The 57,671-nt window shown below is 38.0% G+C and carries 46 protein-coding genes and 1 pseudogene (2 of these 47 cut by a window edge); 44 read left to right on the forward strand and 3 right to left on the reverse strand.

The window, feature by feature from the left end:
- Positions 1 to 144 carry the beginning of a PIG-L deacetylase family protein gene (locus V7108_RS24520; RefSeq protein ID WP_335516996.1) on the reverse strand. The gene continues 513 nt to the left of window position 1, outside the view, so only the first 144 of its 657 coding nucleotides appear in the window; its start codon is at positions 142 to 144; the stop codon falls past the left edge of the window.
- 312 nt (positions 145 to 456) lie between these two features.
- Between V7108_RS24520 and V7108_RS24525 the strand changes: the two genes are divergently transcribed.
- The 4 genes from V7108_RS24525 (at position 457) to V7108_RS24540 (ending at position 6,411) form a co-directional block, all read left to right on the forward strand.
- On the forward strand, positions 457 to 1,689 hold the full coding sequence (locus V7108_RS24525) for a glycosyltransferase family 2 protein (RefSeq protein ID WP_335569669.1): 1,233 nt from the start codon (positions 457 to 459) through the stop codon (positions 1,687 to 1,689).
- A 650-nt stretch (positions 1,690 to 2,339) separates the two neighbouring features.
- Complete coding sequence (locus V7108_RS24530; protein ID WP_335569670.1) at positions 2,340 to 4,694, forward strand: ABC transporter permease; 2,355 nt, start codon at positions 2,340 to 2,342, stop codon at positions 4,692 to 4,694.
- A 153-nt stretch (positions 4,695 to 4,847) separates the two neighbouring features.
- Positions 4,848 to 5,615: an ABC transporter ATP-binding protein gene (locus tag V7108_RS24535; protein WP_335569671.1), complete on the forward strand. Its 768-nt coding sequence runs from the start codon at positions 4,848 to 4,850 to the stop codon at positions 5,613 to 5,615.
- Between the two features lie 202 nt (positions 5,616 to 5,817).
- Positions 5,818 to 6,411: a YdeI/OmpD-associated family protein gene (locus V7108_RS24540; RefSeq protein WP_335516984.1), complete on the forward strand. Its 594-nt coding sequence runs from the start codon at positions 5,818 to 5,820 to the stop codon at positions 6,409 to 6,411.
- A 178-nt stretch (positions 6,412 to 6,589) separates the two neighbouring features.
- Here V7108_RS24540 and V7108_RS24545 read toward each other — a convergent pair whose 3' ends face one another.
- Positions 6,590 to 8,005 (reverse strand): sigma-54 interaction domain-containing protein, encoded by a 1,416-nt coding sequence (locus V7108_RS24545; protein WP_335569672.1) that lies wholly within the window; start codon positions 8,003 to 8,005, stop codon positions 6,590 to 6,592.
- A gap of 241 nt (positions 8,006 to 8,246) precedes the next feature.
- Between V7108_RS24545 and V7108_RS24550 the strand changes: the two genes are divergently transcribed.
- The 12 genes and pseudogenes from V7108_RS24550 to V7108_RS24600 all read left to right on the forward strand — a co-directional run bounded on the left by V7108_RS24550 (position 8,247) and on the right by V7108_RS24600 (position 22,022).
- Entirely contained in the window at positions 8,247 to 9,104 is an 858-nt protein-coding gene (locus V7108_RS24550) for a 3-keto-5-aminohexanoate cleavage protein (protein ID WP_335510061.1), read from the forward strand.
- Positions 9,105 to 9,217: 113 nt separating this feature from the next.
- Positions 9,218 to 10,057, forward strand: a complete 840-nt coding sequence (locus V7108_RS24555) for a 3-hydroxyacyl-CoA dehydrogenase family protein (RefSeq protein ID WP_335569673.1) — start codon at positions 9,218 to 9,220, stop codon at positions 10,055 to 10,057.
- 41 nt (positions 10,058 to 10,098) lie between these two features.
- Positions 10,099 to 11,139 (forward strand): ketopantoate reductase family protein, encoded by a 1,041-nt coding sequence (locus V7108_RS24560; protein ID WP_335510057.1) that lies wholly within the window; start codon positions 10,099 to 10,101, stop codon positions 11,137 to 11,139.
- 85 nt (positions 11,140 to 11,224) lie between these two features.
- Entirely contained in the window at positions 11,225 to 12,613 is a 1,389-nt protein-coding gene (locus tag V7108_RS24565) for a GntP family permease (protein WP_335569674.1), read from the forward strand.
- Positions 12,614 to 13,428: 815 nt separating this feature from the next.
- Positions 13,429 to 14,616, forward strand: coding sequence for a glycerate kinase (locus V7108_RS24570; RefSeq protein WP_335569675.1), 1,188 nt, complete (start codon positions 13,429 to 13,431; stop codon positions 14,614 to 14,616).
- Positions 14,613 to 16,064, forward strand: coding sequence for an SLC13 family permease (locus V7108_RS24575; RefSeq protein ID WP_335510051.1), 1,452 nt, complete (start codon positions 14,613 to 14,615; stop codon positions 16,062 to 16,064). Before V7108_RS24570 ends, V7108_RS24575 begins: the two co-directional genes overlap by 4 nt.
- A gap of 25 nt (positions 16,065 to 16,089) precedes the next feature.
- Complete coding sequence (locus tag V7108_RS24580) at positions 16,090 to 16,224, forward strand: hypothetical protein (protein ID WP_335569676.1); 135 nt, start codon at positions 16,090 to 16,092, stop codon at positions 16,222 to 16,224.
- A 321-nt stretch (positions 16,225 to 16,545) separates the two neighbouring features.
- Positions 16,546 to 17,808, forward strand: coding sequence for a glycoside hydrolase family 18 protein (locus V7108_RS24585; protein WP_335569677.1), 1,263 nt, complete (start codon positions 16,546 to 16,548; stop codon positions 17,806 to 17,808).
- A 664-nt stretch (positions 17,809 to 18,472) separates the two neighbouring features.
- Positions 18,473 to 18,620 (forward strand): annotated as a pseudogene (locus V7108_RS26995) (IS110 family transposase); the annotation flags it as partial.
- Between the two features lie 189 nt (positions 18,621 to 18,809).
- Positions 18,810 to 19,802, forward strand: coding sequence for a 2-hydroxyacid dehydrogenase family protein (locus V7108_RS24590; RefSeq protein WP_335510063.1), 993 nt, complete (start codon positions 18,810 to 18,812; stop codon positions 19,800 to 19,802).
- A gap of 134 nt (positions 19,803 to 19,936) precedes the next feature.
- Complete coding sequence (locus V7108_RS24595) at positions 19,937 to 21,595, forward strand: L-lactate permease (protein ID WP_335569678.1); 1,659 nt, start codon at positions 19,937 to 19,939, stop codon at positions 21,593 to 21,595.
- Between the two features lie 70 nt (positions 21,596 to 21,665).
- Positions 21,666 to 22,022: a cupin domain-containing protein gene (locus V7108_RS24600; protein WP_335569679.1), complete on the forward strand. Its 357-nt coding sequence runs from the start codon at positions 21,666 to 21,668 to the stop codon at positions 22,020 to 22,022.
- A 175-nt stretch (positions 22,023 to 22,197) separates the two neighbouring features.
- Here V7108_RS24600 and V7108_RS24605 read toward each other — a convergent pair whose 3' ends face one another.
- The gene (locus tag V7108_RS24605; RefSeq protein ID WP_335569680.1) at positions 22,198 to 23,142 is read right to left on the reverse strand and encodes an L-lactate dehydrogenase; all 945 of its coding nucleotides are present in this window, start codon (positions 23,140 to 23,142) and stop codon (positions 22,198 to 22,200) included.
- 505 nt (positions 23,143 to 23,647) lie between these two features.
- On the opposite strand from V7108_RS24605, the gene V7108_RS24610 reads away from it, so the two are divergent.
- From V7108_RS24610 to V7108_RS24745, 28 genes are all read left to right on the forward strand, one after another.
- Positions 23,648 to 24,583, forward strand: coding sequence for a DMT family transporter (locus tag V7108_RS24610; RefSeq protein WP_335569681.1), 936 nt, complete (start codon positions 23,648 to 23,650; stop codon positions 24,581 to 24,583).
- The gene (locus V7108_RS24615) at positions 24,580 to 25,077 is read left to right on the forward strand and encodes a prolyl-tRNA synthetase associated domain-containing protein (protein ID WP_335510037.1); all 498 of its coding nucleotides are present in this window, start codon (positions 24,580 to 24,582) and stop codon (positions 25,075 to 25,077) included. The genes V7108_RS24610 and V7108_RS24615 overlap by 4 nt, the downstream gene beginning before the upstream one ends.
- 716 nt (positions 25,078 to 25,793) lie before the next feature.
- On the forward strand, positions 25,794 to 27,131 hold the full coding sequence (locus V7108_RS24620) for a gluconate:H+ symporter (RefSeq protein WP_335510034.1): 1,338 nt from the start codon (positions 25,794 to 25,796) through the stop codon (positions 27,129 to 27,131).
- Between the two features lie 363 nt (positions 27,132 to 27,494).
- On the forward strand, positions 27,495 to 27,830 hold the full coding sequence (locus V7108_RS24625; RefSeq protein WP_335569682.1) for a hypothetical protein: 336 nt from the start codon (positions 27,495 to 27,497) through the stop codon (positions 27,828 to 27,830).
- Positions 27,831 to 27,862: 32 nt separating this feature from the next.
- The gene (locus V7108_RS24630) at positions 27,863 to 29,029 is read left to right on the forward strand and encodes a hypothetical protein (RefSeq protein WP_335569683.1); all 1,167 of its coding nucleotides are present in this window, start codon (positions 27,863 to 27,865) and stop codon (positions 29,027 to 29,029) included.
- Positions 29,030 to 29,098: 69 nt separating this feature from the next.
- Positions 29,099 to 29,434, forward strand: a complete 336-nt coding sequence (locus V7108_RS24635) for a hypothetical protein (RefSeq protein ID WP_335510028.1) — start codon at positions 29,099 to 29,101, stop codon at positions 29,432 to 29,434.
- 53 nt (positions 29,435 to 29,487) lie between these two features.
- Positions 29,488 to 30,291, forward strand: coding sequence for a hypothetical protein (locus V7108_RS24640; RefSeq protein ID WP_335569684.1), 804 nt, complete (start codon positions 29,488 to 29,490; stop codon positions 30,289 to 30,291).
- Between the two features lie 265 nt (positions 30,292 to 30,556).
- Positions 30,557 to 35,176: a type VII secretion protein EssC gene (essC, locus tag V7108_RS24645; protein WP_335569685.1), complete on the forward strand. Its 4,620-nt coding sequence runs from the start codon at positions 30,557 to 30,559 to the stop codon at positions 35,174 to 35,176.
- Positions 35,169 to 35,420, forward strand: a complete 252-nt coding sequence (locus V7108_RS24650) for a methyltransferase (protein ID WP_335510023.1) — start codon at positions 35,169 to 35,171, stop codon at positions 35,418 to 35,420. Before essC ends, V7108_RS24650 begins: the two co-directional genes overlap by 8 nt.
- Before the next feature lie 47 nt (positions 35,421 to 35,467).
- Positions 35,468 to 35,770, forward strand: a complete 303-nt coding sequence (locus V7108_RS24655; RefSeq protein ID WP_335510021.1) for a WXG100 family type VII secretion target — start codon at positions 35,468 to 35,470, stop codon at positions 35,768 to 35,770.
- A 34-nt stretch (positions 35,771 to 35,804) separates the two neighbouring features.
- Positions 35,805 to 36,107: a pore-forming ESAT-6 family protein gene (locus V7108_RS24660; RefSeq protein WP_335510019.1), complete on the forward strand. Its 303-nt coding sequence runs from the start codon at positions 35,805 to 35,807 to the stop codon at positions 36,105 to 36,107.
- Between the two features lie 114 nt (positions 36,108 to 36,221).
- Entirely contained in the window at positions 36,222 to 37,064 is an 843-nt protein-coding gene (locus tag V7108_RS24665; protein ID WP_335510018.1) for an FHA domain-containing protein, read from the forward strand.
- Positions 37,065 to 37,272: 208 nt separating this feature from the next.
- Positions 37,273 to 38,040, forward strand: coding sequence for a PP2C family protein-serine/threonine phosphatase (locus V7108_RS24670; protein WP_335510017.1), 768 nt, complete (start codon positions 37,273 to 37,275; stop codon positions 38,038 to 38,040).
- A gap of 18 nt (positions 38,041 to 38,058) precedes the next feature.
- Complete coding sequence (locus V7108_RS24675; RefSeq protein WP_335569686.1) at positions 38,059 to 40,002, forward strand: protein kinase domain-containing protein; 1,944 nt, start codon at positions 38,059 to 38,061, stop codon at positions 40,000 to 40,002.
- A gap of 15 nt (positions 40,003 to 40,017) precedes the next feature.
- Positions 40,018 to 40,461, forward strand: a complete 444-nt coding sequence (locus V7108_RS24680; RefSeq protein ID WP_335510014.1) for a hypothetical protein — start codon at positions 40,018 to 40,020, stop codon at positions 40,459 to 40,461.
- A gap of 15 nt (positions 40,462 to 40,476) precedes the next feature.
- Entirely contained in the window at positions 40,477 to 45,354 is a 4,878-nt protein-coding gene (locus V7108_RS24685; RefSeq protein WP_335569687.1) for an Ig-like domain-containing protein, read from the forward strand.
- Positions 45,355 to 45,661: 307 nt separating this feature from the next.
- Positions 45,662 to 46,498, forward strand: coding sequence for an ABC transporter permease (locus V7108_RS24690; protein ID WP_335510010.1), 837 nt, complete (start codon positions 45,662 to 45,664; stop codon positions 46,496 to 46,498).
- A complete protein-coding gene (locus V7108_RS24695; RefSeq protein ID WP_335510008.1) occupies positions 46,491 to 47,270 on the forward strand; it encodes an ABC transporter permease in 780 nt (259 codons plus the stop codon). The genes V7108_RS24690 and V7108_RS24695 overlap by 8 nt, the downstream gene beginning before the upstream one ends.
- 42 nt (positions 47,271 to 47,312) lie before the next feature.
- The gene (locus V7108_RS24700; RefSeq protein ID WP_335510006.1) at positions 47,313 to 48,353 is read left to right on the forward strand and encodes an ABC transporter ATP-binding protein; all 1,041 of its coding nucleotides are present in this window, start codon (positions 47,313 to 47,315) and stop codon (positions 48,351 to 48,353) included.
- A gap of 28 nt (positions 48,354 to 48,381) precedes the next feature.
- Positions 48,382 to 49,446 carry an ABC transporter substrate-binding protein gene (locus V7108_RS24705; RefSeq protein ID WP_335569688.1) on the forward strand — a complete coding sequence of 355 codons (1,065 nt, stop codon included), beginning with the start codon at positions 48,382 to 48,384 and terminating at the stop codon, positions 49,444 to 49,446.
- A 364-nt stretch (positions 49,447 to 49,810) separates the two neighbouring features.
- Positions 49,811 to 51,523, forward strand: coding sequence for an adenine deaminase C-terminal domain-containing protein (locus tag V7108_RS24710; protein ID WP_335510673.1), 1,713 nt, complete (start codon positions 49,811 to 49,813; stop codon positions 51,521 to 51,523).
- The gene (locus V7108_RS24715) at positions 51,520 to 52,848 is read left to right on the forward strand and encodes an amidohydrolase (RefSeq protein ID WP_335569689.1); all 1,329 of its coding nucleotides are present in this window, start codon (positions 51,520 to 51,522) and stop codon (positions 52,846 to 52,848) included. The genes V7108_RS24710 and V7108_RS24715 overlap by 4 nt, the downstream gene beginning before the upstream one ends.
- A gap of 215 nt (positions 52,849 to 53,063) precedes the next feature.
- On the forward strand, positions 53,064 to 54,428 hold the full coding sequence (gene purB / locus V7108_RS24720; protein WP_335569690.1) for an adenylosuccinate lyase: 1,365 nt from the start codon (positions 53,064 to 53,066) through the stop codon (positions 54,426 to 54,428).
- Positions 54,421 to 54,945, forward strand: coding sequence for a GNAT family N-acetyltransferase (locus V7108_RS24725; protein ID WP_420489216.1), 525 nt, complete (start codon positions 54,421 to 54,423; stop codon positions 54,943 to 54,945). The genes purB and V7108_RS24725 overlap by 8 nt, the downstream gene beginning before the upstream one ends.
- Positions 54,942 to 55,739, forward strand: coding sequence for a transporter substrate-binding domain-containing protein (locus tag V7108_RS24730; RefSeq protein WP_420489217.1), 798 nt, complete (start codon positions 54,942 to 54,944; stop codon positions 55,737 to 55,739). The genes V7108_RS24725 and V7108_RS24730 overlap by 4 nt, the downstream gene beginning before the upstream one ends.
- A gap of 15 nt (positions 55,740 to 55,754) precedes the next feature.
- Positions 55,755 to 56,432 (forward strand): amino acid ABC transporter permease, encoded by a 678-nt coding sequence (locus V7108_RS24735; RefSeq protein ID WP_420489019.1) that lies wholly within the window; start codon positions 55,755 to 55,757, stop codon positions 56,430 to 56,432.
- Between the two features lie 12 nt (positions 56,433 to 56,444).
- The gene (locus V7108_RS24740) at positions 56,445 to 57,185 is read left to right on the forward strand and encodes an amino acid ABC transporter ATP-binding protein (RefSeq protein ID WP_335510664.1); all 741 of its coding nucleotides are present in this window, start codon (positions 56,445 to 56,447) and stop codon (positions 57,183 to 57,185) included.
- Positions 57,186 to 57,190: 5 nt separating this feature from the next.
- A protein-coding gene (locus tag V7108_RS24745; RefSeq protein WP_420489018.1) for an amidohydrolase crosses the window boundary here: on the forward strand, positions 57,191 to 57,671 show its start. 656 nt of this gene lie beyond the right edge of the window; the window shows 481 of its 1,137 coding nt (coding positions 1–481); it begins with the start codon at positions 57,191 to 57,193; its stop codon lies beyond the right edge, outside the window.

Here is a 57,671-nt window from a genome sequence, read left to right on the forward strand (position 1 = left end):
GTGTTGCTCTTCTTCCTTTCGTCCCTTGACGGCTATAACAGTCGTAACTTCATATCCCTGATTTATTAATTTTTTTATTGTCCCGCCGCATCCTAGAATTTCATCGTCGGGATGTGCAGCGATTACTAGTACATTTTTATTCATAAATCCCTCGCCCCCAAAAAATATTATTCTCGTATATAGACAAGATATGAAAATAACTAAAAGAGGAACGGGGCATTTTGTTGAAAATGTGTAAAAAATGTGTAAAAAATGTGTTAATTAAAGAATAAATAGGCTACATTTAGTTGAACATCCGAGAAACTTTTTTTGACAAGCATAATATACTCTAGTGGAAGGGGTAATGGAATACAAGTAAGCCTAACTTGCCTTTTGTGATCATTACCCTTAGGTGATTACAACCCTGATTCAACATCAAAGGAAGCCTATAGGCTCTCCAGGAGGAATGAGAAATACATGGAAATTGAAGTTACAATCATAATGCCTTCATATAACCGCTATCCCCTTAATCTGCTTAGCCTTTATGCGTTGGAGAAACAGAACTTTGATTTATCTAAAATGGAAGTGATATTGATTGATGATGCTTCTACCGACCAGACCCCCAAAATTAAGGAGTACCGTCCTCCCTACCATTTTCAATATATTCGCAATAGCACCAATGTTGGGGTTGCTGCTTCAAGAAATATCGGACTTAGGCATGCGAGGGGAGAGATTATTATCCTTTTCGATGCAGAAACGATTGTTCCCCCTAACTATGTTGCCCTTAACTATCAGCATCATCTAACTCAGGAGAAAGCCGTTGTTATTGCAGGAAGCAAGCGCGGCCGTGTGTATACTTTTTTATTCCCGGATTTTACTGATAATCAAATCAAAGCGATTTATAAATGGAGAAAAGAAAAATCCCTCCTCAATCAACGCCTTAAAGAGGTGGTGTCGCAGGAACTGGCACTTGATACCCTAACGAATTATATTAGGCATTTACAAGAACCCCAACAAGTGATTAAGAGGGAGGATATTGACGATATTAAAAAATTACGCTCGATCACAAAATACAAGAGTTATGCTGGTCATTTATTAAAATACCTTAGGGAACACGAACATTCTGATAGCAGCCCATTGCGTTGGATGGCTTGTTTAGGTTTTCTTTCTATTAAAAGAAGTTTTATGGAGCAAGTCGGCGGTTACGAGGAGAATTTCAAAGGGTGGGGACCAGAGGATGCTGAATTTGCATATAGATTATATAAGGCAAATGCTAACTTTATTATCGAACATGATTTAGAATCGTATCATCAAGAACATCCACCGCTGCCAACAATGGAAGATGATATGCACAGAAATCGTCTGTTGTTTGAACAAAAGCACCTGGTTTTTGATGTATGCATTAGAGCTCTGCACTCTATTCAACCGACGGATTATGAACTCATGGAAAAGATTGTTTTAGAACATCAATCCCTTACCGCAAGCTTTCCCAATGAGTTTCATGAATTTAACCGCGCCATCATAACATTACTTCATCAAATTCGTATCAATTTTGTAGAAAACCGGCCCCCTGTTAACCTAATTCAAAATACCGAATTCGGCAATGATCCGGCTGCCATGGAACGCATCCTAGCAGAGAAAGATCAAATAAAATCCTATGGTAAATACAATCATCTTGTATGGTTGTTCGATAAACTGAGTACGACCTAAAGAAGGTGGCAGCCATATATCGATATAAAAATGGTCAACCAGAAATATTTTCTGGCTAGCTTGTACAACTTGTGCAGTAGTCATGTAAATAATTTATATCAATAGCAAAAACCACTTCCTAAAAATGAGGGAGTGGTTTTTGTTGTAAAAATTTTGCTAACAAGATTTTTGATAGATGGGCATCATCATGTTCATATACGTTTTTTCCATTTCTAATTCCTCCAATATGTCATTTTACTTTGAATAAAAAGGAATTGTGGTCAAGTCAGCTTTCCTCATTTATCCCAAAACAACAATACAACAAAAACGATAATTTAAAACTTCTGATTAAATTACAAAAAATTTACAATTTTAGTGATTTTAACTAGGGCATTTATTGGTATGGTTATAGTGTCTTCTCCTTGTTAAATAGGGCTGTGGACTTAGTAAATAATTAGGCTCTAGCAGGTTAATTTAAAAAGTATCGTTTTGTATGCTTACTTTAGGACGATAAATAATCGTTTAGGTCAAGTCTACTAAGAAACTAGCATATAAGAACATTTTTAAATTAAAAAGTGGATGGAAATTCTTCCTCTGAAGAAATGAACTAGATTGATAGAGACAAGGATAAAATTGAAAAAATATTATCAATGCAGGGAGGAGGAAAAATTTTGTTTTATAAAATTGTAAAGAATGATTTCATCAGGAACAAAATTGTAACGATGACAGTATTTGTATTTATCACGATGGCAGTAATTTTAGCAGCCAGTGCCATTAATAACATTTCCAATCTGATTCAGGCGATGTCCGAACTTCAGGAGAGCGCCGTACCTGCTGACATTACGGTGATGCATGCCGGAGATTATGACCAGGCAGATATCGACCAATTCACAGAACACTACCGTGACCATATAGCGATGCAGGAGACGATGGTTCTTCAGAATATGGATGGAAGCAATATTCATTTTGGCCAAAATCAAACGATGGCTGGAACGATTCAGGATATTTCATTTGTTGTACAGAATAAGAGATTTGATTTTATATTGGATTTGGATAATGAAAAGCTGGATGTAAAGGAAGGTTTCGTTGCCGTTCCCATCTATTTCATGGAACAACATGACTTAAAAATAGGTGATACGATTACGGTGAAAAGCGGCGGGTATGAGAAAGAGTTTGTCATTTCAGATTATGCAAGAGATTTTGAGATGAACTCTTCCCTTACTTCTTCGAAACGGTTTGTGATAAATCAGAATGACTATGATGAAATGCTTGAAATGCAGGATGGGGAACTGGAATATCTGATTGAATTCAAGCTGCATGAAAACGGGGAATCTGCTGCTGTTCAGACTGCCTATATCGAAGCAGGTCTTCCGGCAAATGGTCCTATAATAGAAGGAAAGGTATTTATGATGTTTAATGCCATGTCAGATATGGCAGTTGCGGTTGTCATTATATTTATTAGTCTTCTGCTTATTGTGATTGCTTCGCTCTGTATCAGACTGACCTTTTTGGCAACGATTGATGAAGATATTAGAGAAATCGGTGTTATGAAAGCAATGGGGATATCTAAAAAAGATATAAAAAAGGTCTATCTTAACAAATACAGAGCCATCTCAGTAGCAGCCGGTATGATCGGTTATCTCATGTCTTTTGCAGCGGTAAATCTGTTAAACGGTCATATGAGACTTTATATTTCTTCCGATTTATCAGGAGGCTTAAAATATGTACTATCGCTTATAGCTCCATTACTTATATATAGCATGATTGTGATGTATTGCCAGCAAGTGCTGAAAAAAATCGATCAGATTTCTGCGGTCGAAGCTTTACGGAAAGATTCTATGGAGAGTGGAAAGAATCGAAAATACAGTTTCCCGCTGCGAAGGAACAAATTTTTCAGCACCAATATTTACATGGGGCTGAGAGATGTTTGGAAACGATTCAAGTTATACAGGCTGCTGTTTGTTATTTTTATAGTATGTACGTTTATAGTTATACTCCCCTTAAATATTTATAACACCATGAATTCACCTGAATTTTCTACCTATATGGGAATAGGAAAATCCGACATTAGAATCGATCTTCGAAGAACCGATAGTATTACAGAAGATTTTAAAAAACTGCAGGAAGAGTTGAAAACGGATAATGATATTGAAAAGTTTACAGCCTATATCACAAGCTCCTACCAGGTCAAAAACGAGGAAGGTACCTGGGACTATATTAATATTGAAATCGGAGATTTTTCCGTATTTCCATTAAAATATCTGGAAGGCAGAGCACCGGAGGGTGAAGGAGAAATCTCGCTTTCATTTGCAAATGCCGCAAAAGACGGATTAAACAAGAAAGTAGGAGATGAAGTAACCGTCAGGGTTGGCGGGGAAGAACAGACTTTATCAGTGACGGGTATTTATCAGGATATTACAAATGGGGGGAAAACAGCAAAAGCTCATACGAGTCTTGGGGTAAATGAAGAGGCCGTTCTTTGGTATATTGTGAGCATGGATCTGGCTCCGGGTGTTGACATGCGCTTGAAAATGGAATACTACCAGAATGCTTACGATTCTGCGCAGGTAAGTGATATCAAAGAATATACCGGACAGACTCTTGGAAATATCATTGATCAGATGAGGCTGATTGTTATAGGAGGAATCGCAATAGCAGTAATCATTGCAGTGTTGATCACTGCATTATTCCTTCGGATGTTATTATCAAAGGATATGTCTCAGATTGCAATCATGCGAAGTATGGGATTAACTTCTAAAAATATTAAACATCAATATATGGCAGGGACTATGATGGTACTGATATTAGGAATCGTAGTTGGAGTACTGGCTTCTAATTATCTTGGGGAATTTCTTGTAAGTATGGCAATGTCTTCTATGGGAGCCGCAAAAATTGAATTAGTTAATGTTGCATGGCAGACTTGGCTGCTATGTCCGTTAGCACTCATTTTAGTCGTCGGATTTACTATTTCTGTGTGCTGTAAGGTAACAGCAGAAGATGATTTATCGGTAGTTTTAAGAAGTTAGAACTTCTGAAAAGGTCAAGGCAGGAGGAGAATCTGCGAAGGTGGAAGAAGTCTCCTGCGTGAAGGCGCCAATGTAAAGAATGCAGATTCCTGAAAAATCCGACATTCCGAGATATAGACTTTGAGTTAAATAGATGACATTGGAGGGATATACTTGAGCAATATATTAGAAGCAAGAAGTTTGAACAAAAAAGTAGGATTAGGAAAGGATAATGAGCTTCATATCTTAAAAGATATAAATTTGGAGATAGAAGAAGGGGAATTCGTATCGGTCATGGGGCCATCCGGAAGCGGGAAGTCAACGCTGCTGTATAATGTAAGCGGTATGGATCGAATGACTTCTGGCAGTGTGACATTTAAAGGCCATGAAATTGACAGACTCAAAGAAGAAGAACTGGCGAAGATCCGACTGAATCATATGGGATTTATCTTTCAGGATATTAATCTATTAAAGAATCTGTCATTGATTGACAATGTAATGTTCCCTGCTCTTGTATCAAAAAATACGGATAAAAATGCGGTATATCAAAAAGCAAAAAAATTGCTGGAAATGACAGGGATTGAAAAGCTTGCAGATAATACTATCACTCAAGGCTCTGGTGGGCAGCTACAGAGAGTCGGCATCTGCAGAGCACTGATAAATGATCCAGATATCATATTTGGTGATGAACCAACCGGAGCATTAGATTCCAAATCGACAGAAGAGATTATGGCCATTCTTGCAGAGATTAATCAAAAAGGGACAACCATCATGCTCGTTACACATGATACAAAGGTGGCAGCAAAAACCGAAAGAGTATTGTATATGATAGATGGAAACATAGTAGCACAGAAGAAAATGTGTAAATACGATGCCGAGCATGGCGATAGTAAGGAAAGAGAGGAAAGCATTATGAAGTGGTTAGTGGAAAATGGATTCTAAAAAATTTTTGCCGTCACCGTGGCTTTTTAAATCAAAGATAATAACTGACTAGAGAAGGCCACTCATCCGTTCACAGAATTGGTAGGAGGCCTTTTCTTCTATATTGGCGATCATATGAACTTGTTCCGTTGAATAGGACAGAATGATTCATAACTATCCTGGTCATAATGGATTGTAGGGAGAATTTAAGTGAGGTATTCCGATGATAAATAATACAATGAATCCTAAAGTTGATGAATTTATAAATAAAGCTAAAAAGTGGAAAGCAGAATATGAGAAGTTGAGAAGTATCGTTCTTGACTGTGAGCTGACCGAAGAATTAAAGTGGAAACTGCCTTGTTACACGTTTCAGAAAAGTAACATCGTTATCATACAAGGATTTAAAGAATACTGTGCGCTTATGTTTTTTAAGGGTGCGTTACTAAATGATCCCAATGGAATTTTAATCAAACCCGGGGAGAATTCACAGGCACAAGGCCAGATTCGGTTCACCAGTGTACAAGAAATAGTGGAAATGGAAGCCATCATGAAAACTTTTATTTATGAGGCTATTGAAGTGGAAAAAGCCGGATTGAAAGTAAATTTTAAAAAGACCGCAGAATACGTCATTCCTGAAGAACTTCTAAATAAATTCGATGAAATCCCTTCCTTAAAAACTGCCTTTGAAGGGTTGACGCCGGGACGGCAAAAAGCATACATTCTTCATTTTTCACAACCTAAACAATCCAAAACACGAGAGTTAAGGATTGAAAAGCATATGCAGCAAATCCTCAATGGAAAGGGTTTAAATGATTAAGTTATGAGTATAAGGATTGCTAATGGAAATGCTCATGATTTGGCTAAAAGAAAGATGCATTCATATTAGATAGATAGATCTCTTAAGTTATCAGTAAATAACCGTGAAAAAACACCGTACAGTTCAAAAGTACGGTGTTTTACCATGAGAAAATATAATCTTCTATGTAGCCTTTCATTTACTTTATCAATAGATTTCTTTTTTTTCTTACAAGAGTAGAGATGTTTACCCCAAGAATATTTGCACAATCCTGCATTGTGGGTGTCTTTGACAGCACATTGGCAATATACTCTTTTTCGAATTCAGCGACAGCCTCTTTAAGAGGCAAAGTTGTATTAGATACAGAAATTAATCCGTTATTTTGTCCTTGAATACTTTTGGGATTTAGAATGGATGGCGGCAGTTCCTTTATTGAAATTTTTTCAGATTCACTCATATGATACATCCGTTCAATTATATTTTTTAATTCGCGAATGTTTCCTGGCCATTCATATTCTATAAGTTTGTCTAGCACTTGGGTGTCTATTTTTTTATCTTCTTTGTATTTCTTTTTCAATTTTTCTAGATAGAAAAATAGAAGGACTGATATATCCTCACGTCTTTCTCTTAATGGGGGAATCGTAATAGATAAAACGTTTAGTCTGTAGAATAAATCCAGCCGAAACTTTTTTTGTTCTACTAGTTGCTCCAAATTGCAATTTGTGGCAGCAATAATTCGTACATGAACATCGCGTGTTTCGGTTCCCCCCAGTCTTCTAATTTTGGAATCCTGTATCACGTTTAATAATTTAACCTGCAGAGAATAGGGAAGATCACCGATTTCATCAAGAAAAATGGTGCCTTCATGGGCCATTTCAAACAATCCTTCTTTTTTCGCATTAGCCCCTGTAAAAGCCCCTTTTTCATAACCGAATAATTCAGATTCCAGTAGATGTTCAGGAATAGCACCACAGTTAATTTTTACAAATTCCCCATTTTTGTTACTTTTTTTATGGATATAGTTGGCGAGAACATCTTTTCCTACCCCGGATTCTCCTAATAAAAGAATAGGAGAATCATTTTTTGCAAATCGTGATGCAAGAGAGATAATCTGATGCATACTTTTACTTCTATAAATAAATTGCTGATTATTTTTCAACTCACCTTGGATTTTCTGCAGTTCGTGCTGATACGCCAAGTTTTCCTGTCTTGTTTCTTCTAATTCTTTTTGCAAATTATTAATTTCTGTAATATCTCGTACGTTTGAGACGACAAATAAAATTTCTTCATACTGATCATAAAAGGGAGTAGCTGTAACAATTCCCTTTTTTCCATTGTAATAATCGATGATCGTGCTGTAAGGTTGTTTGGTTTTGATTGCTACACCTGCACATGAAATAGGTACAACACCCATTTGATGTAATTCAATCGTGCTATATTGATTCATGGTATCTATAGAAATTCCTGAGATATCCAAAAATGCTCTATTATATAAAAGCGTATAACCCTTATTATCACAAATATATAATCCATCGTGAGATGTATCGAAAATACTCGTTAATAAATTTATAAGATCTTCCGTACCCATGTTACGAAAAAAAGGTGTTTTATACAATGATGAACACATCCTTTAAGGTTATAAATCTATTATAAAGAAAAACAATTTAAAGTGAAAATTATAATGATTAAAAATAATCAAATATGCGCAAATTTGCATATGCGTAAATGAATGGTAATTGGAATTTGTATGGCAGCGTATGTGTTTTTAGTTTGGCATGATTCTTGCAAAATATTAAAATGTAAAACCTTAGATTTTTAATAATTACAATATTTACTAATAGATTGGAGGAAGTTTAATGGAAAAATTAATCATTACAGTTGCCCCAACGGGAGGCCAAACAACCAGGCAGCATACACCTTATGTACCTCTGGCACCAAAGGAAATCGCAGATTCTGTTTATGAGGCTTGGCAGGAAGGGGCTTCTATTGCACATATTCATGTAAGGGATAAAAATGGGAATCCAACACTTGATTTAGATACTTTTCGTGAGGTTGTTGATCGAATAAGAGATAAATGTGATATTATTATCAATTTAACTACGGCAGGTGCAGCCGTTATGAATGACGAGGACAGACTCCGAGTTTGTGAATTAAGAACTGAAATGGCTACATTTGATGCCGGTTCCACAAACTTTGGATCTGAAGTATTTCTTAATTCACCTAACTTTCTAGAAAAATTAGCTGCCAAATTAAAAAAATACGAGATTAAACCAGAGATTGAAATATTTGATGCCGGAATGATTGATAATACATTACGAATTGCGAAAAAGGGGCTCATTGAAGGTCCAATTCATTTCCAATTCGTATTAGGAATTCAAGGTGGGATGGCGGCAACACCAAAGAACTTATTATTTTTATCCGAAAGTATTCCGGAAGGATCAACTTGGTCAGCACTTGGAGCCAGTAAAAATCAATTAGCGATCAATACGATGAGCATCATTACCGGAGGACATGTACGGGTTGGAATGGAAGACAGTGTCTATTATCGTAAAGGGGAATTGGCAAGGACCAATGCTCAATTTGTTGAGAGAATTGTAAATTTATCTAGAACATTAGGACGAGAAATTGCTACACCAAATGAAGCAAGGAAAATTTTAGGATTAGATAAGTCTAAGGCTAAAAATGAATCTAAGTTTGTAGAATTTCCAAACTAGTACTTTTGATGATAAGTACAAAGAGAAAATCATTTAAATAAATTTGTATGCGTTTACTACACAAAATGAGTATGGAAAATTATCATAGGGTTTGAGAAAAGGTGCGAAGGAAATTGGAAAATTTACTAGTTGTTGGTTCTGGGTTAATGGGAGGCGGCATTGCTCTTGTTTCAGCCAAAGCAGGTTATAAAGTAACGGTTGTAGAAAGATCGGAAGAAGATTTACAACGTGGATTTGCTTTAATGGAAAAAACAGTTTCCTCAATGGTAAACAAAGGGACTTGGACGGAAGAAGAAGCGAAAGGAATCTGGGAAAATCTTCACGGATCCACACAATTAGGAGACGGAAAACACGTCGATTTAGTAATCGAGGCGGTACCAGAGAAATTAATCCTCAAGCAGGACCTCTTCAGGAAACTTGATCAGGTGATTAACAAAGATGCAATCTTTGCTACCAATACTTCTTCATTATCTATTTCTGCTATCGCAGGAGTAACGAAACGTCCTGATAAAGTGGTAGGCATGCATTTCTTTAGTCCAGTGCCAATTATGAAATTGCTAGAATTGGTCTGTTCTCCAAGTACTTCTAGTGAAACGATGGAAAAGTTGCAGGTAGTAGGGGAGAGGTTGGGAAAGACTACGATTGCCGCAAAAGATTTTCCAGGGTTTACTGTTAATCGATTGCTTATCCCTATGTTAAATGAAGCAGCTTTTCTGGTCATGGAGGGAAATGATCCAGAAGAAATTGACAAAGGGATGGTAATGGGAGCGAATCATCCGCTTGGCCCATTAAAACTATCTGATTACATAGGATTAGATGTTCTTCTTTTTATTATGGAGAGCCTTTACGAAGGTTTCAATGATTCAAAATATCGTCCATGTCTTTTACTTAAACGAATGGTTGAAGCTGGCTGGCTCGGAAAAAAATCAGGAAAAGGATTTTACACTTATTAAGTATTGCAATTGACAAAAAATTAATCGTGGGGTGATTTTTTATGAAAATAGGCGTTTTAGGAGTAGGTTCACTTGGAACAATTATCGGGGCACTTATCACAAAAGGGGGATATGATGTTGATTTAATAGACATCAATCAGGAACATGTCGATGCCTTAAATCAAATTGGAGCTAAGATAACTGGTTTTTTAGATGAGACGATTCCTGTAAAAGCAAAGCACCCAAATGAATTATCTGGTAAATATGATGTAATCTTTTTACTTACAAAGCAAGTTTATACAAAGAGTTCCTTGGAATCGATTCTTCCCTTTCTACATCAAGATAGTGTAGTTTGTACTTTGCAAAATGGTATCCCTGAAGAAAGTGTTGCTACCATTGTTGGGAAGGAAAGAACAGTTGGTGGTGTAGTTGGCTTTGGGGCCACTTGGATAGGGCCTGGCGTATCAGAGTTGACAACAGAATTAGATGTAGTGAAGAAATATGCTTTTGACATTGGTGAACTAAATGGAGAAATTACCGAAAGAATTCATACGTTAAAAGATATTTTAGGTACTGTAGGTTATTGCGAAATTGTAACCAATATAAATGGGATGAAATGGTCTAAGTTATTAATGAATGCAACTTTTAGTGGGATGTCTGCAGCGCTAGGCTGCACTTTCGGAGAGGTACTATATAATGCAGATGCTATGAGAAGTTTGGCAAATATCGCTGATGAAACGATTAAGGTAGCTCGAGCACATCATATTCGACTAGTAGAAATGCAAGGGAAGGACTTTGAGAATTTAGAGTTGGAAAGTCAATCAGATATTCCTGGGAAAATGGCTTTTTATGAGGAGGTATGGGGGCCTCATGCAAACCTCAAGGCGAGTATGTTGCAAGATTTAGAGAAAGGTATAAAAACGGAAATTGATTATATCAATGGATATGTCTCCGAAAAGGGAAGAGAAAAAAATATCCCAACTCCATTTAATGATATGGTTTGTACACTAGTAAATCTATCAGAAGAGGCAAAGGTGCTTCCAAATTTTGAGGAGAATATTAGCAAGTTTAATTCATTGAGTGTCAATTATATAAAAGCCTAATTAATGAAATAGATGTAGCAATGAGCAGGAAATAATCCTGCTCATTGTTCAAGTAATGTAAATATCAAAGATGGACGGTGTAGGAATGTTTATTGAAATCATGGCGATTCTCATCTCGTTAGGTTTACTTATATTTTTAGCTTATCGTGGTTTTCCCGTCATAGTCATTGCTCCCATTGTAACCTTACTAGCAGTTGCTTTATCAGGAGGGATTTTATTACCTAGTTATACCGAAGTTTATATGCCCAATCTAGCAAACTACATAAAAACATGGTTCCCTATATTTATATTAGGTGCAGTTTTCGGAAAGCTTATGGAATTAAACGGGGCTACTGCATCGATTGCTAAAAAAATTATGGAGATTGTAGGGGCAAAAAGAGCGCTTCTTGCAACAATAATTGCATGTTCAATATTAACATATGGAGGGGTATCACTATTTGTAGTAGTTTTCGCAGTATACCCTTTTGCAGCTGCAGTCTTCCGCGAGGCGAATATTCCAAAAAGATTAATTCCTGCAGTGATAGTCTTAGGCGGAGCTACATATACAATGGATGCTTTTCCTGGAACACCTCAAATTCAAAATATAATACCGACGAATTATTTTGGAACGGATGCCTATGCGGCACCAATTACAGGGTTAGTTGGCGGGTTACTCATTTTTGCTCTTGGATATCTTTGGTTGTCAAGCAGAGTAAAAAAAGCAAATTTAGCTGGAGAAGGCTACGGGAAAGATCATAAAAATGAACCTGTCATTAATCCAGACGAAAAAACTCTGAACTTTTGGATGGCTATTGTCCCACTGGTAGTTGTCGTAGTACTTAATTTTATATTTACTAAAACAGGTTGGGCGGTCAGTAACTGGTACACTCCGGAAATGTTAAAGGAATCCTTTAATGTTGAAAATATGAGTAGTTTGACCTCAACATGGGCATTAATCGCAGCCCTAGTATGTGGAATCATAGTCGCTTTACTCATAAATATAAAGGCATTTACAGTCTCAAAGCTTACATCTGGACTGACTATAGCTGCTAGCGGCTCATTATTAGCTGTATTTAATGTAGCGTCAGAAGTAGGGTTTGGAAATGTGGTGAAAACTTTACCTGGATTTGGAACAATCAGGGATGCGATTTTGGGTGTTTCTTCACATCCATTAATATCTGAATCTATATCTGTTAATGTCCTGGCCGGCCTTGTTGGTTCAGCATCAGGCGGGATGTCAATAGCCCTTGAAGTGATGGGGGAACATTATCTAACACTAGCTAATTCAATGGGGATTAATCCTGAATTTCTCCACAGAGTTGCGGCCATGTCAGCAGGCGGCTTAGATTCACTGCCTCATAGTGGTGCAACGATAACGATTCTTGCAATTTGTGGTCTCACTCATCGCCAATCATATGGAGACATTTTCGTAATTACCATCATGAAAGCACTTGTAGCATTTGGAACGGCAATTATACTGTCATTAATTGTATAGTTTAATAGATTATTCTCAGTTTTAAAACCCTTATTTAAAGGGATTAAATCACGCCCATATGAGCACGATATTTAAAATAATCTTGTATGAAAAATAGTAGAGGTTTTCCAAGAGTTGAACGAACTTACGGAAAGCCTCTTTTTTTCATTTTCTAGATTCTATTGTCAGTTATGAAGATTATCCCTACAACCACAACTATTTTACGACAATTAATGCTCCTGAAAACAGCCCAAAGCCCGTATGTTAAAAGAGCTTAGACAGTATTTAACCAAACGATTAATTAGTTAAATCGGTACTAACTAAACGATTGATTAGAATAGCTTTAAAGGCTGTCAAGCTGGGGTTTAATCCTCCTAAGTAAGAAGAATATTGTCGAGAAAAGGCTCTAGTAAAAATGGTAGGCCAAAATTTTTTACGAGTTTCTATATATGGCAATGAAGCCCAAATCCCTTTAGAAAACAGGAGAAAGTGTTCTTCATAAAGGCGATGAAGCCCAAATCCCTTTAGAAAACAGGAGAAAGTGTTCTTCATAAAGGCGATGAAGCCCAAATCCCTTTAGAAAACCGGAGAAAGTGATCTTCATAAGGGCGATGAAGCCCAAATTCCTTTGGAAAACCGGAGAAAATGGTCTTCATAAAGGCGATGAAGCCCAAATCCCTTTAAAAAACCAGAAAAAGTGGTTTTCATAGCAGGACCACTGCCGCAGCAACAGGTATAATTCCTTTTTCTAATCAAATTATAATGTTTCTCTTAATATCCTTTAAGTTTAGTAGCGTAAATTCAAATGTATTAAAGGATTTTGGAGGTAATTTGATATGAAAATTGTAATTGTACCATCTGGATTTAAAGAATGTATGGATGCTGAGGATGTAGGAGTTGCGATGGAACGTGGTGTAAGACGATTTGATCCGTCTATCGATTTAGAAGTCATCCCAATGATTGATGGCGGAGAAGGCTTTGCCAAGACAATTGTTGCCATAAAAGGTGGAAAACTAGTTTATAAAAAAGTAACTGGACCAGTTGGGAAAAAGATAAAAAGCTATTTTGGTATTTTTGAAGAGCATGGAAAACGTACAGCAGTAATAGAAATGGCAGCTGTCGCTGGATTGAAACTTGTTCCAAGAAATCAAAGAAACCCATTAAAAACAACAACATATGGAGTAGGGGAGTTAATTCGAGCTGCACTCGATGAAGGTGTAGATTATATTTTGATAGGCTGCGGAGATTCTGGAACATCAGATGGCGGGGCTGGTATGGCACAAGCATTAGGAATCCGGTTCATGGATAAAAATCAATGCCCAATTTTCATAAATGGCGGCGAAGGATTACTAAAGGCGGATTCCATTGATATGAAGAATCTAGATAAGCGATTACAGCATGTTTCCATTGATGTAGCGTGTAACTGGAAAAATGTTTTATGTGGAGAAACGGGTGTAGCACGTGTGTTTGGGCCGCAAAAGGGAGCAACGCCTGAACAAGTCGAACAATTATCTTTTGCATTGGAACGATATGCAGCTTTAATTCAAGAAGCAGTAGGAGTAGATGTTCGTTCATTACCAGGCAGTGGTGCATCCGGAGGATTAGGTACTGGATTAGTTGCCTTTACAAATGCAGTATTACATCCAAGATTCGATATAATTATGAATTACATTAATATAGAAGAAACCATTTCAACAGCAGATATAGTATTTACGGCAGAGGGCAGTTTAGATTTCCAAACACCAAACGGGAAGATTCCTGCTGAGGTTGCCCGGATTGCAAAGAAAAATAATATTCCTGTCATTGCGATTACCGGCACAATAGGAAAGGGAGCAAAACTAAATTATGAAGCAGGAATTGATGCGTATAGCAGTATCATACAAAGACCAACTACGTTAGAAAAAGCGATCATAAAAGCCCCAAAATGGATTGAGGAAAGTACGGAATCTGTATTAAGACAAATTTTAATTGGTTTTCGAGTTGCTAGAAGAAAGTATGCTAAAGAGAGAGTTTATCAATCATGATGACAAGAACGGAGCTGCGGAGAATCGAAAGGCACTCACGTTTGAAAAGCACTATAGCCCCTGTCTCGAAACCGTTTGTGCTGATTGCTTTACATGTTTTGTTGTTGTTGCTGATTGTTTTCATTGATGGTCTAGATTACAAAGCAAAGGTTGCCCTATTTGCTTTTCTATCAGCGATGATCTTATGGGTTGCAACAAAAATTCCTGCAGGCTTTGTTGCAACAGCACTGATTGTGTTTATTATCATAATGAATGGTGCAGAGGCAGATTTTCTCTATCAATCACTATCTGAGGAAGTGGTTTGGCTAATGGTTGGTTCTTTCATTATTGGTGAGGCGGTGAAGGAATCAGGTTTAGCGAACCGGTTAACTCTATTAATCTTAAGTAAGGCGAGCAAGAAAAGTAAACTTCTGCTAGGGGTATGCTCGGTGTTATTTTCAACGGCTTTTTTCATTCCATCTACTTCCGGACGCGCTGCGTTAGCTATGCCGATTCTCAATCAGCTTAGCAAAAAATTTACGGAAAAAGAAAAAAGTGTTCTCGGTCTAATAGCGCCGATTATTATATTAATGAGTACTTCCGCTGCACTTATTGGGGCAGGTTCACATATAATTGGTATTGGTTTACTAGAGAGTACAGTTAATCAAAGTATATCTTTTGTTGAATGGTTTATTTGGGCATTACCCTTCACACTGGTTATTACATTTATTTCATATATAATCATCAAATGGCTCCTATGGCCGAAAGATAGTATAGACGAACTCGAGGATTTTGCGGTAAATGAAACAAACCATTTGCAAAAAGGAATGAGTGACAGTGAAAAAAAGACAATCATCCTACTTTCTCTTTTAGTTATTGGATGGATAACAGAAGGTATACATGGTTATGATATTGCTTTTATTACCATGGTAGGGGCAATGATCGTCATGATGCCGAATTACGGAATTATTACTTGGAAACAGGGGATTAAGTCGGTATCTTGGAATTTGATCCTATTTGTTGCGGCCGCAACTGCATTAGGCAATATGTTAGTCGAAACAGGAGTAGTTCAATGGATTGAAGAAGCCATGCAGAATTTCCTATCTTCATTTGTTGGAGCACCTGAGTGGTTCATTGTTTTCGTTATCCTTTTGGTAACTGTTACAAGTCATTTATATATTACATCGCATACAACGCGCGCAATCGTTTTTATACCAATTCTATTATTATTTAGTGAAACCATTGGTTTGAATCCTACAAGTGTTGTCTTTATAGGTTTAATTGGTATGAATTATTGTGTGACCGTACCTGTGAGTTCCAAAGCATTACTATTCTTTTATGAAGAAGGCGAAATCTCCTATGACGCGAATGATCTTTTGAAGATTAGTGCGATTATGATGCCAGTTTATATACTAATCATGATGCTATTTTATTTCTTCTATTGGCAATGGGTGGGGCTGTATCTATAACGGAGAAGAAACAAAGGAGGGGGCTATGGAAACCACGATTACAAAAATTGATAAGGAAAAAGCTTGGGTTTTGGGGCATAAAGTCATGTGGCCAGATAAGGCCTTTGATTACATAAAGTTAGAAGATGATCATTTAGGGATTCAAAATACAGTTTTATAAAAGGCGGCAGTCATGGCTGGAAGAACCCCCAAAACTAATTGACCGTGATACACTTGTTACAACAAAAATAATATTTAGAGAAACCAGAATTTTAAAAATAGTAAAGGATACAAAGAGGTGATGATTGAGCCCTTTGTATCCTTTTTTAATAAGCATACTATTCTTGAAAGTGGATCTAGTAAAAAAGTCAAGCCATCATTGTGTTCTACATAAAAATATGGTTCATAAAATAAAAGGAAATACTGGATAATTTTATAAAGTCAATATGGCCTTAAAACCTGAGTGAGGGGTAATTTTGAACCCTTTAGTGGAGGGACAAATATGTTTTTTCATGAGGTTCAAGCTGGTGATTCCTTATTTACGATTAGCAGCAGGTATGGAATTTCTATAGATGAGGTTCGCCGTGTGAATGGTTTAGTGCAGTCCAATATTGTTCCCGGTCAGGCTTTGCTCATTCCTTTATATACGTACATTGTTCAACCTGGGGATACATTTACAGCGATTGCTAGAAAATCTTTCTTATCTTTAGATCAACTAACAGCTGCCAATCCGGCTGTTAATCCGGCAGCACTACAACCAGGAATGAGGCTTACGATTCCTGATATATCGAATTATCGCGCATCAACACTAAGCTTCTATGTTGTTCGAAGTCCGGAGCTGGACCGTGCGTTAATTAGTGATTTTGCCCCTTATAGTACATCCATATCGATTTTTGACTATCACATTGCAAGTAATGGAGATATTGCCAATACCTTAAATGATTTGACAGCTATTCAAACAACTTGGAATCATCGGGTTAGACCACTTGTGACTGTCACGAACTTAACACCTGAAGGTTTTAGTCCCGAACTTGCTCATCAAGTATTAAACAATCCTGCTGCAAGAACGAACCTTGTTAATAATATTTCCTATTTAGTAACCAATAGGGGGTATGGAGGGGTAAATATTGACTTTGAGCGTGTTCTGGCTGGAGATAGGGATCTTTTTACAGGTTTTTTACGTGAATTACGAGATCGTTTGAGACCATTAGGACGCACGCTAACCATTGCGCTTCCTGCAAAAACAAGTGAAGAAGTTCCTTGGCTTAAGGGGTATGATTACGGAGGAATCGGTTCAGTTGTGGACTTTATGTTTATCATGGCTTATGACTGGCACCATGCAGGAAGTGAGCCAGGGCCTGTTGCTCCCATTACTGAGGTAAGAAGAACCGTTGAATTTGCGATACAATATGTTCCTCGTCGAAAAATTATTATCGGTATGCCCTTATATGGATATGACTGGATCATTCCGTACAGTCCGGGCAGAGTTGCTCCAGCGATTTCAAATCAGAGTGCTGTTGAAACAGCCATGAAGTACCAATCGCCGATACAGTATTCAACTGAATTTGAGTCACCTTTTTTTCATTATAAAGATCAACAGGGATTAACACATGAAGTTTGGTTTGAAGATGTAAGAAGCATGGGTGCTAAAATGTTACTTATTCATGAATATGGATTAGATGGCTTAGGTGCATGGCAATTAACACTGGGATTCACACAAGGTCCTTGGCTTATAACAAAGTTTTTTACAATAATAAAGGTGTAAAAATATTAAATCAGGAAGGCCTTGGATTATTTCAATCCAAGGCTTTTAAAATTGGGAACTATGGGGACTGTTAGACGGCTCTTGTCTAGTATTTTCGACAATAATTTTTTCCGTAAATCAGATTAAAACGCTGTTTAAGAGGGTTTACTGCACTTTTAATTAAACGATTAATTAGTAAAACAACCTGTCTATATTAGTAAGAATATGTATTTTTGATGTTTCTATTATCAGTTTTGAAGATAATTCCTCACAACAAAAACTATTTTACGACAATTAATTCTCCTGAAAACAGATCAAAGTTCAGTTGTTAAAAGGGTTTAGACCGTATTCAATCAAACGGTTAATTGGACAAATTTCCGCTAATCAAACAATTGATTAGAATTGCTGTAAATGTTGTCAAATTAGTGTTTAATCCTTTTTAGTATCAAGAATATTGTCGAGAAAAGGATTTAGTAAATATGGTGGCATCCTTTTGTATGTATCGGTAGGTTTCCTTAACTTTGGCTTGGGGGGGATCCCATAAGATAAACTGTTCACCCCCTACTTGCTTAAACATTTTTTGGCTGGTTGGGATAACGATCCCGTATAACAAGTGAAGCTATGAAACTGTAAGAAGGACTAGGGGCTGCCGGCAAATTTAGATAACTATTGGAGGGGATAAAAAATGAACCCTATTATTGGACTGGATGTGGCCAAAGGCGAAAGCCAGGTACAGGCTTTCCTGTAAGAAAAAACCTTATAAAACAAGCTTTAAAGTACCTCATACTCTAGAAGGATTGGGGATATTAAGTAAGTTTCTTAGAGAAATAGAAGAGTTTCTTCCTCTTTTCCTATATTTCTAAAATTTGTGTCAACTTTCGTAAAAATCAAATGCATAATTTTGACAACTAGGTGAATTTTAAAATAGTTGTATTGATAAAACAATTATGTAAGTTTACTATAAACCTATAGATATTTGTGAAACATTTCACAAACTAATGTCTAAGAAATTAATTAAAGAGGTGCTTATAATGGCAAAGATTTTAGTAGCAGGAGAAATACCGCAAAAAGGTTTAGATTTGTTAATGAAGGACCACGAGGTGGAAGTGTTTCCAGGGGAACAATTAATCTCCCAAGATGAGTTAATCGGGCGTATAAAAGATAAAGATGCATTAATAAGTTTACTTTCTACCTCTGTTGGCCAAGAAGTTATTGATCAAGCGCCAAATTTAAAAATCATTGCAAACTATGGAGCAGGCTTTAATAATGTTGATTTTAAATATGCAGCTACGAAGGGTATTCCTGTAACCAACACACCTATAGCTTCAACAAACGCTACCGCAGAATTAACATTAGCACTTGTGCTGGCAGTAGCAAGAAGAGTAGTAGAAGGAGATGAAGTTTGCCGTACCACTGGTTTCAACGGTTGGGCTCCGTTATATTTCCGCGGCCGTGAAGTATCTGGGAAAACAATAGGTATTATCGGATTTGGTCAAATTGGTCAGGCTGTTGCTAAAAGAGCTGTTGGCTTTGGAATGAAGGTTTTATACTCAGATATTAGACAACACAGTCCTGAAATTGAAAGCGAGTTAAATGCAACATATGTATCATTAGAGGAATTACTAAAACAGTCTGATTTTATCACGATTAACTGTGCTTACAATCCAAGTATGGAACATATGATTAGCACGAAGGAATTTGAATTAATGAAACCTACTGCTTACATAATTAACTGTGCTCGCGGTCCAATTGTTGAGGAAGCAGCACTAATTAAGGCTCTAGAAGAAAACGTAATCGAAGGGGCAGCACTTGACGTATTTGAGTTTGAGCCTGAGATCGGTGAAGGTCTAATGAAATTAAAGAATGTTGTATTAACTCCTCATATTGGTAATGCAACATTTGAGGCACGCGACGCAATGGCTGAAATGGCTTGTGGTAATGTTGTTAAAGTATTAAATGGTGAAGAACCATCTTATGTAGTAAATGGAGTAGTGAAAGAACTAGTATTGTCATAATGATTCTTAACCATTTCTTTTAGCAGTAATGAGGGGGGATTTCCCCCTCACGATCATTTATTAAAAAATAGCAAAGAAGAATTTAAGATTACAAACCTTTGTAACTACATTATGTGTAAAGGGGTATGAAACCTATGGAGTGGGTTCATAATTATGCAGCCCTAAATGACAATATTATCTTAACTGCTTTTGTTGTGGCAATTCCAATCTTTTTCTTGATATGGGCATTAGCCATTAAAAGAATGAAGGGTCATGCTGCTGCTACTATTGCTTTAGTATTAGCGATTATTATTGTTATCTTAGTTTATAAAATGCCAGTTTCAACAGCTCTTTCAGCCGCTTTACTAGGAATTACCAATGGGCTATTCCCAATTGGCTGGATTATTTTAGCGGCAGTGTTCTTATATAACCTAACAGTAAAATCAGGTAAATTTGATATTATTAAAGCTTCTATTTCATCTCTTTCAGAAGATAGAAGAATTCAAGCCCTATTAATTGCCTTTAGCTTTTCTGCATTTTTGGAAGGGGTATCAGGTCAAGGAGCCCCCGTTGCAATTGCAGCTGCTATGTTAATTGGACTTGGATTTGATCCATTAAAAGCAGCCATCATATGTTTAGTAGCCAATGTCCCGCCTGTTCCTTTTGGCCCAGTTGGAACACCTACGATCATGTTGTCGACTGTTACTGAAATAGACGTACTGAAAATAACTCAAGCTGTTGGTGGTCAAGTAACCATTATTTCAATCATCGTACCAATCTTTATGCTGTTAGTAATGGTTGGATGGAAGCAGACAATGGAAGTATTACCAGCCGCTCTTGTTACAGGTATTAGCTTTGCGATTCCTTATTTTATCATTACAAAGTTTGTGGGACCAGAACTCCCAAGTATCATCTCTGCAGTTATATCTTTAATTAGTTTAACCGTTTTCTTGAGATTTTGGAAGCCAAAAACCATTTATCGTTTTGAATATGAACAGGAAGTTGCAGCTACAATTGATGTTCCTGTTACAAAAACACCAAAATATTCAGGTAAGGAAATTGTTGTAGCGTGGTCTCCATTTATCATTTTGATGGTGGTTATGTTCGTTTGGAGTACACCTGGATTTAAGGGCTTCATCACTAATTTAAAATGGTTTGCTTTGGTAGAAAATTGGCCAGGTTTAGGCAATGTATTTAAGGCTGCACCAATCGTAGCGGAGCCTGCTCTTTATGCGGCTAGTTATAAATGGGACTTTATTTTGGCAGCAGGTTCAGCAATTATGCTGACAGCGATCATTACACTATTTGTTTTACGTATTAAGCTAAGTACTGCTGTTCAGGTTTTGGGCCAAACAGCTAATCAGCTTAAATTCACTTTTGTTTCAATTGCCGCTATTTTAGGATTTGCATATGTAGCAAACTACTCTGGATTATCCTTTACTCTAGGGTTAGCTTTCATAGAGACTGGTGAATTATTTGTTATCTTCTCACCTATTATTGGTTGGTTAGGTGTGTTCTTAACAGGTTCAGTAACGAACTCCGCAGCACTTTTTGGAAAAATGCAACAAGTTACCGCGACATATTTAGAGTTGAATCCATTATTAACTGTTGCTGCAAATCATACTGGAGCCATCATGGGTAAACTAATCTCTCCTCAATCGATTGCAGTTGCAGCCGGAGCGGTAGGATTAGTAGGTAAAGAAAGTGAGATTTTCCGAAAAACAATAAAGTATTCATTAATTTTACTTGGAATTGTTATCATTATTACCTTAGTTCAAGCTTATATATTCCCTTATACATTACCAAAAGTTTAATTATTAATGTGAAATGTTTCACAATGTTTTACGGGTGTAAAATACACAAATTTTTAGGAGGAAAATAAAAATGTCTAGTATGATGAAAGATCGTTTATTTAAAATTGAAGAAGTAGCCCAATTTGATCCTGAACAAGGGAAAAAAGTACCTTTCTATGAAACACAACATACTTCAGGCTGCCTATGGTGCCTAGAGCCAGGTCAAGAGGTATTCAAACATTCACATTCAACGGGAGATGATCTTTGGATTTGTATTCAAGGAACAGGTACTTTCTATCCAGGAAATGATGAAGAAGTGGAAATCACAAAAGGGGATATGATTATTTCAAAGCCAAACCAACACCATGGAATGAAGAATACGGGAAACGAAAGATTTATCTTTGTGGGCGTAGCTGGACCAATGCCGATGGACTTAATTCGTTATTAATATTGTTATAGATAACAAAAAAGTGCTTTTTAAGAGGTTCATAGAAAAATTACTATCCAATTGGGGGGCAGATGAAAAGGTACTCCTAATTATAAAGGCAGAAAAAGGTATAGACCTTCAATGATTTGAAGGAACTATACCTTTTTTTGTATATTTCATTAATACTATTGAGCGATTAAATTGTGACAAAGGATTCCCTCCAGAAAGGAGCTTGAATCGCTTCTATTTCTTTTACAGATTCATCTAATAGTGCTTTTTCAACTGGACTTAATTCTAGTTCAATTGTCATTGCTCTACCGGAACGATTAATAACTGTTGGAGAACCAATACAAACATCATAGTAACCGTATTCTCCATCAAGAATAGCGCCTGTTGGTAAAATAACATTTTCATTTTTTAGGATTGCTTTTGTAATTCTAGCTAACACTGTCGCGATTCCAAAATATGTTGCACCCTTTGCATTAATAACTTCATAAGCAGCGTTGCGAACTTGTACATAGATATTTTCTTTTGCGCCTGCTGTTAATTTGTCAGCAACAGGGATGCCTGCAATATTTAAATTGCTCCATACGGCGAGTGAAGAATCACCATGTTCGCCAATGATATACGCATCAACAATAGAAGGCTCTACGTTAAATTCTTGGCTGATTAAATAACGGAATCTTGCAGAATCAAGGCCAGTACCTGACCCAATGACTCTTTCTTTTGGCAATCCAGAGAACTTCCATGTTGCATGAGTTAAAATATCTACTGGGTTTGATGCTACTAAAAAGATGCCATCAAAGCCGGCTGCCATTACTTCATCAATAATTGATTTGAAAATACTCATGTTCTTATCAACAAGTTGTAAACGGGTTTCGCCCGGCTTTTGCGACACTCCTGCACAAATAACAACAAGTGCGGCATCTTTACAGTCAGCATAAGTGCCAAAGGAAATATTCATGTGATATTGGTTAAATGCCAATCCATGATTTAAATCTTTAGCATCTGCTATCGCCTTATTTATATTCACATCAACAAGAACAAGCTCATCACATAGATTCTGATGCATAGCCGCAAAAGCATAGCTTGATCCTACTAAACCTGTACCAATTAAAACGACTTTATTAGAGAATTGCATAAATTATAGCCCCCTTATTAATATAAAACTCATCTTTTGGAGTTGAATTTAAGCCGATAAATCTAAACAAAAGCCCAATTCTAATCTACTATCAGTTGTTTTTCGGTGTATGTATTATGTGTAAAAAAAAGAAATACACTATCATTTGTGAATAATTTCACAAATGATATCAAAAAAAACCGTACTTTGTCCATCTGTCACAGAACGGTTTTTTCTATATATTGTTGGTTACCAAATCAGGGTTTTTACCTATGTTTATAACAAATTCAATTAAATATCTACTAATAATTATACGATAGAACTCGAGCGAATTATATATTTAAAGTTTTAAAAGAATGTCGGACTCATGAATATTCTTCTATTGGTATTAACAACTGCACAATAAGGACGAAAGGCTCTACAGGTAAAGCAAGAAACAAGTGAGTCTCTATGAAGGGTTTGCCCCGGTTTATGGCGAAGTACTTAATCGGTATCATACCCTTTTTGGAATTATGAGGTGCATAAATTGAAAAAACAAACAAGTTTAAGAGTTTATATCATGACAATAGCGGGTGCGGTATGTTGGGGGCTTATTGGTTTATTTATTACTCCATTGTATGCCCGCGGCTTCACCGCTTGGGACGTAGTTGCGATTCGGGGTATTTTTACCTTTGTTATCTTGATTCTAGTTATGTCAATATTTTATCGGAATCAGTTACGGACCAGATTAAAAGATCATATTTTTTTCGCATGTGCAGGAATATTTAGTATCGCTTTCTTTAACTTTTTCTATTTCGAAGTGTTTTCTCAATCGAGTTTGTCCCTTGCCGTAACACTTTTATATACAGGTCCACTGTTTGTAACCATCCTGTCTCGGCTTTTTTTTAAAGAATCCCTGACTATTCGTAAAGGCTGGGCACTGGCTCTAGCGATTACAGGGTGTGCATTTGTTGTAGGCTTGCTGCCACTTGGCCAAGAAGGGATACAGATGAAAACCTTGTTAATGGGGATTTTATCTGGATTTTGTTATGCGTTGTACAGTATTTTCTGTAAACCTATCACAAAGCGATATTCTGCATTGACGATTACTACCTACACATTTCTATATACGAGTATATTCATGCTACTGACAAGTGACATCTTAAAAAAAACTAATCAATTTCAATATGCTGATGTTTGGGCAGGAGCGTTGTTATTGGCTTTAGTGGGAACCGTTGCAGCTTTTCTATTGTATACTTCAGGACTAAAGCATTTAGAAGCGAGTAAGGCCTCGATTTTAGCAACGATAGAACCCATCATTGCCGTAGTAACGGGAGTGCTGTTTCTAGGGGAACATCTACGTGGATGGCAGGTGCTAGGAATCGCATTGGTTTTGTATTCAGCCATTCTTGTCGCAGATGGAAGGTCTAAGGCTAAAAAACCTGTTGATACGATTTTGAAGGAGGAAAAAAGAACAATATGATACAACTAGAGCAGGAAAAATGTGTATATGATGTTTTAGAAAAACTAGATATTTCCTTTACCAGGTATGAACATGGAGCTGTTTTCACAGTGGAAGAAGTTCGTCAATTGGATATTACGATTTCCGGCGGTCATACGAAAAATTTATTTTTACGAAATCGAAAAGGGGATCAACATTATTTAGTGATTGTATCAGAAGAGAAGGATGTTGATTTGAAACGTTTATCAAAGCTTATTGGCAGTACTCCATTAAGCTTTGGTTCAGCGGAAAGACTGAATAAATATTTAAACGTGTATCCTGGAGCAGTCGGCGCTTTTGGATTGATCAACGATTGTACTAACCATGTCCAGGTTGTAGTAGACAGTGATTTGCTTGAGAAAGACACCATTAACTTTCATCCCAATGTAAACACAGCAACAGTTAACCTTTCAATCCAAGAGTTTAGAAGATACCTTGATTATGTCAATAATCCAGTTTCCATTATTAACTTTTAATATTTCTGATCTGCCTGCCAGAAGCTATAAAAAAACTAGGATAATCAGAGTAATGAATTAACCTTATCATACCAGGGGGGCAGCTCAAAAGGCCCCCTTTTTGAATTGGTTGATTACCATGAATATAAGATATAATAGACTCAAGAGAAATCAATTTTAACGGATATAATGGAAAACTTTGAAATAGTCATTGGCCTCATTGAAAAAGCAAGTTCTATCAATATTCTAGGTACCTGGCTTGTCCCATTCTTTCCTATGCGTCCGCAAAACTGAAAGTAGAAGTTAGTAAAGAACAATTTTCAGTTGTACCTACAATTGCGTTGATAGAGGCGTTGGTCATTGAAATTGGAAAACGGTCATCAGAAGAATCAATTAAAAAGTTGAAAAAACTAGAAAAAACACTTAGAGATAAGAAGGTAATATTTTCTTATTCAAACTAAAAAAGAGACTTTCCATGAGTTCTTTAAACTTTTGGGAAGCCTCTTTTTTTTTTAGCGTTTTAACCCCCTTATTATCGATAAACGCTTACAAAATGTTGTTGACGAATGAATAAAGGGGATGATATTCTTATCAAGTTGATTTATTTGTTTACTAAACTAATTAATTAGCAAAAGTTGTTTATTGCATTAGTAGTTTTAGACTTCTAATCAATCAAAGGAACTTTTTTGCTAAAGATTGAAAACACTTTATTTATAAAGTTTAGGAGGATTTACAGCATGAATTGGATAATTGAAAATATGCCAATTATATCAGTAATCATCGGAGTTGCTTTACTGCTTTTCTTGAACATGAAATGGAAGTTAAACAGCTTCGTTGCATTACTAATTTCAGCTATTGTAGTTGGTTTTTTAAATGGAATGGGGCCATTAGACTTACTTGATACAATCAAAGCAGGTTTAGGCAGTACATTAGGGAAATTAGCACTCATTATTGGATTTGGCGCCATAATTGGTAAGTTGATGGTAGACTCAGGGGCTGCTCAACGAATTGCTTCAACATTACTTAATAAATTTGGAGTAAAAAAAGTAGAGTGGGCACTGATTATCATTGGTGCAATCTTTGGGATTTCAGTATTCTATGAAGTAGCGTTTATTATCCTAGCACCACTTGTTATTAGTATTGCAATTGAAGCGAAGGTTCCATACTTAAAACTTGGGATCACAATGGTTGCAGCGACTACTTTAGCACATAGTTACTTCCCGCCGCAGCCAGGTCCAACTGCATTGGTTGAAGCATATGGAGCAGACATGGGTATGGTGTATATTGTTGGAATTATTGTCTTTATTCCAGCTGTACTTGTAGGGGGAATTATTTTCCCGAGATTAATGAAAAATTTGGATCATCCTATTCCACCGTTAATGGCAAAACCAAAGGAATTTACAGATGAAGAAATGCCTGGATTCTGGACAAGTTTAATTGTACCTTTAATTCCAGCTATCGTAATCACGGTTGCAACAATTGTCAACATGTTCATTGAAGAAGGTACGACTTTCTACCAGATTTTAAACTTTGTAGGAAGTGCAGAAGTCAGCTTATTAATCGCAGTATTGATTTCTATTTATGTTTTCGGTATTCGTGTTGGACGTTCAATGAATGATGTGATGGATTCCTTCTCTGGTGCGATAAAGGGAATCGCCATGATTATCTTTATTGTTGGTGCCGGCGGTGCGTTTAAAGAAATCATTATTCAAGCGGGTGTTGGTGATTATATTGCCGGCATGATGCAAAATTCAAGTATCTCACCATTAATTATGGCATGGTTTATTACAGCTTTAATCCGTATTGCAACCGGCCAAGGAGTTGTGTCCGCAATTACTGCAGCAGGTATTGTTGGCCCATTAATGGATACTTTTGATGTAAACCCTGTTTTAATGGTACTAGCGACTGCAGCAGGAAGTAATACCATTACACATGTTAATGATGCATCCTTTTGGTTATTTAAAGAGTATTTCAATTTAACGATTAAAGAAACATTGAAGACGTGGGGATTATTATTATTCACATCCTCTGTAGTAGGTCTTGGAGTTGTGTTGATATTGGATATATTTATGTAATAATAAAAGGATCTGCATAAGTTCCCAAGCATAGAGGTTTTCCATCAGTTCTTTGAACTCTTGGGAAGCCTCTTTTTTTATCACAGTGTCACATACAGAAGGTGCTCGAGCCGAGGCAATGGAAAACACCTAGGTCTTCAGACGTTATTTTTTATAAATTCTGGTGGACGTACGGTACGAAATAACCAATTTTTTCTTTTTTATAGAATAATAAATAAATAGCTTTTATAATAAATAGGAAATTAGAGGGAATCGACCAGGGGACCAGGGGGACGGTTCTTGTGGCAATAACTAGCTTAAGTATAGACCACAAGAACCGTCCCCACGGCAACCGTGGCAATTTCGTAAAAAGCAGGTGATGAAGTGAGTATTAACGTTAATTTAGCCGCTTCGCAGGCAAATAAAATCAATGATTATTCTTCAAAACTTCTTGAGGTAAAAAATAGCTTAAATAGGGTAAAAGGGAATCTCAACAATGGCTGGAACGCACAAGAAATGATCTATATCAACCTAACAATCGATAATATAAACCGAGAAATTGCTGCTCTATCTACGAAACTAGATTCAATCGGATCGGATGTTCTCGCGGCTGCACAGCAAATTCAGCGTCAAGAGGAAGCTGAAGCAAGAGCAAAAGCGGAGGCTGAAGCAAAGGCAAAGGCAGAAGCAGCACAAAAGGCGAATGCCACTGTAAAGTAAATTAATACTGTACATATAGGAGGTGCAAAAAATTGCCGCCCATAAAAATTCAAACAGAATATATTAAACAGACTAGTGCCAGTATTGGTCATATGGCGCAAAAAGTATCTGAGGTTAGTGATGGGTTAAGTGCTCTTAAGCATTCTGTTGATCATGAAATCATGAATCGGGGGAATTTACGTTCCAGATTCAATGCTGCCATAACCTCATCTCATCAATTAGAGACGAAATTGAGAGATTTGAATCGCTTTATTGCACAATCCATGGATAAGTATTGTCAGACAGAGACTGAACTGACGAAAAAATCGGAATCAGCTTTAAATCTAGAATCAAAGAAATCAACAATTGCGAGTATTTTGGATGTCTTCGACTACATAAATGGAAAGCTAAGTGTTGGGGATGCCGCCTTAGTTGGCACACAACTTTTCACAATTGCACTTAGTACTACGATTTCGCGGAAGCTTAAAATTAATTACATAGGCGGTAAGCCAAAGTTTTGGAAGAAAATTAAGGGTGATTATAAATTTACAGTAGGAGCTCATTCAACCTGGAAGAGCAGAGGTAGAGGAAGATATGACTCAAAGCTGGCTCGTGCCATTTACAATTTTTCAAAATCGAGCCCTTCCAACCCTATCGTAAAAAAACTTCATAAGTTGGCAGCTTCTTATGATAACCCTTCAGCTATATTAAAGCATGCTGCTGGTTTTCCAAAGAATTTGAATCAGTTAAAAGGGGATACCTTATCTAATACATTCCAAAAACGAATAACAACTGGTACAAAGGAAATTGCCGAACACATATTTGATGCCAAAGGATTGACCAAAGTGGCAAAGAAGGTCCCGGTGGCTGGCTGGGTAATTTCACTCGCTGCAAACGGCGCAGAGTTTGTTGACCCTGATAATGCAAATAAGACCATTGGTGAAAAAACCGGACGTGCAGCTGCTGGAATTACCGCAGATATTATCGCGATTAGCGCAGGAGCTAAAGCCGGTGCACTGATTGGCAGTCTGGGTGGACCTGTAGGAATCGTAGTTGGTGGAGCTGTTGGTGCCCTTGCCGGTGGAGTTGGAAGTATAGTCTATGGGGATCAGATTAAAGATGTTGGTGAAAAATTCGGAGGAGCAATTGAAGAAGGAATAAAGGATTTAGGTGCAGGGATTAATAACACCTTTAAATCCGTTGGAAGCTGGTTCAACTAAAAACGTTTTGTAATGATGAGGAACTTTTATATTTTCAGTAAATCTCTTAATAAAGGATAAGGATGAAACATGAATTTAGAAACGATGGAACTGATTCAAGGCTTATTATCCTATTATCTGAGTGTCCAAGTAATTTTCAGTATCTTGGTGTTTCTACTCGGAAGGATCGTGCTTGATGTTTACGAAGCAGGTGTTTATGAAAATCCAAAAACGGTATTTCAAAAGACGTTTACGTATGTGATTAATGCTTTTTTTGGTATAGGACCTTATCTGAACAAGAAATTTTCAAAATACTCTTTTTTAAAAAGAAAGTTCTATATGTTAATTTCTATTGTTGTGCAATTTTTTGCCTCAGTTATTGTTTATTATGTGCTTAAAAGTCTACTTCGGGCAATTTTTCTATAATCACTCTTTCTATAATACAAAAAGGCTTTATAACGAAAAGGAACGTGAAATAAATGGATTATATCATGACTTGTACATCAGCGGAACTAGCGCTTTTAGTAACTCTAAGTGGATATCCTGGTGTTGCAAAAGGGATTGCGGAGGCATCCGTTGGAGAAAAGGGCCAAAAAGAGTGGGAAGCGATTATGGAGGTGACTACTCACCAATTAATCCTTAAGCAGCTCTGGGATGACGAAAGAGAATTGAAGGGTGAAATTCCATTAAAGGATGAGATTCAGCACTTTATTAAAGGCTATGTCGAATCGAAATGGATGATTCGCTGCTCAAATAAAGGGCAATCGAACATTCTAATGATTCACCAGATTGATAACGATACATGGATGACTCATATCATTGATCGGGACATTATCCATGAATTCACCTATATCAAAGGTGCAGATATTTCAAGTGTAATACGAAACTATTATTCTTTTTCGGAAGTGGGTTTTGAAAGAGCCCAGATGTTCCAACTCACCGATCAGGCATTTGATTTACTGAGTGAACACCGTAACGCAGGGAAGGTTAGGAAATTAAGCAGTTTTTCACTTGAAGAAGAGCAGAGCTTCCGGATATTCCTTGATGATTTAGAGTCACAGAACTGGTCTCTTTATAATATTTCAATGTTCCACAATCCAAGTATTGAAAGAGACCCAATTCTTGAAAATATTGTCTTCTTTCTTCCTTCTGAAAGAGGGATTTGGGTGGTAGAATACACCGATCATCCGATTGCACCCGTCAAGGTTGCATTAAATACATTTGAGCAGTGGTGTGACTTGTTAAACGGTGTTGGTTATGAGGCCTCAGGCGTGAATAGTTAGTAAGGTAAATTCATATGAGCATTCTCATGTGGATTTTTTTATGGTAAAAAAACTATTCATGGTTCTTTATTCTTATACCTTTTTGCATAAGCACTAGGAATAAAAGTCTAGAATGGCGCTATACCAGTCATTCTGTGAACGGGAATGGATTTGGGCAAATTGTGTCTAAAGTATGACGGACCCTTTAGAAAATTGCTTTATAATAACAAATATAGGAAATTGTTTCTACTGGAGCTATATAGCTAGTAATAGGGAGAGAATCGTTTTGATAGTAACGCTGTTTGATAGAGGTAAAGCATTTAATCTTGTTTTACCTGAAAAAATAACCGGGAGATACATTCTCACCAGTGTTGATAAAGATGGTAATACGATTGATTTAATGGCAGTTGAAGCAGAAAACGGTAAGTGGTTTGTGAAATCAAATAGGTATGTCTATCTGAAGGGCGCTGCTGGTGAAAAAGTCGGAAAGGTCCCAGTAGAGCCTTTTATGACGTATACCGTTTACCGTGATCAAGATTCATCTGCGCTATTATATGCAGAACCGGCAAGTGAAGGCCGAAACGAGTTTACTAGACATATGGTATCAGCGGATGTCATTAAGATCGGCAGGGCTAAGGATAACGATATTTGTTTTACCGACAAATTGGTATCCAGTTCACACTGCTCCATTGAGTATGACGCGAAGGGTCAAGCGATAATCCAGGATCACAACAGTTCAAATGGTACATATGTCAACGGTGAAAGAATTAAGGAAAAAGTGCTCGCTGTTGGCGATGTCATATCCATTATGGGCTTACGGATTATTTACAATGGGAGATTGCTTTCGTTAAATAATCCTCATCAATTAGTGTTTTTAGATCGAAATGCCTTTAAACCTTTTGTTGCTGACCAGCCAATTGTAAAAGAGGACGATGGTCTCGATGATTTTAAGACTGAAGAAGAGCAGGATGAATTGTTTTATCGATCTCCAAGATTCAAGCGGGATATTGAGCGAAAGACAATCAAAATTGACCCGCCGCCGCAGCAAAATAATGCCGATGAAACACCGTTAATGCTCATGTTGGGGCCGTCGATTACGATGGGGATGGCGTCACTGTTTACAGGAATATTTGCGGTCCAAAATGTGATGAGGACAAATGGGGACATTATGTACGCTATGCCAACACTTGTGATGTCGCTAAGCATGATGATTGGTATGATTCTTTGGCCGATTCTAACAAAAAGATATGAGAAGAAGAGAAGGATTGCACAGGAGAAAATACGCCAGGAAAAATATAGCAGCTACATAGAAGAGATGAAACAGGTGGTGGCGGACGAATGCAAGTATCAGAGTGAAATCTTGCATGAAAATCATATTCCCCTTTACCTGTGCTTGAAAAGAATTCGGAACCGCGAACGTAATTTATGGGAACGGACACTAGGACAAAATGACTTTCTTACAATAAGAGTCGGTCTAGGTGATGTGCCGTTAAATGCAGAAATTAAATACCCTGAAAAGAAATTCACGCTCGAGGATGACAATCTCTTAGATGAGTTGTATCAATGGGTAGAATCTCCTCAAATCATAAGACAGGTGCCTGTCACCATATCCCTTATAGAAGAGCGTATTAGTGGGTTTATCGGAAAGAGGGAGACCGTTGTCGAGTTTGTTAAGGGGATTATTTTTCAATTAGCTGCCTTACATAGTTACGATGAATTAAAGTTCGTGTTTATTTACGATAGAGATGAGCAAGAGTCCTGGAAGTTCGTTAAGTGGCTGCCGCATGTCTGGGATGAGGGCAGGAGTGTCCGATTTATTGCCACTGACGCGAATGAAATAAAGGAGCTTTCCGCCTATTTTGAAAAAGAAATAGCACATCGAGCTGCAATGGCTGACAGTAAAGAAGCGGATGTTAAACAGCATTATGTTGTATTTTCGATGAGCAAAGAGCTAGCTGGAAAAGCTGAAATGGTGAATTTACTTTTAAAAGAAAAGAAAGAGATTGGCTTCAGCTTGATTACCTTATATGACAGTTTGGAAATGCTGCCAAAAGAATGCACAAATGTCGTTGAGCTGAGTGATAAAACAAGCAAAATTTATGACAAGGACGATATCTCCGGAAAGTATCAAAACTTTACTGCTGATATTTTTTTACAGCAGGAGGAGGAACCCATTGCTGTAGAGTTGGCCAACATCCAGCTGGCTTCGTCTGTGAAGGCCTACACGCTTCCTGATATGATCACTTTTTTAGAAATGTTTGGCGTTGGAAAAGTGGAACATTTAAATGCGCCGACACGATGGAAGGAAAATAATCCGACTCAGAGTATTGAAACGCAGATTGGTGTTAACCAGACGGGAGAGCCCTTCACACTTGACCTTCATGAAAAATACCACGGACCACATGGATTGATCGCAGGTATGACGGGTTCTGGTAAGAGTGAGTTTATTATGACCTTCATCTTGTCATTAGCGGTAAACTACCACCCAGATGAAGTTGCATTTATTTTAATCGATTATAAAGGCGGCGGGATGGCCAACGCATTCCGTAACCTTCCGCATTTAGCAGGAACGATTACCAACCTGGATGGTGCGGCCGTAAAACGATCCCTCATTAGTATTCAAAGCGAACTAAAACGGCGTCAGGCTATTTTTAGCGAAACAAGCAGAGTGTTAAATGAGAGCAATATTGATATTTATAAGTATCAAAAGTTATACCGTGAAGGTGCAGTTTCAGAGCCATTACAGCATTTATTCATGATTTCCGATGAGTTTGCCGAATTAAAAACGCAACAGCCGGAATTTATGGACCAGCTTGTCAGTGCCGCACGGATTGGTAGAAGCTTGGGTGTCCATTTAATTTTAGCTACACAAAAGCCATCTGGGGTTGTCGATGATCAAATTTGGAGTAACAGTAAATTCCGTATCAGTCTGAAGGTTCAAGAAAAGGCGGATAGTATGGAAGTCATCAAACGGCCGGATGCCGCCGAATTAACACAAACAGGACGTTTCTACTTGCAGGTTGGCTACAATGAACTGTTTGAACTCGGTCAATCTGCCTGGGCAGGTGCACCATATTATCCTGCAGAAAAGAAAGAAACAACAAAGGATGATGGAATAACCGTCATTGACAATTTAGGACGTGTGATGAAATCGGCTAGATTGGATAAACGAAAAAATACGGTTAAAAAACCAGTGAGTCAAATTGATGAGGTAACGAAATATTTAGCCAATCTTGCAGACCAAGAAAATATTAAAGTAAAACAGCTATGGTTAGAGCCAATTCCGGCTGACATCTACATCGATGAAGTAAAAGAGAAGTACCGTGAGACGAGCCAGCAGGAGTTTGAACTAAACCCGGTAATTGGCGAATATGATGATCCGGCAAATCAACGCCAGGCACTGTTAAGGCTGCCGATTAGCCAAGAAGGCAATACCGTCGTATATGGTGTGGCTGGAAGCGGGAAAACAACTTTCTTGACCTCGCTTATCTATTCCTTAATGGCAGAACACACGCCAGATGAAGTAAATCTCTATTTACTAGACTTTGGTTCAGAAACGTTAAGCTGGTACCGAGAGTCTCCGCATGTCGGAGACGTGATGCTGTCACATGAAGGAGAAAAAATCGACTATCTCTTTAAAATGCTCACGAATGAAATTGCAATGAGAAAGAAACAATTCTCGAATTATGGAGGAGACTTCAAAACCTTCAATCAGCAGGCAAACGAAAAAGTCCCTTCAATCGTGCTGATGATTCACAATTACTCGGCATTTTCAGAGGTGTATGAACAATATGAGGAATCTATTTCATTTTTAACTCGAGAAGGAACGAAATATGGAATTTATTTCATCGTTACAGCGTTAAATACGGGGGCAATCCGATACCGGCTTCTGCAGAACTTCAAGCAAATGTATGTCCTGCAGTTGAATGACACAACAGAATATTCTGGTGTGTTGGGCAATGTGGATGGTGTCTATCCTTCGAAAAATAAGGGTAGAGGAATTTTCAAAACTGAAAATGTTTACGAATTCCAAATTGCGCAAATTACAAAAGACGCATCGGACTTGTATAACTTTGTTACCGGATATTGCCATGATTATCAGCAGAAATGGAATAAGAATTCAGCAAAACGGATTCCGATTCTTCCAGATAAAGTAGACATCCACTACTTACAGAATGAAATTCGCTTTAATCAGACAAACAGAATTCCGATTGGAATCGAGAAGAGCACACTGAATCTCGCAACTTTTGACTTTACTGCATCTGCGGTTCATCTTGTAACCTCGCATACTGGTGATGAATGCTCCACTTTCATGCAGGGACTTGCGGAAGTCATCACGATGAAAGACAACAGAGAAGTAATTGTTATCGACGCTGATGACAGCTTTGCGTATGACAACGGCCGCACCTATCAATATGTGACCGGTCCAAAGTCGTTAGAAGAGATGATTGTCTATTTATTTAAGACATTGGTGTACCGCAATAACACAACAAAGGATGCGATTGCGGAAGGTAAGCCGGAACCGGTGTTTGAAAACATTACCTGTATCATCCATTCATTCACAGAATTGAATGCACAGCTCTCTGATGATGGAAAGGATAAACTGAAGGTCTTTTTAGAACGAGTCAATGGATTGAACGTAACGATTATCATTTCCGACGCCGTTGACAAACTAAGTTCCTACACATATGAACCTTGGTTTCAAAAACAAGTATCGCTGAGCGAAGCACTTTGGGTTGGAAATGGGATAGCTGATCAATATACACTCAAAATTAGTAAAATTACCAATGACATGTATGGCGAATTAGCTGAGGACTTCGGCTATGTGGTGAACAAAGGAAAAGTAAAACTAGTAAAACTCCTGACCACTGCGGCGAGTGAAGAGGGGGCAATGCAATATGCATAAGATTTTAGTCGAGGTATATAACCCGGCTTCAAACAACAGTTATGATGTCTTTATCCCTCTGAAAAGTCCTGTATATGAAGTTGTCTATCTGCTGTCGACTACAATCTCAGAACTTTCACAAGGCCATTACACCGCAACAGAGCAAACAATTCTTTGTGATCGAATTACTGGAAATGTATTTGATATCAACAAAACCATCGAAGAACTTGGGTTGAAAAATGGATCACAGTTGATGATTCTTTAAACAGACGTTATATAGACCCAGACGGCACTTTAAAGGAGGTGATAAAGATGGCAAGAACAATCACAGTTGATCCAGCAAAGTTAGATACTGCTGCAGCAAAGATTGACCAGCAATCAGCTGATTATGAGCGTGTTTATAAAGCTCTTTTCAACGAGGTTGAAGGCATGCAGGCTGCTTGGCAAGGTACTGATAACTTAGCTTACGTAAATCAGATTAAAGGATTTATGGATGATTTCAATCAAATGACGAGTTTAATGAAACAATACTCAGAATTCTTGAAGGTAAGTGCCCGTACTTATCGTGACACTCAAAATGAAATCGTTAATGGAGCAAAACGTTTAACAAACTAATATAGATTCATAATTTGAATGTGAGGTGGTAACCATGGCAGTAGAAGGAATCAAAATATCTCTGAATGAGGTTAGCAGTACAGCCAATCAAATCCGTAATTTAAACCAACAATTAACAGGAAGATTGGATGAAATGAAGAGAGAAATGAATGCTTTAGGAAATTCCTGGAATAGTGATGCCTCCAATACGATTAGAAATAAATTCAATGGTCTTACACCAAAGTTTGACAACTTCCGTGAAATTGTTGACAGTTATGCAAAGTTTTTAGACCAGACTGTTAATTCTTATAACTCTACAGAATCAGCGATCAATAACAACGCGAGTGCATTTAAATAAGCATGCAGGTTGTATTGTTCCTAACTCTCTTTTTAGAGGAGAGTTAGGAACACCACCATGCAGGAGCAAATAATAACGGGTAGTGTTGAAACCCTAAAGATGGAGACGATTAGGATGAAAACAGATTTGGAGAAGCTTTTTTCAGGGACGCTTACGAAAAAACAATTGATGACACATTTGGTCAACATCATCGACAGTTTAGCTGAACTAAAGAAAACGGGTGTAGATATCGAAAATATTCTGCTGGACAAGAAACATATTTTTCTTGATCACTTTTCAAATAGATTAGTATTTATGCATCTTCCCATAAAAGATAATGTCTTTGAAAAGGTATCAATGAGTGAATTTTTAAAAGAATTGATTGCCTCTACTACCTATGATGAAAATGACGACCTACAGTTTTTTATCAAGCTTCATAATTATCTAGCGAGTACACCGGCATTCCAGCTGCAGGAGTTTCAAGAAAAACTGATCGAGTTTTCCACCGGCCGCAAACAGAGAAAAGATGCAAGAAAACCGAAATCTAATTTTTATAGTCCAGGATTCATCACACGTGCATTGGCAGCTACTGATGATGAAGGGACGACGGTTTTAGGGGCATTTACTGAACACGACGAGTATGAAGAAGGTACCACAGCATTAGGGGTAGACAATAGAAGTATGGAAAAACCATTCCTTATAGATGTAGAAGCCGGTACAAAAATTGTCGTAACGAAAGAAGTTTTTAAATTGGGAAGAGATCCTGAACAAGCCGATTATGCTTCAAAGAATAAAGTAGTTGGGCGGATACATGCAGAATTGATCACGGCAGATGGTGAATATTTTCTAATGGACAAACATTCCAGAAACGGCAGCTATGTTAACGGAGTCAAACTGTCACCAAATGAAAAGATAAAAATTAAACACGAAGATCAAATAAAGCTGGCAAATCAGGAGTTTGTTTTCAAGTTATTTTAAAAAGGCTGTTCGCGTAAAGATTGTTGTTAAAATCTTAAAGCCGATTTTAACGTGGAAATAGTTATTTTGCGTTTTAGAATTTAGTTTGCAGGCTCTTTTCTTATTGGAATTATTCTATTGATGCGTAAACTTAGCATAATAATTAAACTCTGTTCCATAAAGCAACAAAGTTTTAAGAAAAGAGCCTTAAAAAAGGAGAGGTTAGCTGATGGCATTTTTAACGGCGCACCATACGGATGTTGGTATCAAAAAGAAGACCAATCAAGATGCCTTGTTACTAAAGACAGCCAAAACTCCGAAAGGTCCAGTCGGCCTATTCATTGTCTGTGATGGGATGGGCGGCTTGTCGCACGGTGAGCTGGCAAGTGCCACGGTAATAAGAGGAATGGCAGAGTGGTTCGAGGCAGAAATGCCAAGACTCTCGCAGTCAGAGCACATTGAGGAAGAAATTTATTCAGAACTAGAAAAGTGCATTAACAAATTGAATGAGAAAATCCTCAACTATGGAGAGACTTCAAACGTGAAATTAGGGACAACCCTTACTGCACTTTTGATTGTGCACAATAAATATTATCTTGCTCATATCGGGGATAGCCGGGCATACAACATTTCGAACTCTGCAAACCAACTTACAAAGGATCAAACATTGGTAGCGAGGGAAGTAGCACGTGGAAATATAACAGAAGAGCAGGCAAAAATGGATCCGCGCCGAAATGTGCTGCTGCAATGTGTCGGGGCAACAAAGGAAATTGAAATGGATTTTTCCACGGGTGATGTCCAAGCTAACACAGTGTTTATGTTATGCTCGGATGGATTTTACCATCAGATCACGGAAGAAGAGTTAGCGCTGAATCTCAAGCCAGAAACCATTGAAAACGATCAGCAATTAAAGGATAAAGTTGTACAGTTAGTTGAGTTAGTAAAAGCGAGGAAAGAAGTCGATAATATTTCGGTTGTAGCAGCAAAAGTTTTGTAACCAGCGGGGGCGTTTTACTTGATACAAATTGGGACGGTAATCGATGAAAGATATGAAATACTGAAGGAAATTGGCCGCGGCGGAATGAGTATCGTCTATTTGGCGATGGATAACAGACTGAACAAATCATTAGTCGTAAAGGATATTCGCAAACGCGCGTCTAGTAATAACGAACTTTTAATCAACAGCTTGATTGTCGAAGCTAATATGCTCAAAGTTCTCGACCATGGAGCGCTGCCAAAAATCTACGATATTATCGAATCAGAAGGCGATATCTATGTGGTGATGGACTATATAGAAGGAGAATCCTTAAAAGAAAAGCTGAAACGAGATAAAACCATTTCGGCGAATCAGGTAATCGACTGGGCGAGACAGCTGAGCGGGGTATTAGAGTACTTACATACAAGGAAACCGTACCCGATTATTTATCGGGATATGAAACCAGATAATATTATGCTTACCCCTGAAGGGAAAATTAAGTTAATTGACTTTGGGATTGCAAGGGAATTCAAGACTGAGAGTACTACCGATACGACGAATTTAGGAACGAAATCCTATGCGGCGCCGGAGCAGATGTCCGGTAAGCAGACGGATGCGCGCACGGATATTTATAGCTTAGGTGTCACCTTGTATCACCTTGTCACGGGTAAGAGTCTAAATGAACCGCCATTTGAGCTTAAACCAATCCGCCATTGGGATCCGTCCCTTCCTGAAGGACTTGAACACATTATTATCAAAGCGACCCAATCGGAACCTGCGAACCGCTATCAAAGCTGCAGTGAACTATCGTATGACCTTGAAAATATTAACAAGCTGACAGCAGGATATAAAAATAAGCTGCGTAAGAAACTTTCGATCTTTCTGGTTCCGGTTGTCTTGTGTCTCGCCTTTACGACAACATCCGTGTTTGGCTATAAAGGCGTGAAAAATACGCAGTTCCAGGATTATATGAGCTTTGTCAACGATAGTTCGGTTTATTTAATGGATGGCGACGATAAGAAGGCAATTGAAATGTTAGAAAAAGCAATCACAACAATCGACAAAAGCCGAGCAGAGGCCTACATCCATTTACTAGATTTATATAACAACCGTAATGAAAGTGATACGGGATTAGCAAAGGTCGAAGCCTATATCGAGGATGAGTACGGAAATATCCATGAGAATAATGAGGTCCGCTTTAAGATGGGGATGACATATTTTGATATCAAACGCAACTACTCGGAAGCCCTAAAGCATTTTCATCAAGTTGATCCCGAAGAAATTCCAGACGTACAGTATTATGAAGCATTAGCGACAACGATGATTTCAATGAATATTGACTATAAAAAGTTCTCCGAAAATCTGCGAGAGTTTGAAAAATTTAATGATCAGCTGCCAAATGAACGAAAAAAAATCGATAACTATAATTCTTTAGCGAATATTTACATTTCGTATAAAGGGCAAATTGCCGACGCCAATACAAAAGCCATTGAAATTGTTGAAAAAGCCTACGATGTTCTCCGGTTAATCGAAAATGAGAACTTATTAGTCAAATATGAATTGGATTTTGAACAAAAATTAGCGCAAGCCTTCTATAGCAGAGGTGTTAATTCAAAAGACAAAGTGACGGCCCAAAAAGATTTCGAGCAGGCAATACAGCATTATCAGAACCTTTCGGATTTAAATGCGGGTAATGAAGAAGAAATTTTAGTCAAAATCGGTGTGATTTATCAAGAAATGGGTGAGTCAGCCCGCGCTGTGGAGCAATTCCAAAAGGCGATAAAGGACTACCCAAAAAGTATCGATGCCTATGTGAAACTTGGAAATTTATTGCTAGATGTTGAACAAGGTAAAGCTGAGGGCAGTCGAAATTATCAAGCCGCGAAGCTGGTTTATGAACAAGCAAATACCTTGGATGGAGCAGGAGAGGATGAAGCTTTTAAAAAGCTTAAAAGGAGGTTTGATAACCTTAGTATTAACTAGAAAGGGGAAGGAGAAATGGAGTACCAAATTATGCTTTATGGGGGAATGGCCGGGGCGGTGATTACCCTGATCATCTCCATCATTCTCTACGTCAAAATAGGCATTGCGCAAGTGGTCGAGGACTTAACGGGTATAAGCCTTCGAAAAAGATTACATAAAAAGCGAAAAGCCCAGGATGAATTAAAGGAAAAGAAGCTGACAAAAGAAATCATGTTAAAAAAGCAGTATGCCAACGAGGCGGCAGCTAGTCAAGAGACGGAGCTTATGAACAGTGAGATCGAAGAAACGGCCTTACTTGGTGATGGATATATGGAAGAAACCACCTTGTTAACTGTGGATTTGGACGAAACAACCTCATTGTGCGCCGATATGGAGGAAACCTCAATATTACTAGAGGAAGAAAATTATTTTAAAAAAGAGGTAGATGTGATCGTTGTTCATTCCACCACGATCATCTAAAGGGAGTTTAGTAGAATGGCAGAAAGTATAGCTAGAAAGTACAAAAGTAAAAGGAAGGTCATCTGGATATTATCACTTAGCCTTTTGCTCATTTCAGTGTTTGTATTTAGCACAAATGCTTTTTCGCTGGATGGAGCGAAGCGATTTATCGTATTTAATGAAGAAAAGTGGGAAATGGGAACGATGGGTCAGCCAGACTGGGTGACGAATAAAGATAGTATTACCTTTAAGGTAGATTTAAAGGAGGACTTTGCAAATAACAGTCAAGGTGAAATGGTTACAGCGGCAGAAGCACCGTTTACTGTTAAAGCTGATTACCAGGGCAGTGAAATCAAAAATGCCCAAATTGAGGAAATAAAGGATTCTGAGTCAGGTTTTTTTGGTGAATATTTGATTACCATCCCATTACAACCAGATCATCCCGAGGGAAGCTTACATGTAAACGTGGAATTTGCTGAAGAAAATTCATGGAATATCCCTGCTTCAATCAACACCTTTACGATAAATCGAGATGCCGTTAAACCTATCGTGAATGTTACTCCTTGGTTCGAAAAAGGCAAATTTAGAGACGGAGATTTTACGAACAAGCCAGTCTCGATGAATATTAAAGTAACTGAAAGCAGTTTTACTCCTGGAAAGGATACGATTTCAATTTTAAAAGATGGGATCCCCTATGAACCAGCACAAGCACCTCTCTGGAATGAGAATGAAACATTCCTAACCTTTGATAATACTGGGTTTTATGAAGTAAGTATTGTTGCCGCTGATAAAGCAGGAAATAAAAGTGATCAGGTAAAAGTAACCTTTGGTATTGTGAAACAAGGCCCAAGATTAACGATTACAGATAAAAACGATAGTGGTTTTTATAAACAGGTTGAACTGAAAGTTGAAAGTGACATTCTGATTTATGAAGCAAGTGCAGCCATTGAGAAAACGATAAATGGCATAACGACGACGGAAGTAAAAAGTTTCGAAAGAAAAGGGAAAACAGCAGTCCTCACCCTAACAGAGGATGCGGAGTATAAGGTAAGTGTTACCGTAAAGGACCGACAAAATATTGATCCTGGACATCACTTAGGGGTCACCAGTTTTACGATTGATCAAACAGCGCCGGCCCTGGAGATAAATGGTGTTACCGATCAAGGCAAATACAGTGAATCCAAAGAAGCTGGGATTGTCGTGACCGATACGAATATTGAGCAAAGTAATACGGAACTAAAGGTAACGACTGGCAACCAAGTGATCACCTATAAGGGTGAAGAGGCCTATAAAAAACATTCTTTCACCAATGAAGGTGTCTATGTACTTGAATTAAGCGCCACTGATAAAGCGGGGAATACATCCGTTAAAAATTTGAAGTTTATTATTGATAAGTCTGCGCCGACATTGGAAATCACTGGAGTAAGTGCAGGGGAATTTTACAACTCGGATAAAGGTAGAAAAGAAGTAACGGTATCGGTTGAAGATTTAACCCTTGATTTAACGCAAACAACGTTAATAGTCGAGAAAGATGGTGCGACATATTCAGAAAGTATTCAGTTGAATGGTGTATCAGGCACAAAGGCTGTGGCAAACCATACCTTTACGGCAGAGGGAAAATATACGATTACCCTCACTTCAACCGATAAACTAGGACAAGCTGCACCAGCAAAATCCATTTCTTTTACCATTGATAATACCAATCCGATGGCAGTTGTTACCCTGGATGGTACAGTGTTGGCAGAAGATGAAATAGTAGTAGATGGCGAGAAAACAGTAAAACTAACACTAACCGATAAGCACCATGAGTTTTACAACGTTAGTGTAAAGAAAAATGGAGAAGTGTATGAGTTCGCTCCTTTTGTTCGAGACGGTGATACCGTTGCAGCACAGCATTTATTGAAGGAAGATGGAGTCTATGAAATTACAGTAGATTCTAAGGATAAAGCTGGCAATGAAAGTGTTCTAACGAAAACCATTACGATTGATACCGGTAACCCAGATATTCATTTTAAAGGGGTTGAACATCAGAAACATTACAACAGTGAAGCTGTGGATGTAACGGTCATCGTCAACGACTTCACGTTTGATAAAAAGAAAACAACCCTTGAAATGACAAGAACAAATGGTGATCAGGTCACTGAAATTAAGCCAAATGACTGGGACATCTATGATTACTTCAAGTGGCTGTATAAAGGAGAAATGAAGCTGACTTTTGCAGATGAAGGTGTTTATCAGCTTAAAGTTACCGCAGAAGACAGATTTGGAAAAGTGAGCTCGAAAACAGTAGAGTTTACCATCGATAGAACTGCACCAAAGATTGAGTTCACTGGGATGAACGAAGGTGATTTTGTAAAAAACGGTGAGGTTGTCATCGGGGTTAACGAAACCTACCATGAAACAAACAACGTGACCGTTACAGTTCAGAAAGATGAAAGTATAAAAGAAGAAACGTTTGTGAATTCAGGTGAACAATCTGAACTTGCTTTAAATTTTACGGAAGACGGAGATTATCAGATTACAGTAACAGCAGAGGACAAGGCTGGAAACAAAGCCTCTGATATGAAGTTATCGTTCACGGTCGATACGATTAAACCTGTGATTGATATTATCGAAGTGACAACCAACGAAGTGGTGAAAAACCATTCATACGACGCTGAGAGCAAAAAAGTTTCAATCGTAGTGAATGAACATAATTTTGCAAACAACAAGGTCCAATACGAGGTAATAGAAAAAAATACAGTTACGAATGAAAGTAAATCGATATGGATTGGTGAGTGGAGAAACTTTGCTGAAATATCCAGTCTTACCTACCATTTTACGGATGACTATGAGTATTTCATCACAGTGATCGCGGAAGACGCTGCCGGAAACATTGCAGATGAAAAATCCGTAACCTTTACCATCGATACGATCAATCCGATAGTAGCAAGTGATGGTATTGAGAGTGATAGGAATTACCAAAGTACAACAGCATCATTTTGGGTAAAAGATACCAACATCGACATTTCTAATACAAACTTGAACGTGTTAAAAGATGGGGAGCCTTATAGCATTGGTGATATTGCATTAAGCTATCCTACAGAAGGGGCACTAAGCTATACGTTTAAAGAAGAAGGAAACTATACAGTGACTTTGGAATCCAGTGATAAAGCAAAGCGAAAAACCATCCATGGACCGATAAGTTTTATTGTTGATTCAACAAAGCCTGTTGTAAACGTCGAGGGTGTGGAAGATCACTCCTTTAACCCAGCGAACAAAAACGTAACAATATCCGTTAATGAGAAGAATTTTTCAACAAATACAGTTGAACTGGCAGTAACAAAAGATAATAAGCCATATGATTTGGGTGCATTTATCACGAATCAAAAACAGCTTTCTGTCATTGGCCATAATTTTGCCGAAGATGGGTTGTACTCCATCTTTGTTAAGTCAACCGATAAGGCTGGCAATGGCCCTGTGACTGTAAACCGTACATTCACGATTGATAAAACAAAACCTGCCATTGAAATTACGGGTGTGAATCAAGACGCTTATTATAATGAGGATAAGCGGGTGAATGTCGCCATTCGTGACGTAAACTTAGACATGAACAAAATAACGGTAACAAGAGATGGTGCCCGTTATCAAACCGGCAGCTTCGGTGTCAGCGGCAACACCGCAACGCTTAGTCACAATTTTAGTGAAGAGGGAAACTATCATGTCCTGGTAGAAGCAACCGATAAAGCCGGAAATAGCTTTTCGCATCAAGTGAGTTTTACGATTGATAAGACGAAGCCAGTCATCACCCCTAAATTTAAAGGGCAAAGCAGGGTTATTAAAGACGGTGAATTTATAAACGAAATATTTACACCCGAATTTGCTCTAGATCAGAAAGATGATTCGATCGTCTCTATAACATTAAACGGTGCCGATGCCGGCAGAACGGCTCCGACTGCATCAAAGGAAATGCTTTATCACTTTAACGTTTTGGCTCGGGATAAAGCAGGAAATGAAACAACATTGGAAATTAAGTTTACTTTGGATACGACAAAGCCGATTTTGGCGATTACGGGCATACTTGATGGGTTCTTCAATGAGAACTTGTCACCTAACGTTACCTATTCTGATATTCATTTAGATCCAAGCAGAACATCTGTAACGTTGAACGGTGCTCCATACAAAAACGGGACGAAACTTGAGTTGGAAAGAGACTATGTTTTCAAAGCGACCGTGACAGATTTAGCGAACAATGTCAGTACGAGAACCATTGTCTTTACGATTGATAAAACGTCACCGGTCATCAAGTTTAAAGAACCTGTTTCCAATGAGTATTTTAACAAAGATTTAATACCTGAATTATTGATTGAGGATTTTAGTGAATATGACATCATCGCTCTAACTTTGGACGGCAAAGAATATAATCTTGGCGATCCGATTACTTCTGAGGGGAAACATGTGTTGTTCTTCGAAGTTAAGGATAAAGCAGGTAATATTCAGCAATTAAGTGTCGAGTTTATGATTGATAAAACGGCTCCAAAGGTAATCTACGATGGAATTAAACGTAATGAGATATACTACGATTCTGTTAAAGCAGCAATTACCCTTGATAATCCAAGCGATACGATCAAATCCATTATGGTTAATGGCAAGCTGTATAATTTTGATGAAACTGCAGATGAGAATGGAGTCTCCGTCTTTACGGCAACTTTCTCAGAAATCAAATCATATCAAGTTGAAGTTACGGCGTTTGATGAAGCAAGAAATGAAATAACTACAGTCATTCCGTTTGAAATTGCCGAGAAGACAGCTTTAGTGAAGTTTTATGAAAATAAATCATTATTTGCAGGCTCGTTAATTGGGCTATTCGGAATAATGGGCATCGGAATTACTGTTTTGGTTAGACGAAAGAAAATAGTGGAAGTTGAAGAATAAAGTCAGTGGAAGGCTGTGAATGATAAGAATATCATTTACAGCCTTTTTTTATTATGTTTCTAGGAAAATGAACTTTTTATGCCTATCTTCCAACCTTCGTAAAAACGTGTTTCTTGTTCATGGTCACTAGGTTTCTTTTGTGGCAATACCTGTTAATTCGCGAACAATAATATAAAATATGATATTATTATTCGTATTTGTGGTTGCCAACTAGCATTTTATTCTTTATAATCTTAAAAGTGTAAGAGATAGATTAAACCGGAATCATAAAAATATTACTTTTTTGAATTGGAAAGTGAGGCCAGAAATGACACAGCGAAGAATCCCTTATCTCATCTTAGCTCCAGGAATGATTCTCTTGATTTTATTCTTGGTGTTACCTCTGATTTCCACGATTTTTCCGACGTTCTTTAATGGAGGTTTCACCTTGTCAAATTATACTTCCTTCTTCTTGGATGAGTATAATTTTGGTATCTTTTGGCGGACGATTAAGGTTTCACTAATTGCCACGCTGATTTGTGTAGTGCTGGGAGTTCCAACAGCCTACTACATTTCCCAAAGTCCCAAAAAATGGCGCGGCTTATTGATGTCGATCACATTGTTCCCATTGTTAACAAATTCAGTTGTGCGGAGTTTTGCTTGGATTACGATATTGGGACAAGACGGAATAGTAAACAATGCTTTAATGAATATGGGTTTACTTTCTAAACCACTTACTTTACTTTATACAGAATTCGCCGTCATCATTGGCTCTGTATATCTCTTCTTACCATTAATGGTCATTACGTTAGTAGGAATATTAGAGAACATCGATTCTGAAATAATGGAGGCGGCAGAAACTTTAGGCGCCAATCGCTTGATTGCTTTTGTGAAGGTGATATTGCCATTAAGCGTACCGGGGATTATTGTTGGCAGTATTTTAGTTTTCACAGGAAGTATGACAGCCTATACAACCCCCCAATTATTAGGCGGAAACCGAAACATTATGTTAGCTACCTTCTTATATCAAAATGCAACGGCATTAGGGAACTGGCAAGGTGCAAGTGTCATTGCCTTGATTATGATTGTGGCCACTTTAATTGTGATGAAATTATTCAGCTGGATTGCAAGTCGCATGGATAAAAGAGGTGAGGCAAATGCGTAAAAATATCAGTTTAAAAATCTTTGCAGGCCTTGTTTTTGCATTTCTTTTGGTTCCATTGTTCATTATCATCGTGACATCATTTGGAACAAATTCAACCATTCAATTTCCTATTCAAGGTTTTACTCTTGACTGGTACAGTAAGGTATTTAACAATGAATCCTTTATGGACAGCTTTTTTCTAAGTTTACAAGTAGCATTTATTGCAACGCTCTTGGCGCTAGTTATTGGAGTTCCAGCTGCTTATTCTTTGGCACGTCACAGGGTGTTTGGACGAAATTGGATTAAGAGCTTTTTCCTTTCCCCAACGATTGTACCGGGTTTAGTAGTCGGATATTCTATGTATCAATTTATTGTAATTCAGTTTCAATTTCCTATCATTCAAGGATTGTTATTAGGTCATTTCTTGATTTCTGTACCATACGTCATTCGAGTGGTTGGTTCAACCATTGAGCAGTTAGATTTTTCAATTGAAGAGGTTTCGTGGACGTTAGGCTGTACAAAGTTACAAACGTTTATCAAAGTAGTATTACCGAACATTACTTCAGGAATTTTTGCTTCTTTCATGTTGGCATTCATTAATTCCTTCAATAATATACCTGTTTCGCAGTTTTTATCCGGCCCAGGTGTAACCATGCTGCCAACTAGCTTAATGAATTATATCGAATACAACTACGATCCATCTGTTTCTGCATTATCCGTTGTTTTAATGCTTGGTACGATTGTACTAATGTATGTGATTGAGAAGACACTAGGATTAGCAAGTATTTCATAGGAACATCTAAGAGGTTAACAGCGAAGGGGGTAACACAGCATTATGTCCTATGTTGAATTAAAAGATATTCGAGTGAGTTATGATAACAAAAACAATATCTTAAAAGATTTAAATTTATCGATTGAAAAGGGAGAATTGGTTTCCTTATTAGGGCCATCTGGCTGTGGGAAAACAACCACTTTACGGGTCATTGCTGGCTTGATCGAGCCGAATGATGGTGAGTTTCTTGTTGATAATCAAAACTTAACAAAGGTTCCCGTTCATAAACGCGAATTTGGGATGGTGTTTCAAAGCTATGCTTTGTTTCCTCACCTTACGATTAAGGAAAATGTCGCTTTCGGATTAAAATTACGCAAGGAAAAAAAGAATAGCATTGATAAAAAGGTAAAAAATATTCTTGAGATTACAGGTTTAGAAGCGCTCAGTGACCGCTATCCCAAACAGCTTTCAGGCGGACAAAGACAACGAGTGGCTTTAGCTCGCGCTTTAGTGATCGAGCCGAAATTATTATTATTAGATGAACCTTTAAGTAACCTGGATGCGAAATTGCGTTTATCGATGCGTATTGAAATTAAACGAATTCAAAGCCAATTAGGGATTACATCAGTATTTGTAACACATGATCAAGAGGAATGTTTCTCGATTTCAGACAAGGTGGCTGTTATGAATAAAGGTGTAATCGAACAGTTTGATACACCCGAAGAAATTTATAATAATCCAAAAACGGAATTCGTTGCTCGTTTTATCGGGTTTGAGAACTTCTTTGATTTAACACCGACTGAAGATTGGAAATATAAAGCTATTGATGGAACAGTTTTCACAAGTAATCGTGAATGGGAACCAGGAAAAGGAACAGGAACCATTCGTCCAGATGATATCGAAATAACAGCAAAGGCAGCCAATCATACTGAAAATTCGGTGTCAGGGATTATAAAAGTCCGTACCTTCCTAGGTAAGTCTTATCAATATGAAGTTGAAACTTCCATTGGTACCCTAATCGCAAATAGAGCTGATGATGTGGTTTATCAAGTCGGTGACGCAGTATCATTAACTATTCCAGCTCACAAGCTAATCATCGTTTAAAGACATCTAAGAAAAGGGGATTACACAAATGAAGAAGAAATTAGGATTAGTAAGTTTAACTTTCGTAACAGCTAGTATCCTTGCTGCATGCGGCGGTGGCGGCGGAGATGACAAATCTGCAAATAAGGAACCTCAGACATTGGTCATTTCAACATTTGGCTTGGAAGAAGATAAAATGCAAGAACATGTTTTCAAACCATTTGAAGAAAAATACAATGTCGACATTGTGTTAGAAACAGGTACAAGCTCTGAGCGTTTAACAAAATTGAAAAGCAATCCCAACTCAACGGTTGATGTAATTGAATTGTCCCAATCAAATGCGGCTGATGGTGTTTCAGCTGGCTTATTTGAAAAAATCGACAGCAAGAATGTTCCTAACATGGACAACTTAATCGATAGTGCAAAAGATTTAGCTGCGGATGGTTCTGGCCCAGCTTACACGTTGAACAGTATCGGGATTGTTTATAATAAAAAGTCAGCCGGTAAAGAGATTAAGGAATGGGATGATTTATGGGACTCTTCTTTAAAAGGGAAAATCTCGATTCCTGACATTACTACCACATTTGGTCCAGCTATGCTATATGTAGCAAGCGGCCATAAGAAGGCAGACATTACAAGTGATAATGGAAAAGCAGCATTTGAAGCAATCACAGACCTAGCTCCGAACGTTGTAAAAACGTATAGCAAATCTTCGGATTTAGCCAACATGTTCCAATCGGGAGAAATTGCAGCAGCTGTTGTCGGCGACTTTGCTGTTCCGATTATTACAGAATCTAATCCAGATGTGGCCTATGTTGTCCCTGAGTCTGGAACATATGCAAACTTTAATACAATTAACGTCAACAAAAACTCAAAAAATAAAGACTTAGCATATAAGTATATCGATTGGAGACTAAATCAGGAAGTTCAAGAAAAAACGGCAGTGTCTCTAAATGAAGCACCAACCAATAAAAATGTAGTCCTTGACGAGGAAACAGCCAAAAATAAAACGTATGGTGATGTGGCAGAACGTACAAATAAAGTGGATTCATTATTCGTAAATAAAAACCTTGAGTCTTGGATTAATCAGTGGAATCGAATTTTGAACAAATAAGTTAGGGCATTGAAAAAGGGCTAAGATTATTCTTGGCCTTTTTCTTATAATTAGGCACTCTCTAAAAGTTTTTGTTGTTTTAAGTAGATAACTTTAAGGTTTATTGGAATAAGATGGTCGCTCTGGTTACCGTTGAAGCCGAAAAAACATGGTAGAGGGAATCAAGAGAACCTTTTGGTTACCCGTGAAGCTGGAAAAACATGCTAGAGGGAATCAAAAGATCCCTCTGGTTACCTTTAAACTTGAAATATCATGCAAGCGGGAATTAGTTTAGTTCCTAATCCATATTTTGAGCTGAAATTACCAAAACAACAAAGTTACGAAAACAGCCTTTAATTAATATATTGAGAAGGGGGAAACTCAAATGAAAGTCGATTTGGCGATTATAAATGCACAGGTTTTTAATACTTTTACCAAAAAGTTTGAAAAGAAAAATGTGCTTATTGTTAAAGATAAATTTTATTATCTAAGTGCGGATGAAATGAAAGATTATCAGGCTGTACAAGTGGTTAATGCGGAAAATCAGTATATGATACCTGGTTTAATGGATATTCACATGCATATAGAAAGTTCAATGACATCTCCATCTATTTTTTCAGAAGCGGTGTTGACCCATGGAGTCACAACAGTTGTCGCTGATGCCCACGAAATTGCGAATGTGTTTGGGATGGAGGGATTGGAAGCGTTCTTCTCCCAGCCATCTATGATGGATATTTTCTATGCCATCCCTTCCTCTGTTCCTTCGACAACCCCAGAACTAGAAACAACCGGCGGCTATATCGGTGTAGAGGAAGTAAGGCAGCTTTTGAAGCATCCAAAAGTGATTGCGCTAGGAGAGGCGATGAACTTTAACGGCATTGTCAATGAACCAGACTCTTTGATTAGACAGATATTACGCGCTGTTCAATCGGAAAGGCCATTTATGCCTCTAGAAGGTCATGTTCCGCGTGTTTCAGGATTGGAATTATCCAAGTTTTTATATGCAGGCATAACAGCTGACCATACACATCAATCGCCGGAGTCAATTTATGAGAAAATCACCAATGGTATGTTTTTAGAATTTCAAAAGAAATCCATTACTCCTGAGAACATACGCGTTGTCGTTGAGAATCACTTTTATGATTATATGGCTTTTATTACCGATGATGTGATGGCCGACGACTTGTTAGAGGGACATTTGGATGCAAACGTACGCCTAGCGATTTTCTGTGGGATGCCACCAGAACAGGCCATCTATTGTACTACTTTTACGCCTGCAAGAAGAATGGGATTTCAGGACCGGGGTGCGATTGTCCCTGGATTTAAAGCGGATTTTTTATTGTTGAATGATGTGGCAAGCTTTGAAATTGGGTCTGTATATAAAGATGGGAAATTAGTACATAAACGGGGGATTGACATCCAATATCCAGCTGTCAAGCCTGAATTTCCAAAACATTTTTATAGATCTTTACATTGCAGGGCATTAACATCAGGGGATTTACGATTCAGAGTGAAGGCAGCTGAAAAGGCTGTCGTTAATGTGATTCAAATTTCAGAAGTGGGTACATTTACAGAGCATGTCCAACGTGAGGTTAAGGTTATAGATGGATTTTTAGATTGGGAAAATAGTGGTTTGGCTTTAATTGTTGTTATGGAGCGATATGGGAAAACAGGCAGCATTGCTTACGGATTTGTTGATAAAGCTTTATCTGAAAAAGGAGCTGTCGCCACAACTTGGGCGCATGATCATCATAATTTGATGGTAATGGGAACGAGCTCGAAGGATATCATAGCTGCGCAAAAACAATTATTGGACATGCAAGGCGGTTATGTCGTGGTACAAGACGGGAAGTTGCAAGGTGTATGCCCATTGCCAGTTGGCGGTATTATCAGTGATGCACCGATACAAGAACTAGGTGCGCAATTGAAAGAAGTGCGAAAAGCAATGAATAGGTTAGGGTACCGCAACAGCAATGAAATTATGTCGTTCTCGACTTTATCCTTGCCGGTTTCACCTATTATCAAGATTACAGACAAAGGAATGATGAATGTGCGTTCTCAAATGATGATTCCGCTCGTTGAAGGTGAACAAATTTGAAAATTTTGATTAAAAATGCTTGGATTTTAACCATGAATAAGCAAATGGAGCAGTTCCCAAACGGATATTTACTAACAGATGAGGAGGAAATTTTAGAAGCTGGTGCGATGGACTCATTGCCAAATGACGTCATTTATGACCAATGCATCGATGCCAAAGGAGCTATTTTACTGCCTGGTATGGTGAACACACATACACATATTGGCATGATTCCGTTTCGTTCATTAGGAGATGACTATCCCGACCGTTTACGCCGCTTCTTATTTCCGTTAGAAAATGAATGTATGAATGAAAGGCTGGCGTATACGAGCGCGAAATATGCCATTGCTGAAATGCAGCTTGCGGGTGTGACGACATTCTTCGATATGTATTATTTCGAACAACAATTAGCAGAAGCGGCAGAAGAAATGCAGAGCCGCGGTATATTAGCTGAAACCGTTATCGATTCAGTCACAGTTGATGTACCCGAGCCAATGGGAGGCTTACAGTATGCTTACCGTTTTATCCCAAAATGGCAAGGGAATAGAAGAATTCAAGCATCCGTTGCACCGCATGCCCCATACTCAAATACAATTGAAGTTCTTCAACAAGCAGATGCTCTGTCACAAAGGTACAATGTGCCATGGATGACGCATGTCAGTGAAATGGACTTCGAAATGGATAAATTTCGAGAGGAACACAATCAAACTCCGATTGAATTTTTAGCGGAGATTGGTGTATTGAGTCCAAGACTTGTCGCAGCACACTGTATTCATTTATCCGACCACGATATTGAGTTATTGAAGAAGTATGATGTAAAAGTAGCCCATTGTATCGGGGCGAATACAAAGTCTGCTAAAGGTGTAGCCCGTGTTCGGGATTTATTATCTGCTGGTATAGCGGTTGGGCTGGGCACAGATGGACCAAGCAGCGGCAATACCTTGGATATATTTAGTCAAATGCGATTGTTTGCCAATTTTCATAAAACCTATTTACAGGACCGCAGTGCCTTTCCAGCTGCAGAAATTGTAAAGTTAGCCACTATCGGAGGAGCAAAGGTTTTAGGTATGGAGAAGCAAATTGGCTCTATTGAGGCAGGGAAACAAGCTGATTTCATTCTGCTTGAAACGGATTCAATCAATATGTTTCCTATTTTTGATCCTTATTCTGCTATCGTGTACTCAGCAAATGCTGGTAATGTTAGGGACGTATTTATCGCTGGAAAGCTAGTGGTTGCAGGGAAAAAGTTAGTGGGTTTTGATGAAGTGCAACTACGTTCAGAGCTTGCTGAAGCCATGGAGCAATGCCAATTTAAAACAAAGGCGTTAAAAGCAATGATGGAATAACATTTTTTTACATAAAGGCTGCATCCTGATTACAAGGGGTGGCCTTTTTAATTGTAAGGAATAGGTATACAGAATTATTTATTTTTTAACACTATTTAGTTTAATAGGAAGATTAAATATGGTAGAATACTCATTATTCACAGTAAATCTATAGGAATTAATATTATTGGGAGAGAATCCCAATGATTATATCTTCTTCGAAGGGGTGGCAACAAATGGGGTCTCATGTGTTGGATTTAAGAATGTTGCAGAACAATTTTAGTACACCAGAAATGCGTTCGATATGGAATGATGAAAATCGATTGCAAAAAATTCTTGATGTTGAAGCAGCATTAGCATTAGCTGAAAGTGAACTTGGAGTTATTCCAGAAAAGGCTGGAAAAGTGATTAAAAGTGCTGCTAAAATAGAAAACTTTGATATTGAGGCAATTGCGACTGAGGCTGCAAAGTTAAAACATTCCTTAATGGCAACAGTAAACCATTTACAATCCCTTTCAGGGGAATATGGTGAATATGTCCATTATGGAGTAACCACACAGGATATTACCGATACCGGCACCATTCTGCAGCTAAAAGAAGCAAATGAAATTATCAGACGAGATACGAAGAAAGTTGCTGAGCTTTTAATTGGGCTTGCTTCAAAATATAAGGATACTCCAATGCCAGGGAGAACGCATGGAATGCAAGGATTGCCAACAACATTTGGCTTTAAACTGGCTGTTGTATTAAGTGAGTTTGAACGCCATTTGGAAAGATTAAAGGCTGCTGAAAACCGTGTATTAACGGGAGTCCTAGCAGGCGGCGTTGGAACGTATGCGGCATTAGGGAGTGTTGGTCCAAAAGTTGAAGCAAGAGCTTTGGAAATTCTAGAACTGAATGCTCCAACGATCAGCTGGCATTCTTCACGGGACCGCATTTCAGAATATGGTTCTGTGCTTGGATTAATCAGCGGCTCGCTCGGTAAATTGGGGAATGAATTCTATAATTTAATGCGCACAGAGATCGATGAAGTGGAAGAACCATTTGCACCAGGGAATGTTGGTTCGACAACGATGCCGCATAAACGAAACCCTGCTATCTTTGAGGGGATTGCAAGTTTAACCAAACCAATCCTGCATAGTGTCGCTTTGTTGCATGAATCATTAGTGATGGAACATGAAAGAGATGCGATGAGTTGGCGAAGTGAATGGGTTGCTTTACCTGAAATTTGTTTGTATTTATCTTCACAGCTAAAAAGCATGATTACTGTTTTACAGGGACTTGTGGTGAAGCCTGAAAATATGATGAGAAACCTAGAACTTCAGGGCGGACTCATTCTTTCAGAACGCGTGATGTTCGCACTATCTGAAAAGGTAGGAAAGCAAACAGCCCATCACCTCGTTTATGAAATCGCGATGGAGTCAGCTGAACAAAAAGTTTCATTTAAAACACTGCTTATTCAAAATGAAAAGGTAAGTGCTGTTTTATCTGAGGAACAAATTAATCAACTTTTGGACCCAAGCCAGTACACGGGGCTTGCCAGCCAAAAGGTAGATGAGGTCATTGCATCCATCAAAGGCGGAGGGAATTTAAGTGAGTAATTTGACCTTTCATCAAGCGAAGGATGAGGATATCCCAGCACTGTTGGATTTATCCTTACGAGGCTATGCTTCTATCCGTGACCTAGGAATCCATTTTGCTGCCGCAACTGCTGATGAAGAATTAGTGAAAAAAAATATCAATGAAAACATTTGTTTTTATATGAAGGATGGGGACGAGATGGTTGCCACGGCTTCGATTCGAATGCCATGGAGCAGTCATCATGGTCCATATGAAATTCCGCATATTTGGTGGGTAGCGGTGGCTCCCGAGTATAAACGAAAAGGGTATGCAACAAAAATCTTAGATTTTATTGAGTATGATTTTTTGCGGGACCAGCTTCATTGTCCGTCCGTATCGCTTGGAACAGCTAAGGAACATCCTTGGCTTGCTGAAATGTATCTAAAAAGAGGATACAAAGAGGTTGGCGAGGCTGATTTAGGAAAGGGTCATCAAACCATTTATTTAGAAAAATTACTTTTAGCAAAATCATATAAAAAAAGGCAGGGAACATCATGAAGAAAAAATTTGCATTAATCATTAGTATGGCACTTTTATTATTTTTAGCAGCTTGTGGCGGCGGAGCAAATGAATCATCAGAAAAAGGCGGAGAAAAAGAAGAGAAAAAGGTCATTCGTGCAGGTTCAACGGCACAAAGCTATCCAAATGGATATGAAGAAGATGGTAAATTAGTTGGTTTTGACGTGGAAGTATTAGAAACCGTTGCAGCAAATTTGGGCTATGAAGTGGAATGGGTTAAATCCGACTTTGCAGGCTTAATGGGTCAATTAGAAACGGGCAAAATTGATACGGTTGCAAACTTTGTTGCCGTAACACCAGAAAGAAAAGATAAATACAATTTCTCAGAAACATATGCCTATGCAGGTGCTACGATTGTTACACATAAAGACAATGCTTATGACAGTTTAGAAGATTTAAAAGGCAAAACGGTTTCAGGTGTACTTGGTTCTAACAATGTTAAGAACTTACAAAATTTTGATCCTGAAATTATCCCTAAAACATATGAAACACGTGATGGAGCAATGAATGATGCAATCAACAAACGTGTTGACGGATATGTTAACTCTAAATCTTCGTTAATTGCAGAAATTGAAAAAGGTGATCTGCCATTGAAATTTGTTGGTGATCCATTTGTATATGAAGATATTGCTCTTCCATTCGTGAAAACGGAGCAAGGCGAAAAATTAAGTGAAGAATTTAATGCTGAAATTAAAAAATTACGTGAAGATGGAACTTTAACAGAATTATCTAAGAAATATTTTGCTAACGAAGACATCACCGTAAAGAAATAATTCTGGAGGTAAAAAATGGAATTGAATCTTGACCTCGGGTATTTAGTCGAAATTACTCCAGAGCTTTTGACATTCATACCTCTGACCTTATTTCTTGCAGTAATATCAATGATCTTTTCCATAATTGGCGGGTTAATTTTAGCCTTAATTGTTAGATCGAATATTCCTGTATTAAAACAGTTAGCGACGATATATATATCATTTTTCCGGGCCATCCCAACATTGGTACAGTTATTTTTAATCTATTACGGTTTACCACAGATTTTTCCAGCCTTCACGGCGATGACTGCCATTACGGCGGCAATTTTGGGGCTTAGTTTAAAACAGTCTGCATTTTTGGCAGAAATCTTCCGTGCAGCACTGAATTCAGTCGATAAAGGACAAGTCGAGGCATGTCTATCTGTTGGGATGACCAGGGCGCAAGCCTTTCGCAGAATTGTTATTCCGCAAGCAACACGCAATGCGATTCCTGCTACAAGCAATGTTTTTATCGGTTTAATTAAAGAAACTTCCTTAGCATTCACATTAGGAGTCGTTGAATTATTTGCACAAGGAAAAATTTTAGCAGCTTCGTCCCTTAAATTCTTTGAAACGTATTTAGCATTGGCCTTACTCTATTGGATCTTGATTATCGTATTTACGTTGATCCAACAGGCGGTTGAAAAGCGAATGGAAAAACCGTATATATCGTAAAGGAGTTTTACCATGATCACTGTTACAAATCTGAAAAAGAGGTTCGGAGACAATGTTGTTTTAGATGGCGTTGATTTACATGTTAATCGAGGCGATGTATTGGCGATTATCGGACCATCTGGATCGGGGAAATCGACGTTGCTGCGCTGCCTAAATCTATTAGAAAAGCCGGACGAAGGCATCATTGAAATTGGCGGTACAAAAGTGGACGTAACGAAAATGAGCAGGAAGGAAATCCATCAGCTTAGACAGGAAACAGCAATGGTTTTCCAAAACTATAATCTTTTTAAAAATAGAACTGCTTTGCAAAATGTTACGGAGTCATTGATTGTTGCAAAGAAAATGGATAAACAGGAAGCAGAGAAAATCGGAAAAGAACTTTTAATTAAGGTTGGACTTGAGAATAAGTTTCATCAATATCCTGCTACCTTATCAGGCGGACAACAGCAGCGTGTCGGAATTGCACGCGCGCTTGCTGTGAACCCGCATGCGATCTTATTTGACGAACCAACATCTGCACTTGACCCAGAGTGGGTCTCAGAGGTGCTTCAAGTCATAAAAAATATTGCCGAGCAAAATACAACCATGATTATCGTTACACACGAGATGAAATTTGCTGAAGAAGTGGCCAATCGAGTGATTTTTATGGCAGATGGGAATATTGTCGAAGAAAACGAACCAAAAGAAATTTTCCATAACCCGAAAAATCAAAGGACAAAACAGTTCTTAAAAACATTGGAAAGAGTTGAATAATAATCATGAATATGTCTCATGAACTATTAAGTGATTTAATTGAAAAACGAAGATATTTACATGAGAATCCAGAATTGGCTTTTGAAGAATTCAATACGACCGAGCATATTAAAAAATGGTTAGAAGAGAACCATATTTCCATCCTGCCCTTGGATTTAGAAACAGGTATTGTCGCTGAAGTTAAAGGCGCATTTGCAGGGCCAACGATTGCGATACGCGCAGATATTGATGCTTTGCCAATAAAAGAACAAACAGACGTTCCTTTTAAATCTAAAATGGAGGGAAAAATGCACGCATGCGGTCACGATTTCCATACAACTTCCATCTTAGGGGCAGCGATTCTTTTAAACAGCCAGAAAGAAAGGTTACACGGAACCGTTCGATTTATTTTTCAAGCAGCAGAAGAAGTTGCCCAAGGTGCAAAGAAATTTGTTGAAAAGGGTGCATTAGAAGGCGTCTCTGCTATATTCGGTATGCATAATAAAC

The organism is Neobacillus vireti, assembly GCF_036962345.1.
GTDB classification, from domain to species: domain Bacteria; phylum Bacillota; class Bacilli; order Bacillales; family Cytobacillaceae; genus Neobacillus; species Neobacillus vireti_A.

Bases quoted from the DNA above. Each gene is read 5' to 3' on its own strand.
- V7108_RS24525 (WP_335569669.1), top strand. From the start codon at position 457: ATGGAAATTGAAGTTACAATCATAATGCCTTCATATAACCGCTATCCC.
- V7108_RS24540 (WP_335516984.1), top strand. From the start codon at position 5,818: ATGATAAATAATACAATGAATCCTAAAGTTGATGAATTTATAAATAAA.
- V7108_RS24550 (WP_335510061.1), top strand. From the start codon at position 8,247: ATGGAAAAATTAATCATTACAGTTGCCCCAACGGGAGGCCAAACAACC.
- V7108_RS24560 (WP_335510057.1), top strand. From the start codon at position 10,099: ATGAAAATAGGCGTTTTAGGAGTAGGTTCACTTGGAACAATTATCGGG.
- V7108_RS24565 (WP_335569674.1), top strand. From the start codon at position 11,225: ATGTTTATTGAAATCATGGCGATTCTCATCTCGTTAGGTTTACTTATA.
- V7108_RS24570 (WP_335569675.1), top strand. From the start codon at position 13,429: ATGAAAATTGTAATTGTACCATCTGGATTTAAAGAATGTATGGATGCT.
- V7108_RS24575 (WP_335510051.1), top strand. From the start codon at position 14,613: ATGATGACAAGAACGGAGCTGCGGAGAATCGAAAGGCACTCACGTTTG.
- V7108_RS24580 (WP_335569676.1), top strand. From the start codon at position 16,090: ATGGAAACCACGATTACAAAAATTGATAAGGAAAAAGCTTGGGTTTTG.
- V7108_RS24585 (WP_335569677.1), top strand. From the start codon at position 16,546: ATGTTTTTTCATGAGGTTCAAGCTGGTGATTCCTTATTTACGATTAGC.
- V7108_RS24595 (WP_335569678.1), top strand. From the start codon at position 19,937: ATGGAGTGGGTTCATAATTATGCAGCCCTAAATGACAATATTATCTTA.
- V7108_RS24600 (WP_335569679.1), top strand. From the start codon at position 21,666: ATGTCTAGTATGATGAAAGATCGTTTATTTAAAATTGAAGAAGTAGCC.
- V7108_RS24605 (WP_335569680.1), bottom strand. From the start codon at position 23,142: ATGCAATTCTCTAATAAAGTCGTTTTAATTGGTACAGGTTTAGTAGGA.
- V7108_RS24615 (WP_335510037.1), top strand. From the start codon at position 24,580: ATGATACAACTAGAGCAGGAAAAATGTGTATATGATGTTTTAGAAAAA.
- V7108_RS24620 (WP_335510034.1), top strand. From the start codon at position 25,794: ATGAATTGGATAATTGAAAATATGCCAATTATATCAGTAATCATCGGA.
- V7108_RS24635 (WP_335510028.1), top strand. From the start codon at position 29,099: ATGAATTTAGAAACGATGGAACTGATTCAAGGCTTATTATCCTATTAT.
- V7108_RS24640 (WP_335569684.1), top strand. From the start codon at position 29,488: ATGGATTATATCATGACTTGTACATCAGCGGAACTAGCGCTTTTAGTA.
- V7108_RS24650 (WP_335510023.1), top strand. From the start codon at position 35,169: ATGCATAAGATTTTAGTCGAGGTATATAACCCGGCTTCAAACAACAGT.
- V7108_RS24655 (WP_335510021.1), top strand. From the start codon at position 35,468: ATGGCAAGAACAATCACAGTTGATCCAGCAAAGTTAGATACTGCTGCA.
- V7108_RS24660 (WP_335510019.1), top strand. From the start codon at position 35,805: ATGGCAGTAGAAGGAATCAAAATATCTCTGAATGAGGTTAGCAGTACA.
- V7108_RS24665 (WP_335510018.1), top strand. From the start codon at position 36,222: ATGAAAACAGATTTGGAGAAGCTTTTTTCAGGGACGCTTACGAAAAAA.
- V7108_RS24670 (WP_335510017.1), top strand. From the start codon at position 37,273: ATGGCATTTTTAACGGCGCACCATACGGATGTTGGTATCAAAAAGAAG.
- V7108_RS24680 (WP_335510014.1), top strand. From the start codon at position 40,018: ATGGAGTACCAAATTATGCTTTATGGGGGAATGGCCGGGGCGGTGATT.
- V7108_RS24685 (WP_335569687.1), top strand. From the start codon at position 40,477: ATGGCAGAAAGTATAGCTAGAAAGTACAAAAGTAAAAGGAAGGTCATC.
- V7108_RS24690 (WP_335510010.1), top strand. From the start codon at position 45,662: ATGACACAGCGAAGAATCCCTTATCTCATCTTAGCTCCAGGAATGATT.
- V7108_RS24695 (WP_335510008.1), top strand. From the start codon at position 46,491: ATGCGTAAAAATATCAGTTTAAAAATCTTTGCAGGCCTTGTTTTTGCA.
- V7108_RS24700 (WP_335510006.1), top strand. From the start codon at position 47,313: ATGTCCTATGTTGAATTAAAAGATATTCGAGTGAGTTATGATAACAAA.
- V7108_RS24705 (WP_335569688.1), top strand. From the start codon at position 48,382: ATGAAGAAGAAATTAGGATTAGTAAGTTTAACTTTCGTAACAGCTAGT.
- V7108_RS24710 (WP_335510673.1), top strand. From the start codon at position 49,811: ATGAAAGTCGATTTGGCGATTATAAATGCACAGGTTTTTAATACTTTT.
- purB (WP_335569690.1), top strand. From the start codon at position 53,064: ATGGGGTCTCATGTGTTGGATTTAAGAATGTTGCAGAACAATTTTAGT.
- V7108_RS24730 (WP_420489217.1), top strand. From the start codon at position 54,942: ATGAAGAAAAAATTTGCATTAATCATTAGTATGGCACTTTTATTATTT.
- V7108_RS24735 (WP_420489019.1), top strand. From the start codon at position 55,755: ATGGAATTGAATCTTGACCTCGGGTATTTAGTCGAAATTACTCCAGAG.
- V7108_RS24740 (WP_335510664.1), top strand. From the start codon at position 56,445: ATGATCACTGTTACAAATCTGAAAAAGAGGTTCGGAGACAATGTTGTT.